This is a genomic window from Micromonospora citrea (assembly GCF_049629545.1).
Lineage (GTDB): Bacteria > Actinomycetota > Actinomycetes > Mycobacteriales > Micromonosporaceae > Micromonospora > Micromonospora citrea_A.
Genome location: NZ_JBNADX010000008.1, coordinates 55,599 through 110,069 on the forward strand (window position 1 = coordinate 55,599; position 54,471 = coordinate 110,069).

Sequence of the window (54,471 nt, forward strand, 5' to 3'; positions counted from 1 at the left end):
CCGGCCCGACCGTGGTGATCTCTCCCCTGCTGGCCCTCCAGCAGGACCAGATCGCCGCGCTCAACGAGCGGCAACGCCCGGAGCTGCGGGCGGTGCGGATCAGCTCCGACGAGAGCCCGGCCCAGCAGGCCGAGGCGATCACCGAGATCCGCGAGGGGCGGGCGGAGTTCCTCTTCATCACCCCGGAGCAGCTCAGCAACCCCGACCGGATGGCCGAGGTGAAGTCGCTGAAGCCGGCCCTGGTCGCGATCGACGAGGCGCACTGCATCTCCGCCTGGGGCCACGACTTCCGCCCCGACTACCTGGCGCTCGGGCACCTCATCGACGGCATCGGCCGCCCGCCGGTGGTCGCCCTGACCGCCACCGCCTCACCCCCGGTACGCGACGACATCATCGCCCGGCTGCGGCTGCGCGACCCGGAGGTGGTGGTCTCCGGGCTGGACCGGCCCAACCTCTTCCTCGAGGTCGCCCACTGCCCCACCGACGACTACCGGTGGCGACGGCTGGTCGCGCTGCTGCGCGACGACGAGCGCCCCGGCATCATCTACGTGCCCACCCGACGCGCCGCCGAGGACCTGGCCGCCCGGCTGACCGACGCCGGTTTCCCGGCGCAGTACTACCACGGCGGGATGCCCACCGGCGCCCGCAACGAACTGCACGAGGCGTTCCTCGCCGACCAGGTGCCGATCATGGTGGCCACCTCCGCGTTCGGCATGGGCATCGACAAGCCGAACATCGCCTGGGTCGTGCACGTGGCGCTGCCGGACTCCCCGGACAGCTACTTCCAGGAGATCGGCCGCGCCGGCCGCGACGGCGAACCCGCCCGGGTGCTGCTGCTCTGGCGCGCCGAGGACGTCGGGCTCCAGCGCTACTTCAGCGGTGGCCTGCCGGACGCCACCGAACTGCGGGACCTGGCGGCGCTGCTGCGCAAGCAGGCCCGGACCAAGAAGGAGCTGCGCGAGCTGACCGGCCTCGGCACGCGCAAGCTCGGGCAGTACCTGGCGCTGCTGGAGCAGATCGGGGCGGCGCAGCCCCGGGCGAAGCAGAAGATCGGCGCGCCGCGCTACTCCCCCACCCCGGTCGACGCCGCCGGCGCGGCGGTGGCCGAAGCGGAACGCCAGCAGACCGTCACCCGCTCCCGCACCGACATGATGCGCGCCTTCGCCGAGACCACCGCCTGCCGGGGCCAGACCCTGCTGGCCTACTTCGGCGAGCAGATGTCCGAGATCTGCGGGCACTGCGACAACTGCCACGCCGGCACCAGCACCGCCGACGACGGCGCGGTCGGGCCGTTCCCGGTGCACAGCCAGGTCCGCCACCCCGAGTGGGGCTCGGGCCTGGTGCTCAACTACGAGGACGACCGGATGACCGTGCTCTTCGACGAGGTCGGCTACAAGACGCTCTCCGTGCCCGTGGTGTCCGAACAGGGTCTGCTGACGCTCGACTAGCCTGACCCGGGCAGCCGCGGCGCACGATGCGCAACACCCAACGAGCGAGAGGGGCTCAGTCGTGATCGAACAGCCGGCGTACACCGGGTTCGGGTTCTCCGACGAGGAGTGGGGGCTGCTGGTCGGCCTGCCGCAGGCGGTCCTCACCGCCGCCAGCGCCGCCGAGTCCGACGGCACCCGACGCACCCGCGCCGAGAACGCCGCGGGCCTGGAGACCATCTCCACCGGCCGCGAGTCGGCCAGCCCGCTGGTCGCGGCGGTCGCCGGGGAGATCGTGTCCCGCGTCGGCGACCCCGAGGCCGGCGAGGAACTGCCGGTCATCGAGCCGGCCGACCCGCAGGGCATGATCGACGACGTGCTGGCCCGGGCCGGGCAGGCGTCGGCCCTGCTGGCCGCCAAGGTCGACGAGGGCGAGGCCGGGGCGTACCGGCACTGGTTGGTGGAGATCGCCGAGCAGGTGGTCGGCGCCGCCTCCACCGGCGGCCTCCTCGGCCTCGGCGGCGACCAGGTCAGCGACTCCGAGCGACGCTTCCGCGACCGGCTCTCGCACGTGCTCAACGACTGACGTCCTGGCGCGCCGGGTCCGCGCGTCCCCGACCGGGACATGCGGACCTCTCGCGTCCGGCGGCCCTCGTCGCGCCCGGTCGACCGGGCTGATCGACAATGGAGGGTACGCACCGGCCGTGGGGAGGTGGCCAGATGCTGGAGCGCACCGTCGTCGACACCACACACCTGCCGCCCGCCGAACGCTTCGGCATGTGGCTCGACCTGGTGGCCCGGACGTCGGCGCCGCTGCGCGTGCGCACCGACCACGCCCACGACTTCCCGGCCCGCGCCGAGTTCATCCCGCTCGGGCCGATCCAGCTCGTGCGCTACCGGTACCCGTCCATGGACGCCGTGCGCACCGAGCGGCTGGCCCGCCGCACCGAGGTGGACTACTTCCTGCTCGCCCTGACCCTGGGCGGCACCGGCGCGTCCGGCCAGGGCGACCGGCGCAGCGTCATCCTGCCCCGCGAGTTCACCTTCTACGACGGCTCCCGCCCGCACGAGGTCAGCCACCACGGCGAGGACGGCGGCCCGCCCGCCGGCTCGGTGGTGGCGCTGATCCCGCACGGTGTGCTGCCGCTGTCACCGGACCGGCTCGCCCCGCTCATGGCGGGGCGGATGTCCGGCAGCGAGGGGGTGGGCGCGCTGCTGGCCCAGTACCTCACCCAGATCGCCGAGCATCCTGAGCAGTACCACGCGGCGGACGCCGACCGGCTGGGCGGGGTCGGGCTGGACCTCGCCTGCACCATGCTCGGCCGGCACCTGGTGGCGGAGGACGCGGTACCCCGCGACGTCCGCCGCCGGGCGCTGCTGACCCAGGTGCGCGGCTACGTCCAACGGCACCTCGGGGACGGTACGCTCACCCCGCAGGCGGTCGCCGACGCCCACCACGTCTCGCTGCGTACCCTGCACCGGCTCTTCGAGTCGGAGGAGACCACCCTGGCGTCGTACGTGCGCGACCTGCGCCTGCACCGGTGCCGGCGGGACCTCGCCGATCCGATGCTGGCCCACCTGCCGGTGCAGACCATCGGCGCCCGGTGGGGCTTCCGCGACAAGGCGCACTTCAGTCGCGCCTTCCGGGCCGCGTACGACATGACGCCGCAGGCCTGGCGGGAACAGGCACGGATCGTCAACAGCACGGCGTCCGTCGTCAACCCGGAACCGGAATACTGATCGCGGGCCGGCGGTCACCGACCGCTTCGGCCCGACGGTAACGGGGGACCGCGGCGTGGCGTCCGTGACATCCGGTCACGGACGGCGCCCGGTGCCGTGCGGCGGGCACGCGCCGTCCGGCCTTCTCCGGCCGCGCCGGTTTCCGGCCCCGTCGCTCTTCCCCCCAGGACCGACGGCGGGGCCGGTCAGGCCTCCTCCAACAACTCCAGCACCGACCGCTCCGCCTCGTCCTGCGGGGAGTCGGAACGCACCGGCGCCACCACCCCGTCGTGGTACAGGTCCACCACCCGCGGGTCCACGTAGGACGTGCGCGCCACGGTCGGGGTGTTGCCCAGCAGCTCCGCGACGTCCCGCATCACCCCGGCGACCGCCTTGCGCCGGGCGGTGACCGAGCGTCGCACGCCGACCGTGGCCAGTTCGGTGGCGGCGAGCACGGTGGCGTGCCAGGTCCGGAAGTCCTTCGCCGTCATCTCCCCGCCGCTGGCGTCACGCAGGTAACCGTTGACCTCGTCGCTGCGCACGTCGCGCCAGGTCCGGCCGTCCCAGTAGCCGAAGAGGCGCTCCTCGGCCCGCCGCCGGCGGCGCAGGTTGGTCAGCACCCGGCACAGCTCCGGGTCCTCGATCCGGCGTACCTGGTCGATGCCGCCCTTGGCGGGGAACTCGAAGACCACGCAGCCGGCCCGGGAACGGGCGTGCTCGGGACGCAGGGTGGACACGCCGAAGGTGGCGTCCTCACCGACGGCGTACTGGTCGTTGCCGACCCGGAACATCCCCATGTCCAGCAGCCGGGCGACGGTGGCCAGCACCCGGTCCCGGCCGAGCCCGCGCCCGTCCAGGTCCCGGGCGATCCGCTCGCGCAGCGTCGGCAGCCGGTGGGCCACCTCCAGCACGTGGTCGAACTTCGCCTCGTCCTGCTTGCGCCGCCACTGCGGGTGGTACAGGTACTGCCGGCGCCCGGCCGCGTCGACGCCGACGGCCTGGATGTGCCCGTTCGGGTACGGCGAGATCCAGACGTCCTGCCAGGCGGGCGGGATGACCAGGTCACGCAGCCGGGCCACCTCGTTCCGATCGCGGACCGGCTCGCCGTCCGGGCCGAGGAACACCCAGCCCTTGCCGGCCCGGCGTCGCCCGTAGCCCGCCCGACCCGGATCACTACGCCGCAACCGCACCGGAGATCCGCACCGCCTCTTCGGCCTCGTCCACGGCGGCCAGCACCCGGTCCACCGGCAGCGCCGCCAACGTCGGGTCGGTTCCTACCCCGACCGAACCGGATGAATCCCCCGTACCGGCCCAGAGCACCCGGTGCCGGGGGCGGTCCGGCGGCGGCCCCCACTCGGCCGGCGGGACCGGGCCGAAGAGCAGCACCGACGGGGTGCCGTACGCGGTGGCCAGGTGGCCGACGCCGGTGTCGCCGCTGACCACCAGCCGGGCCCCGGCGACCAGGGCGGCCAACTCGCCGAGGTCGGTGCCGCCGGCCAGCACCGCGTCGGCGGGCAGCCCGGCCCCGGCGGCGACCCGCCCGGCCAGGTCACGCTCGTCCGCCGAGCCGGTCACCACGACGCGATGGCCCCGGCCGGCCAGTTCCCGCGCCAGCGCGGCGAACCGCCCGGCCGGCCAGCGCTTCTCCGGGATCTTGCTGCCGGGGTGCACGATCGTCGCGCCGGTCGGCGACCCGCCCGGCACGGGCCGGCGCAGCGCCAGATCGCCGCGGTCGGCGGGGATGCCGTACCAGGCGAGCAGCCGGCACCAGCGCGCCACCTCGTGCTCCCCGGACCGCCACGGCGGGCCGTCCAGGTGCCCGGCCTCGGGGCAGCGGAAGGCGAGCAGCCGCCCCGCGCCGGCCAGCATCCGGTGCGACTGCGGACCCCGCCCGTGCAGGTTCACCGCCAGGGGCGCGGGCGGCCACGGCGGCGGGCCGAGCCCGTCGGTGGGCAGCAGCCGGTCCACCGCGCCGACCAGGTCGACCAGGGGCGCGAGCCAGGCCGGCGCGGCCAGCGCCAGCTCCTCACCGGGGTACGCGGCCCGCAACGCGCGCAGCGCGGGCACCGCCGTGGCCAGGTCACCGACGCCCAGGGCGCGCAGCACGAGGATCACGGCCAGGACGTCTCCCGCTCGGCGCAGACCACCATCTCCCGTACCGCGCAGCCGGGCGGCTGGGAGAGGGCGAACATGATCGCGGCGGCGGTGTCGGCCGGGTCGTTGAGGTTGGCGTCCGGTCCCGGCTGGTACTGCGGGTCGCGCTCGTCGAAGAAGGCGGTGCGCATGCCGCCCGGGATCAGCAGGGTCACCCCGATCCGGCCGGCGAGTTCGGCGGCGAGGGCGCGGGTGAAGCCGACCACCCCGAACTTCGCCGCGCAGTACGCGGTGGCGTCGCTGACCGCCTTGATCCCCAACGTCGAGGCGACCGTGACCACGTTGCCCCGGGCGGCCTCCAGGTACGGCAGCGCCGCGCGGACCACCGCCACGGTGGCGAGCAGGTCGACCGCGACGATCCGCTCCCAGGTCTCGCCGGGCAGGTCGGCGAGCTTGCCCGGCACGTCGGTGCCGGCCGCGGTCACCACCGCGTCCAGGCCACCGTTGCGCTCGGCCAGCTCCCGGGTGGCCGCCTCCGCCGCCCGAGTGTCGGCGAGGTCGCACTCGACCCAGGGCACCCCGTCGGCGGGACGGTGCCGGTCGAGCACGAGCGGCCGCCCGCCGGCCCGGGCCACGGCGGTCACCACGGCCGCGCCGAGGCCGCTCGATCCACCGGTGACCAGGACGGTCGGACCGGCACCGGGTGCGCTGCTGGTCATCGTGCTCCTTCCGCCGTACGACGCCCGGCGCGGGCCGCGCCGGTGGGGGCGACGGCCGGCCGCTCGCCACGGGCCGCCGCGATCATGTCGGTGGTGGAGCGGCCGTCCAGGTACGGCACCACCACGGTCTGCCCGCCCCAGCGGCGCAGCACCTCGGCCTCCGGCAGGGTGGCGGCGTCACCGCCGCCGCTCGCGTAGTCGCCGCCCTTGACCCAGATGTCCGGGCGCAGCCAGCTCAGCGCCGCGTGCGGGGTCGGCTCGTCGAAGACCATCACCGCGTCGACGCAGCTCAACGCGGCGAGCAGCCGACTGCGGTCGCCCTGGGACACCACCGGGCGGTCCGGTCCCTTCAGTCCGGTGACGCTGGCGTCGGAGTTGAGGCAGACGACCAGGCAGTCGCCGAGCTGCCGGGCGGCCTGCAACGTCGCCACGTGCCCGGCGTGCAGCAGGTCGAAGCAGCCGCCGGTGGCGACCACGGTGCCGCCGGCGGCGCGTACCTCGGCCACCACCGCGCCGGCCGCCGCGGCCCCGATCCGCTCCCCGCCGCCGCTGAGCACCACCGGCGGGGCGGCCCGCACCTCCACGGGCAGCGCGGCGGCGACTCCCCCGCCGGCCACGTACGCCGACGCCTCCGCCACCGCCTCCTGCACCGCCTCGGAGACCAGCGCGCCCCGGGCCAGGGCGAGGGTGGCGGCGGAGGCGAACCGGTCCCCGGCACCGCAGGTGTCCCCCTCGGCGTTGACCGGGGCCGAGACGACCAGCGGGGTGGACCCGGCGTGGCAGAGCAGCGCGCCGTCGCCGCCGAGGGTCACCGCCACCGCGCCGGCGCGCCACCGCTCGCGCAGCCCCTGCGCGCCCCGGGCGGCGGTGGCCAGCCGGGACTCCCCGGGCGGCACCTTGGTCAGCTCGCGCGTCTCCGGCTCGTTCGGGGTGGCCAGGGTGACCCCGGGCACCGCCGCCGGCCCGCGCGGGTGCGGGTCCCAGACCACCGGGGCCCGGGTGGCGGCCAGCGCGGCCCGCAGCGCCGGCTGCCGGGCCACGCCCCGGCCGTAGTCGCTGACCAGCACCGCGGACGCCGCGGCGATCAGCCGGAGCACCGCCTCGTGCGGCTCCCCGGGTTCCGCGCCGCCGCCACCCCGGTCGTGCCGCAGCAGCACCCGGCCGCGCGCCCGCAGCCGGATCTTCTCCGGGGTGGCCCCGGGCAGCGGCAGCGCGTACACGCGTACGCCGGCGGCGGTGAGCAGCGAGCTGAGCCGGGCCCCGGCGGCGTCGTCGGCCAGCGCGGTCACCAGCGCCACCTCGGCGCCCTGGGCGGCGGCGAAGATCGCGGCCAGGCCGGCCCCGCCCGGCCGGTCCGCGTGCGCCGTCTCGTCCAGCACCGGGACCGGGGAGTCCGGGCAGAGCCGGTTCACCACGCCCTCGACGTCCCGGTCCAGCAGGGTGTCGCCGACGACCACCAGCGGTCCCCGCACGCTCGCCTCCCTCATCCCGCCTCGACCTGCCGGTGGTCGCCGTCGAGCACCACCTCGACCCCGGTGCGCACCGGTTCCACCTGCGCCGCGCCCGCCGCCGTCGCCCGTCCCGCCGTCGCCAGTGCGGCCGGCAACTCCCGGTCGACGTACTCGCAGAGCACGTGGGTGGAGACCAGGTGCAGCTCCTGCACCACCTGGCTGTCCGCCGACGCCACGGCCAGCACCTCGTGGCAGGCCTCGGCGAGCGGGTTCGGGGCGGGGCCGGTGAACGCCCAGCAGCGCAGTCCGGTGTCCCGCCCCGCGTGCGCGGCGGCCAGCAGGTTGGCGCTGGCGCCACTGGTGGACATCAGCAGCAGCACGTCGCCGGGGCGGCCGTGCGCGCGGACCTGGCGGGCGAACACCTCGTCGTAGCCGTAGTCGTTGCCGATCGCGGTCACCGCCGAGGTCTCCGCGTGCAGGGCGATGGCCGACAGCGGCTGCCGGTCGTCGCGCAGCTTGCCGACCAGTTCGGCGGTGAGGTGCTGGGCCTCGGCGGCGCTGCCGCCGTTGCCGGCGACGAGCAGCCGGCCCCCGCCGGCCAGGGTCACGGCCAGCTCGGCCCCCCACCGGGACAGCAGCCCGTCGGACTCGCGGTACGGCAGCAGCGCCTCGGCCAGCAGCGTCAGGTGCATGTCGAGCAGCCCGGCCGTCATCAGGCGACCACCCTCGTCGGTCGGCGCACCGCGGCCACCTCGCCGTACAGCTCCGCCAGCCGCTCGGCGGCGGTGGCCCAGGAGTAGCTGCGCCGGGCGCGGCGCAGCGCCTCGGTGGCGTACCCGAACCGGCGGATCCGGTCGTCGAGCAGGCGTTGGATCGCGGTGCCCAGCGCCTGCGGGTCACGGGCCGGCACCAGGTCGCCGGTGAGCCCGTCCACCACGGTGTCCTTGATCCCGCCGACGGCCGTGCCGACCACCGGCACGCCGCACGCCATCGCCTCCAGCGGGGTGAGCCCGAACGGCTCGTACCAGGGCGCGGCGACCAGCAGGTCGGCCGAGCGGTACCAGCGGCCCATCTCCTCGCGGGGCACCGCGCCGACCAGCTTCACCCGGTCGGCCACCCCGCACGTCTCGGCCAGCGCCCGCAGCCGGCGGGCGTACGGGTCGGTCTCCAGCAGGCCGGCGGGTGGCCCGCCGACGATGACGCACTCCGCCTGCGGCACCAGCTCCATGGCCCGCACGACGGTCTGGAAGCCCTTGCGTTCCACCAGCCGGCCGACGGTGAGCACGCGGGGCCGGTCGGGCTCCCGGTCGGCGGCGGGGCCGAGCGGGGCGAAGGTGCTCAGGTTCACCCCGGAGGGGACCACCGTCATCCGGGAGCGGGGGACGCCGAGGCGGACCAGTTCCCCGACCTCGTCCTGGCACTGGGCGACCACCCGGTCCACCGTCCGGCCCAGTTCCCGCTCGTAGCCGATCCGGCGGGCCGGGCTGGTGTCCTGCACGCCCTGGTGACGCTTCTTGACCGTGCCCAGCGCGTGGTACGTCTGCACCACCGGCACCCCGGTCTGCCGGCCGGCGGTCAGTGCGGCGAGCCCGCTCATCCAGAAGTGCGCGTGGATCACCTCGGGCGACCAGTCACCGCCGCGCCACCGCGCCACCAGCCATCCGCTGAACTCCTTCATGTGCGGCAGCAGGGCGTCCTTGGCCACCGGCTCGGCCGGGCCGGCCGGCACGTGCACCACGTCGTACCCGTCGGGGGCGCGGACGGTGACCGGCAGGTCGACGGCGTCCCGGCGGGTGTAGACCTTCACGTCGTGCCCGGCGGCCGCCAGCGCGGCGGAGAGCTCCGCGACATGCGTGTTCTGCCCGCCGGCGTCCTCACCGCCCAGCACGGCGAGCGGGCTGGCGTGCTCGGAGATCATCGCGATGCGCATACTTCCTCCTCCAGCAGGCGGTCCCAGTCGGCGAGGAAACGGTCCAGGCCGTAGCGGCCCCGGGCGGCGGCACGGGCCCGCTCGCCCGCCCGGCGGGCCTCGGCGGGCTCGGCGACGAACCGCCGCGCGGCCTCCACCAGCACGTCCACCCGGGTGGAGAGCGCGCCGGCGGCCGGCGGCACGGCTTCGACGGCTTCGGTGGTGGCGAGCGCGACCACCGGCATGCCCATGGTCATCGCCTCGATCAGGCTCAACCCCAGCGAGGTCCACCGGCACAGGTGCAGGTACGCCCGCCGCCGGGCCAGCTCGGCGTGCATCAGGTGCTGCGGCACGTCGTCGTGGCTGGTCAGCCGGTCGGCGGGGAGGCCCAGGTGGTCGGCGAGCCCGGCCACCCGCATGCCGAAGACGTCCAGCGGGGCGATCTCGGCGAAGCGGGTCAGCAGGTCGGTGCCGGTGATCCGCCACCGGCGCACCGGCTCGTTGACGACCACGGCGAGGCGGTCCAGCTCTCCGGTCCACCCGACGGCGGGCGGCACCACGCCGTGCTCGACGACGGCGGTGCGGGTGCCGCCGTTGTCGTAGAACAGCTCGTTGAAGTGCGTGACGTGGGTGAGCAGCAGGTCGTCGCGGTCGGCCATCGGGTGGCGGGTGTTCGGCACGTCGCCCTTGGGGGTGTTGTGCTCGACGTAGATGGCCGGCACGTCCCGGCCGACCCGCCGGCCGAGCCAGTCGCAGGCCAGGTCGAACTCCTCGGGACGTTGCAGCAGCACCACGTCCACCTCCGCACGGCGCAACTGCTGCGGGGTGACCTCGACGGCGCTGTCCGGCCACGGGTAGGTACGCGCCCGGCCCAGCCCGTACGGGCCGCGGTCGGGGGTCACCGGCACCAGGTAGCGGTGCTTGCCGTGCACGAAGGAGGTGGTCCAGGAGCCGTGCACGTGCCACACCAGGATGTTCATCGGCTGCTCCCGCCGCCGGTGACCACCGCCGGTGCGCCCGGACCCGGGACGGAGGTGACCGCCCCGGTCGGCCCCGCCGTGGTGGCGGGCGCGTCGGCCGGCACGCCGAGCAGCCGTACGGCGTCCAGGACCCGGCCCGGCTCGACCGCGGCGAGGCAGGGGTGTCCGGGCACCGGGCAGCGGGTGGCCCGGGTGTCCCGGCACGGCGCGGCGGCGTCGCCGAGGCGTACGGCCGGCACCCGGTAGGGCCCCCACTGTCCGTACGGGACGGTGGGGGCGAAGAGGCTCACCACCGGTACGCCCAGCGCGGCGGCGAGGTGGGCGGGGCCGGTGTTGCCGACGACGAGCGCCCCGGCCCCGGCGAGCACGGCGGCCAGCTCGGCCAGCCCGGTCCGCCCGCCCAGGTCCAGGCCGGCGTCCCCGGCCACCTGGGCGGTCAGCGTCGTCTCGTCCGGTCCGCCGGTGACCACGACCCGGTGCCCGGCGGCGGCGAGCACCCGCACGATCCGGGCCGCCAGCTCGGGCGGGCAGGCCCGGGTCGGCACCGCGGAGCCGGGGTGCACCACCACGTAGCCGGGTCGGCCGAGCCGGCTCGGCGGCGCGGGCAGCCCGGCGGTGCGTACCCGCAGGGTCGGCTGGTCCCCCGGCGCCAGCGCGAAGCCGGCCGCGGCGGCCAGCGAGAGGGCGCGCTCGGGTTCCGGCACGCCCGCCGGCGCCCGGTGCCGGACGTCGAGCAGGCTGCCCGGGTAGTCGTCGCTGATCGCGCTGATCCTCGGCACCCCGGCCATCCGCAGCAGCAGCGCCAGGGGCAGCGGCGACTGGTGGAACGAGGTGAAGACGACCGCCTCGTCCGCGCCGACGGCGGCCAGGCGGGCGGTCAGCGCGTGGACGTCGTCGGGGTCGACGGGGGCGGGGTCGCCGTCGATCCACGGCAGCGGCCACTCGATCAGCTCGTCGACACCGGGCAGCAGGGCGGCGGCGTCCCGGCCGCGCGGTCCGCAGAGCAGCACGACCCGCTCGGCGCCGGCGGCGACGGCCCGCACGGCCGGGCCGGTGACCAGCACGTCCCCGGCGGAGTCGCTGCGCGCCACCAGCACGGTGCCCCGACGCGGGCCCGGCGCCGGGCCGGTGACCAGGGCGGCCCGGGCGAGGATGGCGGTGACCGCCGCCGGCAGGTCGGCCACCACGGCGGGCGCGGCGGCCACCTCGGCCGGGCGGGTGGTGGCGGTGGGCACCAGGATGCCGGCGGCGCCGGCCGCGCCGGCCGCGGTCATGTCCGCGCCGATGTCACCGACCATGACGCACCGCTGCGGGCTGGTGCCGAGCGCGCGGGCGGCGGCACGCACCATGCCGGGGGCCGGCTTGCGGCAGTCGCAGCCGGCCCGCTCGTCGTGCGGGCAGACCTGCCAGGTGTCGAACGGGCCGAGCAGCTCCTCGACCCGCGCGTGCACCGCCCGCATCTGCCCGGCGGTGAACAGGCCCCGGGCCAGGCCCGACTGGTTGGTGACCACGCCCAGGCGCAGGCCGGCCGCGCGCAACCGGTCCAGCGCCTCCCGGGCGCCCGGCACCGGGCGCACCTTGTCCGGGTCGCCGTTGTACGGCACGTCCTCGATCAGGGTACCGTCGCGGTCCAGCAGCACCGCGTCGAACAGGACCGGCTTCGACGCGCCCCGCCCGGCCGGTTCCACCCGGCCTGACCTGCGCTGATCCGGCTCCACCTGGTCCCGTCGCACGGGCGGCGGGTTCCCGGAGCCCCGGGGAGTAAACATCATCTACCCGGCGGTACGGCTCGTCGCCGTCGCCGGACTCCGCAGGGTCGCCGACCGGGCCATACCCGCCGCCCCGGAGAAGCTAACGCCGTCCCGTTAGATCCCGCGAGGGCCGGGGTACAGAGTCGCGGTGGCGATTGTGGAGAAGGTGATCGACGCTCCCCCGCAGCAGGTCTTCGACGTGCTGGCCGACGGGTGGACGTACAGCGACTGGGTGGTCGGCACGGTGCACGTGCGCGACGTCGACGCCGACTGGCCCCGGGTGGGCACCCAACTGCACCACCGGGCCGGGCCGTGGCCATTCTCCCTGGAGGACTCCTCCACGGTGCTGGTCTGCGAGCCGCCGCACAAGCTGGTCATCAAGGCCGGGCTCTGGCCGGCGGGCGAGGCGATCGTGGTGTTCACCCTGGAACCGGTCGGTGACGGGTTCGGCACCCGGGTGCGCATCGGCGAGGACTTCGCCGCCGGGCCACTGCGCTGGGTCCGCAACAAGCTCAACGACCTGGTGCTGCACCAGCGCAACAAGGAGACCCTGCGGCGGCTCTCCGACATCGCCACCCGGCAGAAGGCGGACGAACGCGCGCAGCGCTGACCCTCGGCCCCGGTCCCGGCGGGGCGTCGACGGCGCGGGCGGGGAGCCTCGACGGACGCCGCTACGGCACTGGCTACCCTTTGGGGGAAAACCGTCGGCAACCAGAGGATGTCCGTCATGATCGAACCCGTGGAGCTGCCCTCGCCCTGGCGGGACGCACGCCTGACCGTCGTGGTCCCCACCTACAACGAGGCGGGCAACCTCCCGGTACTGGTCGAGCGACTCCTCAGCCTGCCGCTGCCGGGCCTGAAGGTGCTGGTCGCCGACGACAACTCCCCGGACGGCACCGGCGAGGTCGCCGACAAGCTCGCCATCGAGCACCCGGACCGGGTCCAGGTCGTGCACCGCGCCGGCAAGGAGGGGCTGGGCCGGGCGTACGTCGACGGGATCACCCGCGCCCTCGACGGCGGCGCGGAGTACGTGGCGCAGATGGACGCCGACCTGTCGCACCCGCCGGAGGCGCTGCCCGGCATGCTCGGCGCGCTGCTCTCCACGCAGGCCAGCGTGGTGATCGGCTCCCGGTACGTCCCCGGCGGGGAGCTGGACGAGAACTGGCCGCTCTACCGTCGCGCGCTCAGCGGCTGGGCCAACCTGTACGTGCACACCCTGCTGCGGGTGCGCATCCGCGACCTCACCGCCGGCTTCAAGATCTGGCGCGCCGACGCGCTGCGCGACATCGGGCTGGAGCGGGTGCAGTCCAACGGCTACAGCTTCCAGGTCGAGATGCACTACCTGGCCACCAAGCTGGGGCACACCATCCTGGAGGTGCCGATCCGCTTCGAGGAGCGACGCGACGGCGACTCGAAGATGACCACCGCCACCAAGGTGGAGAGCGCCCTGATGCCGTTCAAGCTGCGTACCCGGCACCGGAACCTGGAGCGTTGACCCCGTCCGACCGGTCACCCGGCCCGGCCCGCCGGCCGGGCCGTCAGCGGTAGACGGCGCGGTGCGCCGCGCCGATGACCCGGGCGTACAGTCCGCCGGTCAGCGCGCGGTCGCGGTGCAGCGCCGCCCGGGCCGCGTTCGCGCCCGGCGCGCCGTGCACACCCCCGCCCGGGTTCGCCGAGGCGTTGGCCAGGTAGAGCCGGTCGACCGGGGTGTCCGGCCGGCCCAGCCCGGGCACCGGCCGCAGGAAGAGCTGCTGGTACGCGGCGGCGGTGCCGCCGCCGACCGCCCCGCCGACCAGGCCCGGGTTGCGCTCCTCCAGGTCCGCCGGACCGGCCACGAACCGGCCCCGGACCAGGGCCTTGAAGCCGGGGGCGTACCGCTCGAGCACCGCCTCCATCCGTTCGACGTGCCGGGTCACGTCCTCGGCCCGCCAGTCGCGGCGGAACGGCAGGTGGGTGTACGACCAGAGCGACTCCGTACCCGCCGGTGACCGACCGGGGTCGGCGGTGGTCATCTGGCCGACCAGCAGGAACGGCTCCTCCGGGACCTGGCCGCAGGCCAGGTCGGCGGCGTACCGGGTGAGCCCGTCGAGGTCGGTGGCCAGGTGCACCGTGCCGGCGCCGCGCACCTGCGGGTTGCTCCACGGCATCGGCCCGTCCAGCGCCCAGTCGACCTTGACGGTCGAGCCGTCCCAGCGGAAGTGCGCCAGGTCCGCCACGAGCCGGGGCGGCAACGCGGCCGCGCCGACCAGGTCCAGGTAGAGCACGGGGGCGGGCACGTCGGCCAGCACCGCCCGGCGGGCCCGCCAGAGCGTGCCACCGACGGTGCGCACGCCCATCGCCCGGCCCCGGGCCACCAGCACCCGGTCGACCGGGGCGGAGTAGCTGATCCGGCCGCCCCGGGCCAGCAGCCGGCCCACCAGCGCGTCGGTGATCTTCTGCGCCCCGCCGACCGGGACCGGCCAGCCGACCTCCTGCCCGAGCATGGCCAGCAGCCAGCCGTAGATGCCCGAGCCGGCGTCGTCCGGGGACAGGTCGGTGTGCAGGGCGCAGCTCGCCATCAGCGCGGGCGCGCCCTCGCCCCGGAACAGCTCGCGGCCGAGTTGGCGGCTCGGCAGCACCAGCCGGCGGGCCAGTCGCAGGGCGCCGGCCGTCCGCAGCCGGCCGAGCAGCTCCAGGCCGTTGCGTACCGGCGGGAACGGGGTGAACAGGGCGTCCAGCAGCGGGCGGGAGATGGTGCGCCAGTCGTCGTACGTGTCGAGCCAGCGCTGCCCGTCGCCGGGGGCGAACGCCTCCATCGAGGCGGCGCTGCGCGCCGGGTCCCGGTTGAGCACCGCCGCCCGTCCGTCGGGCATGACGTGGGCCAGCACGTCCGGGGCGTGGGTCCAGGTCAGGCCGTGGGCGTCGAGGCCGAGCCGGCGCAGCACCGGCGAGGCGTACCCGAGGGGGTAGAAGGAGCTGTAGAGGTCGCTGAGGTAGCCGGGGGCGGTCACCTCGGCGGAGCGGACCGCGCCGCCGGGGGCGGCGGTGGCCTCCAGCACCAGCACGTCCCAGCCGGCGTCGGCGAGCAGGTTCGCGGCCACCAGCCCGTTGTGTCCGGCGCCGACGACGACGGCGTCCGCGGTCTCCGTCCCGCTGTCGATCATCCGATCCGCCTACCCGGCCGGCAACCGGGCGAAACGCGTTTGCCTCGCCGGGAGCGGGGCATCCCCCGCCGCATGTACAGGGTTGAACAGCTCATCGGTGGGGTGTGGGGCGCGGGCGGCGAGGGTGGTGAGCTGACGGTCCACGATCCGGCCGACGGCTCCCCGGTCGCCACCGTGCCGGTGGCGACGGCGGACGAGGTGGCCAAGGCGGTCGAGGCGGCCCGGGGCGCGGCCGCGGAGTGGGCGGCGACGCCCCCGGCGGAGCGGGCGGCGGCGCTGCACCGGGCGGCGGACGCCCTGGCGGCGGCGGCCGACGAACTGGCGGCGGCGACCACGGCGGAGATGGGCAAGCCGCTGGGCGACGCGCGTGGCGGCGTCGAGGCGGGCATCGGCACGCTGCGACAGTACGCCGAGCTCGGCCCGGTGCGCGGTGGCCGCACCCTGCACGGCGGCGCCGCCGCGATCGACTTCATGGCGCCGGAGCCGCGCGGCGTGGTCGCCGCCGTCACCCCGTGGAACGACCCGGTGGCGGTCTCCTGCGGGCTGCTCGGCGCGGCCCTGGTCACCGGCAACGTGGTGCTGTACAAGCCGAGCGAGCGGACCCCGGCCACCGGCTGGCTGCTGGCGAGGGTCCTCGACGGCGCCCTGCCGGCCGGGGTGCTGTCCCTGCTCACCGGCGGCGCCGAGGTGGGTGCGGCCCTCGCGGCGCAGGAGGTGGACGTGGTCGCCCACGTCGGCTCGACGGCGACCGGCCGGGCCATCGCGGCGGCCTGTGCCCGCACCGGCGCGAAGGCGCTGCTGGAGAACGGTGGCAGCGACCCGCTGATCGTCGACGCCGGGGTGGACCCGGTCTGGGCGGCGCAGCAGGCGGCGATCGGCGCGTTCGCCAACGCCGGTCAGATCTGCGTGGCGGTCGAGCGGATCTACGCGCACCGGGACGTCGCCGAGGACTTCGTCGACGCGCTGGTCGAGCGGGCGCGGGCGCTCACGGTCGGGCCGGGCCGGGAGCCGGGCACCGAGCTGGGACCACTGGTGGACCGGCGGCACCGCGACCACGTGCACGGCCAGGTCACCGCGGCGGTCGCGGAGGGCGCGACGCTGCGGGTGGGCGGCACGCTGCCGGACGGCCCGGGGGCGTTCTACCCGGCCACGGTGGTCACCGACTGCCGGCAGGAGATGACGCTGGTCCGGGAGGAGACGTTCGGTCCGGTCGCCGCGGTGGTCGTGGTGGACTCGTTCAGCGAGGCGCTGAAGTGTGCCGCCGACTCGCCGTACGGGCTGGCCGCCACGGTGCTGACCCCGTCGATGAGCCACGCCCAGCGGGCCTGGCGGGAGCTGCCGGTGGGCACCGTCAAGGTCAACGCGGTCTTCGGCGGCGCGCCGGGCGGCGCCGCGCAGCCGCGCCGCGGCAGCGGCCAGGGCTTCGGGTACGGCCCGGAGCTGCTCGACGAGTTCAGCACGGTGAAGGCCGTGCACATCGAGGCCCCGGGCGGCGGCCACTGGTGAGCGCACGCGCGGGAGCCCGGGACCGCCTGGTCCCGGGCTCCCGCCGTGTCGGGTCGCCGGTCAGCGACCGCGGGCCTTGGCCTTCTCCCGGGTCTTCGTGGTCTGCCGGGTGTTCGCCTTCTCGATCGCCTCGACCAGTTCCGGCTTGGTCATCCGGGACCGGCCGGGCACGTCCAGCTTCTTCGCCACCTCCATCAGGTGGTCCTTGGTGGCGTTGGCGTCCACCCCGCCGGCGGTGGGCGCCCGCCGGGCGGGGCCGCCGCCGGCCGCCTGCCGGTCGCTGGGGCCCTTGCGCCCCTTCGGCTCCCAGTGGTCGCCGACCTTCTCGAACTCGTGCTTGACCGCGGCGAAGGCGGTGCGGTGCGCCCGCTCCCCCTCGCCGTAGGTCTCGACCGCCGAGTCGTGCGTCTTCTCCCAGGTGCGCTGCGCCTTCTCCGGGGAGCGCCGCAGCGTGCTGGGCAGTACCTCGCGCCCGGGCATCTCGTCCTCCTCCGCGTCGGTTTCCCTCCGGTTGACGGTTCCCCGGGGCCCCAGGGGCAAACTCCGGCGTCGGGTTTGTCGATTTCCGGCCGGGGGTACCGCCGGGGCCAACTGGGAGCCGGGTCGTCATCCGGCCGTCGGGCGACAGGGGGGCGGGCATGGCAGCGACGACGGAGCCGACCGCGGCCGCCGGACGGCAGGGCGTCCCCCGCCGGGTACGCCAGTTGAGCTGGACCACCTGGCGCGGCGCGCTGGTGCGCAGCGGCCGCAACTTCGTCAAGGACAACTGCGCCGACTGGGCGGCGGCGCTCACCTACTACGGGGTGCTGGCGCTCTTCCCGTCCACGGTCGTGGTGGTCGCCCTGGTGGGGCTGGTCTCCGACGGGGAGCGGACCGTCGACACGGTGCTCGACCTGGCCCGCGACGTCGGGGCCGGCGCGGTGGTCGCCAACGACGGCTTCGTGTCGGTGGTACGCACCGTGGTCGACCAGCAGAGCGGGGCGAAGGTGCTGCTGAGTTTCGGTCTGCTCGGCGCGCTCTGGTCGGCGTCCGGCTTCATCGGGGCGTTCACCCGGGCCTCCAACGCCATCTACGGCGTCGAGGAGGGCCGGCCGTTCTGGCGGCTGCGTCCGATGCAGATCGGGCTGGCCGGGGTCTCGCTGGTGCTGCTCGCGGTGGTGGCGCTCGGCCTGATCGTCAGCGGGCCGGTGACCGACGCGGTCGGCGACCTGGTGGGCGCGGGTGGGCTGGCCCGCACGGTGTGGAGCGTGCTCAAGTGGCCGGTGCTGGCGCTGGTGATGATGACCCTGCTGTCGTTGCTGTTCTGGATCGCCCCGAACGTCCGGCAGCCGCGGTTCCGGTGGCTCACCCCGGGCGGGGCGGTGGCCCTGCTCGCCTGGGTGCTGGCCAGCTCCGGTTTCGGCCTGTACGTCGCCAACTTCGGCTCGTACGACGTCACGTACGGCAGCCTCGGCGCGGTCATCGCCTTCCTGGTCTGGCTCTACCTGTCCAACTGCGCGTTGATGTTCGGGGTGCAGATCAACGCCGAACTCCAGCGCGGGCGGGTGCTGCAGACCGGGGCGGAGGACCCGGGTGAGCCGGTGCTGCCGCCGAAGGCGGCCGCCGGTTCGTGACCCGGTGCCGGGTTCGGCGTTTCCCGGCGGTCCCCCCGGGTAGCACACACGGCATGGAACGTGGCAGCAGCAAGCACGGACCGAGGATCGACGAGCAGATGAGCCAGGAGGTCGCCGGCCTCGTGCAGGGGCCGGGCACCGGTGGTTCGCGCGTCGAGGAGTTCCGCGAGGCGGAGCCGGCCGGCGAGGACCAGCCGGGAGCCACCACGGCCCCGGCGGGTGAGCTGCGTACCGGCGCCCCGCAGGGGATGAGCTCCGAGGACGTGGAGGCGCGCAGCCGGCTCGGGCGGTTCATCACGATGGCCGCCCTGCCGGGCGACCGCGAGGCGTTGGTGGCCAATGCCCGGGACAACGAGGCGCCGGCCGACATCGTCGCCGCGCTGCAGGGGCTGCCCGACGGTACGCGTTACCAGACGGTTTCCGAGGTGTGGGCAGCTCTCGGGCACAAGAACGAGACGACGCGCTGGTGAGACGGACCGGCCCACGGTTCGCCGAGCACGCCAGCGGCAGAGGAGGAACGCTTTCATGAGCGGCGTTATCGAGCACGTCGAGGTGGCCGTCCCGATCCGGACGGCCTACGACCAGTGGACCCAGTTCGAGGAGTTCCCCCACTTCATGGAGGGGGTCGAGGAGGTCCGGCAGATGTCGGACAGGATGACCCACTGGACGGTGGAGATCGCCGGCGTCAAGCGCGAGTTCGACGCCGAGATCACCGAGCAGCTCCCGGACGAGCGGGTGGCCTGGAAGTCCACCGGCGGCACCCAGCACGCCGGCGTGGTGACCTTCCACCGGCTCGACGAGGGCAAGACCCGGGTGACCCTGCAGATGGACTTCGAGCCGCACGGCGTGGTCGAGCAGGCCGGCGACAAGCTGGGCGTGGTGGACCGCCGCGTCAAGGGCGACCTGGCCCGGTTCAAGCAGTTCATCGAGCGCCGCGGTCTGGAGACCGGCGCGTGGCGGGGGCAGGTCGACCGTCCCCAGCCCTGATCCCTCCCCCGCGACACGACGTCCGACGGCCGCCGGTGACCCGGCGGCCGTCGCCGTGTCCGGGCCGGACCGTTTGCGACCACCGGCCCCGGGTACCGCGATGGGATGACGCAGAACGACGACAGGGCGTGGCGGGACGAGCAGAAGACCCCGCTGGAGGAGTTGGACCGGGCGATCGCCCGGTCGACCATCGACGGGCAGGCCGACGACGTCACCGGCAACGCCGCCGGTGAGGAGGCCGCCTTCGGGCACGGGCCGGAGGCGGTGGACCGGGGCGCCGGACCGGAGGCGGAGCGGCGGGAGATGACCGACTCGGAGCGGGCGTACCGCCCGTCCACGACGGGACGGACCGGCCCCGACACGATGTGACGCGGCACGCCCCGGGCGGGACGCCGTCCGGGGCGTACGAGCGGGGGTCCGGGCCCTACCCTGGGACGGGTGCTGCCTCTGCCGCCCGGTGAGTTCCGGGCCTATCTGTTCGACTGCGACGGCACCGTCGTGGACTCCATGCCCCTGCACCACGTCGCCTGGCGGCAGGCGCTGGGCGAGTGGGACTGCGACATCTCCGAGGAGCTCTTCTACGCCTGGGGTGGCCGGACCCTGGTCGACATCGTCGCCGACCTCGGCGAGCGGCACGGCGTCGTCCTGCCGGTGCAGGACGTCATCCGCCGCCAGGAGGCGCTGTACCGGGAGCTGCTGCCCACCCTCGCCGCGGTGCCGGAGGTGCTGTGGCACATCGAGCAGGCGCACCGCAGCGTGCCCTTCGCCGTGGTCTCGGGCGGCAACCGGGAGGCGGTGACCGCCTCCCTGACCACCCTGGACCTGCTCGACCGGTTCGATCTTCTCGTCTGCGCCGGCGACTACGTCCGGGCCAAGCCGGACCCGGAGTGTTTCCTGCTCGCCGCCCGCCTGCTCGGCGTACCCCCGGAATCCTGCCTGGTCTTCGAGGACACCGACCTGGGCATCGCGGCGGCGACCGCGGCGGGCATGGCCTCCGTGCGTGTCCCGCCGCCCTGGCAGCGCGCGGTGCCCGCCCCGCGTCCCCGGCCGACCGGGCCGGATCCGGCGCTCTCCTGACCGGCGCACCGGGCACCGGTCCCGGGCGTCGCCCTCGGCCGCCCGCCGGCCGACACGCGCCCGTCGGCTCTCAGGCCCCGGTCGGTCGCCGGCCCGCCGCCGCGTGCAGGGCCAGCAGCACCAGCGCCAGGACGGTCAGCGCCGGCCCGAGCAGCGTCACCGAGGTGTTGCCGAGGAGCACGCCCAGCCCGGCCGGGACCAGCGCCGCGCCGAGTCCGGCGGCGCCGATCTGCACGCCGATGACGCGGTCGGCGTGCGCCGCCCCGACCCGTTCGGCGGTGGTGAGGGTGAGCAGCGGGAACACCGGCGCGGCCGCGAAGCCGAGCAGGAACAGGCCGGCCACGGTGACCAGGGCCGGCGCGGGCAAGGCGATCAGCACGGCGCCGACGGCCATGCCGACGAGGCTCGCCCGCAGCACCCGGCCGGTGCCCAGCCGCTCGGCCACCAGTCCCTGCACCACCCGGCCGAGGAAGAGGCTGCCCCAGTAGCCGGAGACGCAGAGCCCCGCCGGCGCGGCGGCCAGCCCCCGTCCCTCGGTCAGCAGGAGGAACGCCCAGAGACCGGCCGCGACCTCGATGGCCACGTACGCGGCGAAGGCCGCTGCGCCGAGCCAGACCGCCGGCAGCCGCAGCGTCTCGCGTACCGGCACTGCGGCGGCGCGGCCGTCGGCCGCGGTGGCGGGCACGGCGGGCTCCGGCCCGACGGCGGGACCCGCCGCGACCGGTCCACCGGCGGTCAGGTCGGCCGAGGCCGGGCCACCGGCCGGCCCCACCGGTACGACCACGGCGGCGGACCGGTCGCGCCAGGCCCGTACGGTCAGCGCGAAGGCGGTGGCCAGGGCCAACTGTGCGACGGCGACGCTCGCGTACCCCCAGCGCCAGCCCAGCCCCGCGCCGAGCACGGCGGTCATGATCAGCGGCCCGATCGCCACCCCGAGGCCGAAGAAGGCGTGCATCCAGTTCATGTGCCGGGGTCCGAACGCGCCGGCGGCGTACGCGTTGAGCCCGGAGTCGATGGCGCCGGAGCCGAGCCCGAGCACCAGCGCGCAGCCCACCATCAGGGTCAGCGCGGGCGAGGCGGCGTACCCGGTGAGGGCCAGGCTGGCCAGCAGGGTGCTGACGGCCAGCAGCCGACCGACGCCCAGCCGGGCCAGGGTGAAGCCGGCGAGCACGCTGGAGGTGAGGTAGCCGGCGGTGCCGGCGGTGAGCAGCAGGCCGACCGCCTCGGTGGGCACGCCGAAGTCGGCCCGGACGGACGGCCAGCCGACCCCGATCAGCCCGTCGGGCAGGCCGAGGCTGACGAACGCGAGGTAGGCCAGCAGGAGCAGGGAGGCGCGGGGCGGGGCGGCGGACACGGAGATCCATCCTGCCAGCACCTGGCGAGAACGCCTGCCGGCGGTGTCGTCCTCCTCCGAACCGGCAGAATGCAACGCCCGAACGGGCAGCAATGCGGACAGCCCGTCCAGAATCGGCCGATCGGGTGACGGCAATCCGGGCTCGCCGCGCAAGACTTTCGGGATGCAACAGGGCTCCGGCTTCCTCACCCCACGTCAGCGTCGTCTGGCCTGGCTCGGCTTCCTGCTCGCCGCCGTCCAGGCCCCCGTCTCGGCCAAGCTGGTCGCCGACGACTCCTGGCTGTTCAGCCTCTGCGTCGCCCTGATGGTCGCCACGGTGATCATCGCGGACGACGCCAGCCGCCGCCGTCCGGCCGACGCGCCGGCCGACTAGCCGTCGTCACCCGGGCGCGCCTCGTGCCCGGGCCGGCCCCGGCTGCGCCGACGTTCCTTCATCTCCGCCTCGTACAGGTGGCGTCGCCCGCCGGCCAGTTCGTCGCGCGCGTGTCGGTCCAGCTCGCGGAAGAGCGCGTAGTACCCGTCGTCGAAGTCCTCGACGATCTGGAACGTCCACCGGCCGGCGATCACGTTGCGGCCGAGCAGGTCGGTGGCGATCCGGTCGGCGATCTCGTGGTGCCCGGCGGCACGGAACTGCTCGACCGCGTCGTCCAGCATCAGGTCGGCGTGACCGATCAGCTGGTGCAGGTCGTAGAGGCGGCCCCGGGCCCGCTCCACCGTCTCCAGTGCCTCGCTGAGCTTGCCCAGCGCCGCCACCGTCTCGTCGCTCACCCCGGCGGGCCGCCGGTGCGCCTGGTCCGGGCCGTCGTCGTGCTGTCCCATCCGTCCCTCCACGGTGCCGGCTACGCCCGATCGCGCGCCGTTCTCCTTCTGCCCGGCCTGGGCCGGCTCAATCCCCACGGGGGAGCCGCGCCGACCGGAGGGGGACCCGGGACCGTCCGACCGGCCGAGACCATCGTGGTTACCGGATGGTTAGCCTCGGTCCCCATGCGTGTGCCGTACCACCAGGTCGCGACCCGGACCGCCGCGAACTCGGCGCGGTCCGCCCTCGCCCTGCTCTCCGCCTCCGTCGGCGCCACCGGCCTCGCCGCGGCCGCCGCCGACCCCGGCCTGCTCGCGATCGTCGACCAGCACGCCGCGGCCGTGCGGGACAGCCTCGACGGCGACCGCCGGCCGCTGACCCCGGCCGCGCTCGCCGGCTACGCCGAGGGGGTACGCGCGGCGGCTCTGGAGCACGGCCTGGTCCCGCCCGCCGGGCCGGTCGACTGGTCGGCGCCGAGCTGGCTGCTCACCCGCCTGCTGGCGGTCTGCGCGCTCGTCCGCACGCTCGACCCGCGCCACCTCGAACCGGCCTGAGCGACGACGACGGGAGGGCGTCCGCGCCACGCGCGGACACCCTCCCCGGGTACGCCTGGCTCAGCTGCCCGGGCGCCGGAACTGCTGGGTCTCGTCGCCCATGGACTGGTACGTCCCCCGGCCCGGCATCGTCCCGGCCTCCTCGGGGCGCGGCATGGGCCGCGTGCCGCCCCGGTCGGCCATCTGGCGGTTCATGTCGCCCCGCCCGGCCGCCTGCGCGCGACGGCTCTCCTGGATGGCGCGCGACTCCTCGGCCGCGCGGCTCAGCCAGCCGTCCCAGCGGCTCTGCATCGGCTTGACCAGACCACCGCCGACACCGACGATCAGGATGCCCGCCACCGTGGCCAGGACCGCGATCAGCACCGGCGTGGTGACCGTGGTGGCGATGCCCACCTGGTTGAGCGCGGCGATCACACCGAGCGCCAGGACGAAGACCGCGACCACGTCGCCCAGGATCTTGCCGTACGAGAGGCCGCCCAGCGCCCCGGTGACCAGGTCCCGGACGGCGTTGGCGATCGCGGCGGCCACGACCACGATGACGATCGCCACGAACGCGCGCGGCAGCCAGGCCACCACGCCCCGGATCAGGTCACTGATCGCGTTGGGCCCCCACACTCCGAAGGCGAACTGCAGGGTGAACAGCAGTACCGCGTAGTACGCGAGCTTCGCCAGGATGTCGCTGGCGTCGTACTTGGTACGTTCGAGCGCGCGTTTGACCCCGCCGCGTTCGACCGCCTTGTCGAAGCCCACCCGCTCCAGTGCCGCGTCCACGATCTTGAGAACCGCTCGGGCGATGAGCCAGCCCACCACGAGGATCGCGATGAACGCGATCGCCCTCGGGATGAAGAGCAGCACCGACCTCCACATGTCGGCCACGGCGTCGCCGATGTCGACCTGCCTGACCGCGAGGGTTTCCCCCATGATGTCCCTCCTGTCGCATGGACTGCGCCGGGCGCATACCCGGTCGCTCCGCCAGCACGCCGAAAGTCCCGGCATCAATTTCCCGACATGTCTTCCGAAACCGGCCCTGACCTGCCGCAACGTCGTGCCGCCGGGGCGTCGCGCGGCACTCCGGCGGCATGATCGAAACGAGGGCGGCACCGGCCGGTTAGGCTGCGAGACATGCCAGGCACGGTCGGGCGAGTCCCCACGTCACCCCCCGCCGCCCCCGGACCGGCCCCGGTCTCGCAGGTGGCGGCGGCTGTGCTCGGCCACCCGTGGGCGGACACGGCGCTGGGGTCACCGCAGCAGTGGGACCCGGCGGTACGCGCGCTGGTGGACGTGGTGCTCTCCTCCCCGGTGCCGATGGCGCTCTACTACGGCGACCGGTTCGTGATGCTCTACAACCAGGGCTACTCGGAGCTGATCGGTGACCGGCACCCCGCGGCGATCGGCCGGCCCGCGCCCGAGGTCTTCGCCGACCTGTGGCACACCCCCGGCGTGGGGGACGTGATCGAGCGGGTCTACCGGCGCGGCGAGTCCTTCCTCCAGCGCGAGTCGGTGCTGCCGGTCGACCGGCAGCTCGCCGCCAGCGGCGACCACGCGGTCTTCACCCGGGGCCACTCCCCGGCGCGCGACAGCGCCGGGCGGATCGTCGGCGTGCTCACCGTCGCCGCCCAGACCACCCAGTTCACCCAGCAGTTGCAGAGCCTCAGCGACTTCGCCGCCGCGCTCTCCGGCACCCTCACCCTGGATGACGTGGCCCGGGTCACCCTGCGGTACATGCTGCACTCGTTCGACGCCGACCGGGTGGTCCTCACGGTCGACGACGGGCCGGCCTGGCGGATGGTCCGCCGGCTGCGGGGCGAACTGCTCGACGAGGCCGACGAGCGGCTGCCCCCGCTGTGGCGGCCCACCGGCGCGGACTCCGCCGTCCCGGTGGTGGTGGTCGCCCGCAGCGGGGTGCCGTACTTCGTCGGCGACGGGCAGCCGCTGCGCGACAGCGCGGTGGACCGGCACGACCAGAAGATCCGTTCGCTCGCCGCGCTGCCGCTGCGTTCCTCGGTGATCCGGGGTGGTCTCAGCGTCGGCTACCAGGCCCCGCACGGCTGGTCGGCGGCGGAACGGGCGCTGCTCGCCGCCTCGGCCGAGCTGGTCGGGCAGGCGGCCGAGCGGGCCCGCCGGTTCGAGACCCAGCACGGCACCGCCCAGCTGTTGCAGCGCAGCATGCTGCCGGAGCAGCTGCCGACGCTGCCCCGGCTGCGCATCGCCGCCCGCTACGACCCCGGCGTCGACGGCAACGCCGCCGGTGGGGACTTCTACGACGCGTTCCTGCTGCCCACCGGCGACCTGGGCGTGGTGCTGGGCGACGTCGCCGGCCACGACGTGCAGGCCGCCGCCCGGATGGGGCAGGTCCGCGCGGCGCTGCGCGCCCTGGCGCTGGCCGACCCGCGTCCGGACGCCGTCCTCGCCGGGCTGGACCGGCTGGTCGCCAGCCTCGGCACCGAGACCGGCACCCAGGAGCTCTTCGTCACCGTGGCCTTCGGCGTGGTGGACGCCGCGCGCGGGCAGATCACCCTGGCCAGCGCGGGGCACCCGCCGCCGTTGATCCGGCGCTGCGCCCCCGACGGCTCGGCCACCGCCGAGTACGTGGAGCTGCCGACCGGCGCCCCACTGGGCCTGGGCTGCCGACCGCGTACCGCCACCGTGGCGTTCCCGCCCGGTGACACCCTGCTGCTCTACAGCGACGGGGTGGTGGAGCGACGGCGGCAGAGCCTCACCGCCGGGCTGCACGGTCTGGCGACGGCCGTGGCCGGGGCTGCCAGCGGTGATCCCCGGGCGCTCTGCGCGGTCGCCACCGGGGCGGTCTCCGGCGCGACCGAGGACGACGTGGCGGTGCTGGCGGTGGAGCACGCGCTGAAGCCGAGCCGCTCGGCGAGCATGGAGATGCCGGCGGAGCCGACCGCGCCGAGCCGGGTGCGGCACTGGATGACCGCCCAGCTGACCGACTGGCAGGTGCCGGAGGCGGTGATCGGGGCGGCGGTGCTGTGCACCAGCGAACTCACCACCAACGCCCTGCTGCACGCCGGCACGGCCGCCCGGGTGGTGATCGACCTCAGCGCGGAACGTCTGCTGGTGTCGGTGGCCGACTCCGGCACCCGGGGGGCGGTGACCCGGACGCAGACCGACACGTTGAGCAGTCGGGGCCGGGGGCTCGGCCTGATCGAGCAGCTCAGCGACGCCTGGGGGACCGACCCGACGGTGCGCGGCTCGACGGTCTGGTTCGAGATCCTCGTCCCGCCGCAGTGATCCGGGCGCGTCGGCGCGACCCGGCCGGGGTAGGAGTTTCTGCATGAGCGCGGACCGGCCCGACGGGGTCCTCTTCGACGTCGACGGGACTCTCGTCGACACCACGTACCTGCACACGGTGAGCTGGTGGGAGGCGCTGCGCCAGGCGGAGCACCGGGTGCCGATGGCGGCCATCCACCGGTCCATCGGGATGGGCTCGGACAAGCTGCTGGACCACCTGCTCGGCCCGGAGCGGGACCGCGGCGAGGACGGCAAGCTGCGCGCCGCCCACGACGGGTTCTTCGGCGAGTACTGGGAGCGGCTCGCCCCGCTCCCCCGCGCCGCCGAGCTGCTGCGGGCCTGCGCCGCCCGGGGCCTGCGGGTGGTGCTGGCCACCTCCGCCGCCGAGCACGAGGTGGTCGCGCTGCGCGCCGCGCTGGCCGCCGACGACGTGATCCACACCGTGACCTGCTCGGCCGACGCCGCGGAGAGCAAGCCGGCCCCGGACATCCTGGTCGCCGCCCTGGAGCAGTCCGGCCTGGCGGCCGGGCGGGTCGTCTTCGTCGGCGACTCGGTGTGGGACGTCGCCGCGGCGGCCGAGCTCGACATTCCCTGCGTCGGGTTGACCTGCGGCGGCACCAGCCGGGGCGAGCTGGCCGGGGCCGGCGCGGTGGCGGTCTACGACGACCCGGCGGCGCTGCTGAGCGGTCTCGCCGACTCCCCGCTGGCGACGCGCGGGCGAAAGTCACCCAGGGACAAGACGGACACCCAGGCTTAGCCCGCGGGACGACGGGGCACAGTCCCACCCGCCCACGCACCGTGGGGCGGGTGGGCGAGAGGTGGTGCCGTGGAGCCGGTCGATGTCGCGTTCGCGCTGGTGGGGATCGGGGCCCTGCTGGCCGGGATCCTCCCCCGGATGCTCGAACGCCGCCCGCTGTCCATGCCGATCGCCTTCCTCGGCCTGGGCATGCTGGTCTTCCTGCTGCCCACCGGCCTGCCCTCACCGGATCCGCTGCGCTGGCCGGACATCACCACCCACCTGACCGAGATCGGGGTGATCGTCGCCCTGATGGGCGCCGGGTTGAAGATCGACCGGCCGCTGAGCTGGAAGAACTGGTCATCGACCTGGCGTCTGCTGGCGATCGCCATGCCGGTGTGCATCGCGGCGGTGGCGCTGCTGGGCTGGTGGTGGGCCGGTCTGGTGCCGGCCGCGGCGCTGCTGCTCGGCGCCGCCCTGGCCCCGACCGACCCGGTGCTCGCCGCCGACGTGCAGGTGGGCGAGCCGACCGACGCGGAGGACTCGGAGGACGAGGTGCGCTTCGCGCTCACCTCGGAGGCCGGCCTCAACGACGGGCTGGCCTTCCCCTTCGTGTACGCGGCCGTCGCGATCGCCACCGCCGGTCTCGCCCCGTCGGCGTGGTTCGCCGACTGGTTCACCGTCGACGTGCTCTACAAGCTGGCCGTCGGGGTCGGTGGCGGGCTGCTGATCGGCTGGCTGCTCGGCAAGCTGTTCTTCCGCGCCCCGAGCGAGTTGCGGCTGGCCCGGCACGCCGAGGGTTTCCTGGCGATCGCCGCCACCTTCCTGGCGTACGGGTTGGTGGAGGTGGTGGGCGGCTACGGCTTCCTGGCGGTGTTCGTGGCCGCCCGGGCGATCCGGGCCGCCGAGCGGACCCACGAGTTCCACTCCGTGCTGCACGACTTCGCCGAGCAGGTCGAGCGCCTGCTCACCGTCATGTTGCTGCTGCTCTTCGGCGGCGCGGTGATCGGCGGTCTGCTCGCCCCGCTGACCTGGCAGGCGGCGGTGGTCGGCCTGGCCCTGGTCTTCGTGGTCCGCCCGCTGGTCGGCTGGCTGTCGCTGCGCGGGGCGCCGGGGCGGCCGGCGGAGCACTGGGTGATCGCGATGTTCGGCATCCGGGGTGTCGGCTCGTTCTACTACCTGGCGTACGCCACCACGAAGGCGGACTTCCCGCAGGCGGACCTGATCTGGGCCACCGTCGGCCTGGTGGTGATCGTCTCGGTGGTGGTGCACGGCATCGCCGCAACCCCGGTCATGCAGCTGCTGGACCGGGCGGGGCAGCGGACCGGCGAGCCGGCGGAGCGGGGCGAGCCGGTGCTGGACGGCGCGCGGGGCTGACCCCCGGGCACCCTCGGCGCCGGGCGTCCGGCGGCGCCGCTCAGCCGTGGACGGCGGCCAGCCGCTCGGCCAGGGCCCGGCCCAGGTCCCGACCGGAGCGCCAGGCGCTCTGCACCCGGGGGCGGCCGAAGGCGTCCCCGGCCAGCCCGATCCCGTCGTCGTCTAGGTGGTACGCGGTGTCCGCGCCGGCGCCGGGTTTGGCGTAGGTCCAGCGGTGCACGTGCACCAGTTCGGCCGGCTCGGGCAGCCCGAGCAGGTCGCGGACCGCCTGTTCGATCGCCGGGCCGGCGGCGGTGGGCTGGGCCAGGTGCCCGGCGGCGAACTCGGCGGTGGTGTGCGCGACGAGCACCGGTGCGCCGTCGCCGCGCCGGTCGCCGTCGTCGCAGACCAGCGCGAGCAGCGGGTCGTCGTTGACGAATGCGCCGTGGAAGTCCGGCCAGCGGCGGGTCGGGAACCGCAGCACGGCGGCGAGCGTCGGTGACCAGCGCTGTTCCTGCACGGCGCGGGTCGCCGCGGCCAGCGCGGGGTCGAGCAGCAGGGCCGCCTGCGGCCCGGGCATGCACAACGCCACGGCGGCGCACCGGGCGCCGTCCACCGCCGGGCCCGGCTCGACGGTCATCACCAGCCGGTCGACGGTCACCGGGAGGTCCCGGGCCAGCTCCTCGACCAGGGAGCGCAGCCCGTGCGGGGCCGCCCAGCGGACCGGCCCGGACACCTCCCGCCGGCCCGTACGGTCGTACGCGACGAAGGTGTCGGTCCACTCCCGGACCAGGCCGGCGGCCCGCCACCGGTCGACCACGGCGGCGAAGTCCGGGTCGTCGACGGTGAGGTACGCCGCGCCGGTGTCGGCGGGCCGGCCGTCGAAGCGCCGGCTGGCCATCCGGCCCCCGGGCACCCGCCCCCGCTCGCTGATCCGCACCGGGACACCCGCCCGGACCAGCTCGGTGGCGCAGGCCACCCCGGCGATGCCGGCTCCCACCACGATCACGCCCGAGTCCATCCGGTGATCGTATGTGTCGGGTCGCCGGCATGAAGGGCCGATGCCGAGGGTAGGGGTACACCTGTTCGAAGAGAGGTGGAGACCATGACCGACCGCAATCGGCGGACGCCGGACCCGCAGGGCGCGATCAAGGACCCGGACGAGTGGGTCACCGGCGACGAGCCGCCGACCGCCGCCCAGGAGTCGTACCTGCACACGCTGGCCCGGGAGGCCGGCGAGGCGGTGCCGGACGACCTGACCAAGGCCGAGGCGTCCCGCCGGATCGACGAGTTGCAGGAGGAGACCGGCCGGGGCCGGTGACCGGGGCGGTCAGCCCCGACGCGGGGGCAGGCGGTGCAGCTCGACGGCGTCGAGTCGCCCCGCCGCCACCCGCGCGGTCAGGTAGGTGGCGTACGGCTGCGACCGCCGGTCGGTCGGCGAGCCGGGGTTGAGCAGCCGCAGCCCGCCGGGAGCCACGCTGTCCCACGGGATGTGCGAGTGGCCGAAGACCAGCAGGTCGCAGTCGGGGAAGCGGGCGGCGCAGCGTTCCTCCCGCCGGGTCTTCGGCCCGGTCTCGTGCACGACGGCCACCCGCAGTCCGTCGAGTTCCGCCCGGGCCACCTCGGGCAGCCGGGCCCGCAGTTCGGGGCCGTCGTTGTTGCCGTACACCCCGACGAGCCGGCGGGAGCGGGCCTCGAGCGCGTCGAGCAGCGCCCCGTCGACCCAGTCGCCGGCGTGCAGCACCACGTCGGCGGACTCGACCGCCGACCACAGGGGCGCGGGCAGGTCCCGGGCGCGTTTCGGCACGTGGGTGTCGGCGAGGATCACCAGGCGCATGGTCCCATTCTTCTCCGGTCCGCCGGCTCCGTAACTTTCGAGGTCTTCACATCCCGGCAACATGGCCGTATTTTGTGCTGAATATGGGAGCGCTTCCACGCACCTTTGTCGATACTTTGTGAGGGGCTGGTCATGAGAGACAGCAGGACCATCGCCGCCGTCGGCGCGGCGGCCACCGCGTTCGCCGTCGCCGCCACGGTGGGCGTGGGGGCGCTCCGGCCGGCACCGGCCGCGGCGGCCGACTCCACCTTCTACGTCGACCCGCAGACCGCGGCGGCGGCCTGGGTCGCGGCGAACCCGCAGGACCCGCGCGCCGCGGTCATCCGCGACCGGATCGCCGCCGTGCCGCAGGCCCGCTGGTTCACCCGGACCAACACCTCGACCGTACGCGCCGAGGTGGACGCCCTGGTCGGCGCCGCCGCCGCAGCCGGGAAGACGCCGATCCTGGTGGTCTACAACATCCCCAACCGGGACTGCGCCGGCGCCAGCAGCGGCGGCGCCCCGGACCACGCCAGCTACCGGGCCTGGGTCGACCAGGTCGCCGCCGGGCTGAACGGCCGACCGGCCACCATCGTGCTCGAACCCGACGTGCTGCCCCTGATGACCAGCTGCCAGAACGCCGGCCAGCAGGCCGAGACGAAGGCCTCCATGGCGTACGCCGGCAAGAAGCTCAAGGCGGGCTCGGCGGCGGCGAAGGTCTACTTCGACGCCGGCCACTCGGCCTGGCTCTCCCCCGCCGAGATCGCCTCCCGGCTGGTCGGCGCGGACATCGCCAACAGCGCCGACGGCATCTCGGTCAACGTGTCGAACTACCGCAGCACCGCCGAGGCCGTCCCGTACGCCAAGCAGATCATCGCCGCCACCGGCGTGTCCCGGCTGCGGGCGGTCGTCGACACCAGCCGCAACGGCAACGGGCCGGCCGGCTCGGAGTGGTGCGATCCCGCCGGCCGGGCGATCGGCACGCCGAGCACCACCAACACCGGCGATTCGATGATCGACGCGCTGCTCTGGGTGAAGCTGCCCGGCGAGGCCGACGGCTGCATCGCCGCGGCCGGGCAGTTCGTCCCGCAGCGCGCCTACGACCTCGCCGTCGCCGCCGGCCCGCTGCCGACCACCGCTCCCCCGACCACCACGCCGCCCACCACCGCTCCGCCGACCACCGCTCCCCCGACGACCACGCCGCCCACGACCACGCCGCCCACCACGCCCCCGGCCGGTGGCTGCGCCGTCACCTACACCCCGAACGCCTGGACCGGCGGCTTCACCGCCGACGTACGGATCACCAACTCCGGCGCGGCGGTCAACGGCTGGACGCTCACCTTCCGGCCCGGGACCGGCGTCCGGCTGACCAACGGCTGGAACGGCGAGTGGAGCCAGAGCGGCGACCAGGTCACCGTCCGCAACGCCGCCTGGAACGGCGGCCTGCCCACCGGCGGCACGGTGAGCGTCGGCTGGCAGGGGACCTTCACCGGCACGTCGCTGCCCAGCCCCAGCGGCTTCCAGCTCAACGGCGCCACCTGCTCCTGACCGGCGTCGCCGGCCGGCGGTGGGACCGGGCCCGCACCGGGTGCGGTCCCACCGCCGGCCGGCCGTTCCGGTGGCCGGGCGTCGCGCCGGTCAGGCGCCCTGGCCCTGGTTCTGCATCAGCCCGCCGTCCATGAAGTACGTCGACCCGGTCACGTAGTCGGCGTCGTCGCTGGCCAGGAAGACGGCGAGCTTGGCGATCTCCTCCGGCTCGGCGGCCCGCTTCCACGGGATCGACTGCACCTGCTCCTCCAGGTACGCCGGATCGTCGATGGCCCGCTGGTTGAACGGGGTGAGCACCATCCCGGGCCCGATGTTGTTGACGTTCATGTGCATCGGGGCGACCTCCAGCGCGAGGCTCTTGGCCAGCTCCAGCATGCCGCCCTTGCTGGCGTCGTAGTCCGACCCGCCGGCCCGGGCCACCTCCTGGTGGATCGAGGTGATGTTGATGATCTTCCCGTGTCCGCCCTGGTCCCGGCGGTGCCGGACGAACCGTCGGCAGCAGAAGAACATCCCGTAGAGGTTGGTGCGGATGGCCCGGTCCCAGGTCTCGGTGTCCAGGTCGGCGACTCCGATGCCGGAGGCGTCCACCCCGGCGTCGTTCATCAGCACGTCGAGGGTGCCGAACTCGGCCAGCGCCTCGTCGAACATCGCCTCGACCTGGTGCTCGACGCTGATGTCGCCCTGCACCACCACGGCCCGGCCGCCGGCCTTCTCGACCTCGGCCCGGGTGTGGTTCGCCCCGGCGTGGTCGTGCAGGTAGTGCACCACCACGTCCGCGCCCTCCCGGGCGAACTCGATCGCGGTGGCCTGGCCGATGCCCGAGTCCGAACCGGTGATCAGGGCCTTGCGGCCGGTGAGTCGTCCGGTCATGCGCGTGCTCCCTCCGTGCGTCCCGCACCGGTCGGCACAGGCTGTCGGTGGCGGTCCGCGAGGTCACGGACCCGCTCGGCGGCCTCCGTCAGGCAGCCGGCGGCGTTGATCAGGCCGATGTGTGAGAAGGCCTGCGGGAAGTTGCCCAGTTGCTCGCCGGTGGCCTCGTCGATCTGCTCGGCGTACAGGCCGAGGTCGTTGACCCGGGCGGCGAGCCGTCCGAACAGCCGGTCCGCCCGGTCCAGTTCGCCGGCCTTGGCGAGGCAGCCGACCAGCCAGAACGAACAGATGACGAAGCCGGCCGGGTCACCGTCCCAGCGACGCAGCAGGCCGTCGCGGGACAGTTCGCGCTCCACCACGTCCATCGTGGAGCGCATCCGCGGGTCGTCGGCGGGCAGGAAGCCGACCAGCGGCATGATCAGCACCGAGGCGTCCAGTTCGTCGGAGTCGAACGCCCCGGTGTACGCGCCGAGCCGGTCGTTCCAGCCCCGGGTGAGCACCGCCGCCCGGACCGCGTCCCGGGCCGCCGCCCAGCGGGCCACGTCGGCCGGGTCGCCGATCCGGTCACCGAAGCGCACGGCCCGGTCCAGCGCCGTCCAGCACTGCACCTTCGACGAGACGTAGTGCCGCTCGGCGTCGCGGGCCTCCCACATGCCGGAGTCCGGGCGACGCCAGTCCCGCACCGCCTGGTCGGCCAGGCCGTGCAGCAGGTGCCGGACGTCCGGCGACATCGGGTCGAGGTAGTGGCGCATCAGCCAGGCGGCGTCGAGGATCTCCCCGAGCACGTCGGTCTGCCGCTGCTTCCAGGCGTCGTTGCCGACGTAGACGGGGCGGCTGCCGGCGTACCCGGCGAGGTGGTCGAGGGTGTGCTCGGTGAGGTCCCGCTCGCCCTCCACGCCGTACATGATCGGCACCCGGTCGTCGTCGATCCGGCCCATCGCCCGGGCCACCCAGGAGAACTGCCGGTCGGCCTCGTCGGGGCAGGCGGCCAGCCAGAGCGCCTGGAGGGTGAGGCTGAAGTCGCGCAGCCAGACGAAGCGGTAGTCGTAGTTGCGGTCGCCGCCGAGCCGCTCCGGCAACGAGGTGGTCGCCGCCGCGACGATCGCGCCGCTGGGCTGGTACGTCATGCCCTGCACCACCATCGCGCTGCGCCGTACCGCCTCGGGGTGCCGGCCCCGGTACTCGTGCAGTCCGGCCCAGGAACGCCAGCCGGCGACCGTGTCGGCCACCACCCGGTCGGCGTCGGGCAGCGCCGGCTCCCCGCCGTCGTAGATCGGGGCGTACCCGAGGGTGAAGCGGTAGGTCTCCCCGGCCCGGACGGTGATCCGGGCGGTGGCGTCGCCGCGCCCGCACTCCATCGGGACGTCGGTACGCAGGCTCAGCCGGCATCCGCCGGCCCGGGCGTCGACGACCCCGCCGGAGTCGATCAGGTACGGACTCACCTGCCCGTACTCGAAGCGGGGCCGGTAGTGGACCCGGACCGGCACCTCCCCGTGCAGGCCCTCGACCACCCGACCCAGCGCGCGCGGCGAACGCAGGCCGATGTCGTGCCCCCGCGCCCCCGGCTCCAGGGCCAGCGCGTCGGTGACCGCCACCACCCCGTCGGGGGTGGTGAAGACGGTCCGCAGCACGAGGGTGTCCTCCAGGTAGGACCGCTCGACGGTGTACCCGCCCTCCGGGCCGATCGACCAGTGACCCGCCCGGTCGTCGAGCAGTCGCCCGAAGACCGCCGGCCCGTCGAACCGGGACGGACACCACCAGTTGACCGAGCCGGCCCGGTCCACCAGGGCAGCGCTCCGGCCGTCGGCGAGGAAACCGTGGTCGCTGATCCGTCCGCTGCGCACGACGGGGTCTACCCGGGCGGTGCACGGCCAATCCTGACCGTCCGCGTTAGCGCACCGCCTCGGGAGGGAACGCGGCCCGTCGACGAAGGAGGATGCTATGACCAGACCCTCGACCCCGAGCGCCACCTGGCGTCCCGGGATGCCGGGCGGCGACAACCTCCCGTCCGGTCCGGCCGGGCGGCCGGCCACGCCGAGCGGTGACGGCCACGGACCGCAGGCGGGCGCGCCCACCGTCACGATCGGGTCGTACCCGGACTATCCGTCCGCGCAGCGGGTGGTGGACTACCTGGCGGACAACCGGTTCCCGGTGGAACACACCGCGATCGTGGGCACCAACCTGACGTTGGTGGAGACGGTGCTCGGCCGGCTCACCACCGGCCGCGCCGCGTTGCTCGGCGCGGGCACCGGAGCCTGGTTCGGGCTCTTCATCGGCCTGCTGTTCGGCATCTTCACCGTCGGCAACTGGTTGGCGGTGATCCTGGTCGGGCTGGTCATCGGCGCGATCTGGGGCGCCGTCTTCGGCGCGGTGGCACACGCGATGTCCGGCGGTCAGCGCGACTTCACCTCGGCCAGCTCGCTGCGGGCCGGGCAGTACGCGGTGACCGTGGACGCCGACCTGGCCGACCAGGCCCGGCAGTTGCTGGGCCGGATGCACCTGACGCCGACCGGCGCGACCGCCCGCTGAGCGGACCCGACGGCACCCCGGCGCCCCGTGCGCCGGGGTGCCGCGCGTCCGGTCGTTTCGCCCCGCCCTTCTCGTGGGCTCAGCCGTCGGTGGCCAGCCGGGCGTGCAGGTGCTCGTCGTGCCGCCGGCCGTCGCCGTACCGGTACGCCTCGCGCAGGGTGCCCTCGGCCCGGTAGCCGGCGCGGGCGGCGACCCGGCAGGAGGCGGGGTTGGCCACGGCGTGGCAGAGCTCGATGCGGTGCAGCCGCAGCTCGGCGAAGGCCCAGGTGGTGAGCGCGACGACGGCCCGGGAGGCGACTCCCGCGCCACGGGCGGCGGCGACCGTCCAGTAGCCGATGGAGGCGTCCTCACCGCGGATCTGGTGCAGCGAGACCGAGCCGAGCAGGGCGCCGTCGGCTGCCGAGGTCACCGCGAGGCTGACGTGGTCGCCGCCGGACCAGTCCGCCCGGTGGCGCACCCAGTCGGTGGCCCCGGCCAGGTCGTCGGTGACACCGCGGGTCGGGTTCCACCGGGCGATCGCCGGCTCCCGCAGCGCGTCGAGGACGGCGGCGGAGTCGGTGACGCGCCAGGGACGCAGCAGCAGGCCGGGAGCGGTGATGTCGACGTGGTCCACGACGCGGCAGTGTGCCAGCGCCGGCCCGGCGACGCCCACCGGATTTCCGGCGGGCATACTTCAAAGTCAAACCATCGCGCCGATCGGGTGCCACGTGGCCTCGGTCACCGAGCGGCCACGAGGGTTGTTGAAATTTTAAGTAGTGCTACTCTCGGGGACGTGACCGAGAGTCTGGACAGCGCGCGAATGGCCGGTTGGCGCGCGTACATCGAGGCCAGCCAGCGACTGTTCACCCAGCTGGAGGACGACCTGCGCGCCGACAGCGGGCTGAGCTTCGCCGACTACCACGTGCTGGTCCTGCTCTCCGAGGCGCCGGGGCAACGGCTGCGGATGGGCGAGCTGGCCGACCGGCTGGTCTTCTCGCCAAGCCGGCTGACGTACCAGATCTCCTCCATGCAGCGACGCGGCCTGGTCGCCCGGGAGTCCTGCCCGGCCGACCGCCGGGGCAGCGAGGCGGTGCTCACCGCCGCCGGGCTGCTCGCCCTGCGTGAGGCCGCGCCGGGGCACCTCGCCTCGGTGCGCCGGCACCTGATGGACGACCTCGACGACGTCGAGGTGGCCACCCTGACCCGGGTCTTCGCACGGCTCGGCCGGCGCCTGCGCGCCGACCGCGACGCGTCGTCCACCCACAGCGACTAAGGAGTTCGCGATGCCCGCCATCACCGTCGACGACGTCCTCGTCCTGCCGCGCCTGCCCCGGCTCGACGAGGCCACCGCCTACCGCCCGGTCCGCCGCCTGGTCACCGCCCCCAGCGGGTACGAGGGCGAGGGCTTCCCGGTCCGCCGCGCCTTCGCCGGCGTGCCGACGACCGAGCTGGACCCGTTCATCCACCTGGACCAGATGGGCGAGGTGGACTACGCCCCGGGCGAGCCGAAGGGCACGTCGTGGCACCCGCACCGCGGCTTCGAGACGGTGACGTACATGATCGACGGGATCATGGACCACCAGGACTCGCAGGGCGGCGGCGGCACCATCACCAACGGCGACACCCAGTGGATGACGGCCGGCAGCGGCCTGCTGCACATCGAGGCGCCGCCGGAGCACCTGGTGATGAGCGGCGGCCTCTTCCACGGCCTCCAGCTCTGGGTCAACCTGCCCCGGGTGGCGAAGATGAAGCCCCCGCGCTACCAGGACATCCGGGGCCGGGAGGCGGCGCTGCTCACCACCCCGGACGGCGGGGCGCTGATCCGGGTCATCGCCGGTGAGGTCGCCGGGCACCAGGGGCCGGGTTCGACCCACACCCCGATCACCATCGCGCACGTGACGGTGCAGCCCGGCGCCGAGCTGAGCCTGCCCTGGCGGGCGGACTTCAACGCGCTGGTCTACGTGCTCGGCGGGCGGGGCACGGTCGGCACCGACCGGCGGCCGGTGCACACCGGCCAGCTCGCCGTGCACGGCCCGGGCGACGCGTTGCGGGTCACCGCCGACGAGCGGCAGGAGTCGCGCACCCCGGCGCTGGACCTCTACATCATGGGCGGCCAGCCCATCCGGGAGCCGGTGGCGCACTACGGGCCGTTCGTGATGAACACCCGCGCCGAGCTGATCCAGGCCTTCGAGGACTTCCAGGCCGGCAAGCTCGGGGTGGTCCCGGCCGAGCGGCTGCCGCACACCGGCGGCCAGGGCGAGCGGCCCTGACCCGATGACGGGCACCCCGGTCGGCCGGGGTGCCCGGGTCCGGGCGCGGGCCCCGTCTCAGGAGACGGCGAAGATTCCGGCGACCCCCAGGATCACCATCAGCAACACCGCCAGGATCGCGCCCCGTTCACTCTCCACCGCCTGCGGCGAGTACTCGGTCACGGAGTTCGTGGTCTCGGCGGGCATGCTGCGGCCTCCTCGGTGTTCGTCGTCGTCAGGGGTGCGGCAGGTCACCACCGGGGGGCACGACCGGTCATCCGACGTGCGGGTCCTCGGCGGGGGACCTACCGTGAGGACGTTGTCGACCTCGGGGGGCTGGAGCATGGCGATCGAGGACTGGTTCCTGACCGCTGCGGAACGCGCCAACCCGGTCTCGGAATTACCCGTCTGGACGACGGGAAACCTCGCCGAGCCGTTGATTCACGGAGCGGCGTACTTCGACCGGCTGGTCACCGAGGTGGAGGCGCTGGGCCCCGGCGACCACCTCTTCTTCACCGACTGGCGGGGCGACCCGGACGAGCGGATGCGCCCGGGCGGCCCCACGGTGGTGCAGCTCTTCGCCCGGGCGGCGCAGCGCGGCGTGGTGGTCAAGGGGCTGCTCTGGCGCTCGCACCTCGACGCCCTCGCCTACAGCGAGGCGGAGAACCGCAGCCTCAGCGAGGCGATCTGCGCGGCCGGCGGCGAGGTCCTGCTCGACCAGCGGGTCCGCCGGGGCGGCTCGCACCACCAGAAGCTGGTGGTGCTGCGCCATCCCGACGCGCCGGAGCGGGACGTCGCCTTCGCCGGCGGGATCGACCTGTGCCACAGCCGGCGCGACGACGCCGACCACGGTGGCGACCCGCAGGCCGTGCAGATGTCGCCGAAGTACGGCCCCCGCCCGCCCTGGCACGACGTGCAGCTCGCGGTCCGCGGGCCGGCGGTCGGCGCGCTGGACACCACGTTCCGGGAGCGCTGGACGGACCCGATGCCGCTGGACTCGGAGAACCCGCTGGCGTACCTGCGCGACCGGCTGCGCGGGTCCGACCTCAGCCCCGACCCGCTGCCGGCGCAGCCGCCGGACCCGCCGCCCTGCGGGCCGCACCGGATCCAGGTGCTGCGCACCTACCCCGCCGTACGCCCCCGCTACTCCTTCGCCCCGGACGGCGAGCGCACGGTGGCCCGTGGCTACACCAAGGCGGTACGCCGGGCCCGCCGGCTGATCTACCTGGAGGACCAGTACCTCTGGTCGACCGAGGTGGCCGAGCTGTTCGCCGGGGCGCTGCGGGACAACCCCGACCTGCACCTGGTGGCGGTGGTCCCCCGGTACCCGGACGTGGACGGCCGGCTGGCGCTGCCGCCGAACACGGTGGGCCGGGAGCAGGCGCTCTCGCTGTGCGGGCGGGCCGCCCCGGACCGGGTGCACGTCTTCGACGTGGAGAACCCGCAGGGCCAGCCGGTCTACGTGCACGCGAAGGTCTGCGTGGTCGACGACGTCTGGGCGAGCGTGGGCAGCGACAACTTCAACCGACGCTCCTGGACGCACGACAGCGAACTGTCCTGCGCGGTGCTGGACGACACCCGCGACCCACGGGCGCCCACCGACCCCGGCGGGCAGGGTGACGGGGCGCGGGTCTTCGCCCGGGATCTGCGGCTGCGGCTGTGGCGCGAGCACCTGGACCGCGACCCGGACGGCGCGCAGGACGACGACCTGCTCGACCCGTCCTCGGCGGTGCGGGCGGTCACGGCGGCGGCGGACGCCCTCCAACGGTGGTACGACTCGGGCTGCCGGGGTCCCCGGCCGCCGGGCCGGCTGCGTCCGCACCGCCCGGAGCGGCTGCCCTGGCTGACCCGACTCTGGGCGCTGCCGGCGTACCGGTTGGTCTACGACCCGGACGGCAGGCCGCTGCGGGACCGGCGCGCCGGCACCTGGTGACCCGCCGGGTCGTCGGCGCGCGACGGCGTCTCGAGCGGGTACCGGGTCAGGCCGCCGGGGTAGGCGAACGAGGTGCGGGGGGCGTAGAAGCCCCAGGGGATCAGCAGCGGGTTCTCCGGGCGGAGCACGTAGGTCGGGTGGTCGGGGGCGAGGAACTCCACCGACTCGACCTCGAACGGGGTGACCGGCTCGGCGATGAACGGGTAGACGCCGCTGATCAGTTCGCCGTCACGCATCGTCAGGTAGCGGTGGTGCCCCCGGCGCACCTCGTGGCCGGTGGCACCCACCCGGGCCCGGGCGCGGATCACCGGCACCCCGTCGGCCACCGTCTCGGCGACGAGCACGTCGCCCCGGACGTCGATCCTGGTGCGGCCGAGCACGCCCGGGGCGCCTCGGGCGGCGGCGTACCCGAGCACCCGGGGGCTGGACGTGACGTAGTGGGTCCACCAGCCGCCGGGGGTCACGCCGTCGGGGGCGTCCATGCCGACCAGGGACACCCCGAGGTAGGTCAGTGAGTAGGCGCCGAAGCCGGAGGTCTGGGCGGCGTCGTCGACCACGTACTGGTTCATGAAGACCTGCCGGTCCGCCCGGGGGCGCAGGCCCGGCGGCACGAGGGCCGCGACGCCGTCCGGATCCGCCGGCAGCCAGCTGAAGTGCAGCGTGCGGCTGTCGACGACGAGCTGCGGATCGGCGGGATCGAGCACGGTGCCTCCGTACCTGGGGGATACACCGCGACGCTACGGGCAGTCCCGTCGGCGGGACAACGACGGAAAGCCGACACTCCGCGCCGTATGTCGCATGCCCGATTGACCGGTCGGTCAGCCGCACGCACCTGTCCGGAGGGGCGGGTGGGGCGGCCGTTCGGACAGCCGGCGGGGGGCGCGGCCAGCAGCCGTGATCACAAACCGTCGCGCTTTTGTCCGTTCCAAGGCGTTTAGGATCGGACATCCCTTAAGTGCATCGTACTTTCGGCTAGATCTGGGCGGGACTATCGGGCTAAGGTGAGTCCCGAACGGACCATCTGAAGCTAAACCGAAGCGTCACGTCTTTTTGTCCGCGGACGAGGTGCAGGGAGGACCACCCATGACCGCGCCAGCGACCACCGAGCACACGGCGACAACCCCGACCACCACCGAGAAGCTGGACCCGCGCGCACTCACCGACAGCGCCGCGGACCTGCTCAACGCGATGGCCGCGTTGCCGGCCAACCACCCGTCCCGCGCCGCCATGCGGGACCGGGCGATCGAGGCCTGGCTGCCCCTGGCCAACCACCTCGCCCACCGCTACAGCGGGCGGGGCGAGCCCACCGACGACCTGGCCCAGACCGCCGCCGTCGGCCTGATCAAGGCGATCGACAAGTTCGACCCGTCCCGCGGTGTCGACTTCGCCGGCTACGCCATCCCGACCATCATCGGCGAGCTGAAGCGGCACTTCCGGGACCGCACCTGGGACATCCGGGTCCCCCGCCGTCTCCAGGAGCTGCGGCTGGCCATCTCCGACGCCAACAGCTCACTGCTGCAGACCCTCGGCCGCTCGCCGACGGTCGCCGACATCGCCGCCCACCTCAAGCTCACCGAGGAAGAGGTCCTGGAGGGCCTGGAGGGCGCCCGCGCGTACAACGCGGTCTCGCTGTCCACCCCGACCGGCGACGGCGACCGGGCGACCGAGCTGGGCGACATGCTCGGCGGCGAGGACAGCGAGTTCGAGCTGGCCGAGCTGCGGGTCGCCCTCGGCCCGGCGCTCGCCACGCTCGACGAGCGCGAGCAGAAGATCCTCACCCTGCGCTTCTACGGCAACCTGACCCAGTCGCAGATCGCCGAGCAGATCGGCGTCTCGCAGATGCACGTCTCGCGGCTGCTGGCCCGGGCGTTGACCAAGCTGCGTGGTCAGCTCGACGGCACGTACTAGGCGATGGTGACGGCGGCCGGGTCGGCGGGCCCGGTCACCGTCGCGTCATCGCAGGCCCGGTCGGCGGTTCGCCGGCCGGGCCGCTGCCCGTCCCGGGTCACCTCAGCACCAGCAGGTCCATCCGGTCCACCACGGGGGCGTCCGGGGTACGCGCCGCCGCCCGCCGCAACCGGTCCAGCCCGCGCGCGAAGGCGTCGTCGTCGAGCAGCAGCAGCGGGGTGTGCGCCTCCCGGCGCAGCCCGGCCGCGGCCTCGGCCAGGGAGGCCGCGCTCACCTGCGACACCCGCTCCAGACTCGCCGTCGGGAAGCCGGCCGCCGCGAACGCCGCGCGGACCTGGGTCACCGACGGATAGCCGTCCAGCACCCGCGCCGCCTCCGGAAACCACCGGAACAGACTGATCCCGTCGCTGCGCCCGGCGAAGACCGAGCGGACCAGCACCGGCGCGCCGGGACGCAACACCCGGCGCAGCCCCTCGGCCACCGCGGGCAGGTCCGGCAGGTGGTGGATCACCGTGGAGACCCACGCGCCGTCCAGGCTGCCCGCCGCGAGCGGCAGGGCCTCCGCCCGACCGGCCACCATCCCCGGGCACACCGCCCGCGCCCGCATGGCCGCCGACGGCTCGACGGCCACCACCTGCGCGCCGTACCAGTCGCGGAAGGCGACCGACCAGGATCCGGTGCCGGCGCCCAGGTCGAGCAGCCGCAGGCCGGGGCGGGGCCGCAGGTGCCTGGCGACCGCCGCCTGCCACCGCGCGATGCCGCCCTCGTCCAGGTGCCGGGTCGCGGCGAAGGCGGCCGCGGCCCGCTCGTCGTACGCGATGCGCGCCATGGGTACACCCCACGCGATCGGCCGACCAGCGTCAATGTGATCCCACCGACAGACAGGTGACCGACGGTTCGCGCAGCGTGACCGCACGCGCGACGGCCCCGGACACCTCGCCCGGGGCCGTCACCGCCTGGTCAGCGCCCGGCCGGGTCCCGCCACATCGGATAGAACGGGGTGCCGTCCGGCAGCCGGAACGGCTCGCTGCCCCGGTAGCCGTGCCGGGCGTACAGGTCGCGGCTGCTCTCGCTGCTCGCCTCGAGGTACGCCGGCACGCCCTCGCTGTCGAGCACCGCGTGGTGGTGCCGCAGCAGCGCCGTGCCGATCCCCTGCCCCTGCCGCTGCGGCGCCACCGCGAGGAATGCCAGGTGGTGGTGGTCGTCGTGCGGGTGGCTGGCCGCGAAGAGGTCGTCGAGGTGGCGGAACCGGTCGGTCCACTCGCCGCAGGCGCCGACCAGCCGCTCGTCGTAGTCGGCCGGCTCCGGCCCCGGCTCGCCCACCTGCGGCAGCCAGACGGCCACCCCGGAGCGGTCCGTGGTGCCGTAGACCAGGCCGTGGCGCATCGCGTGGTCCACCATGATCTCGAAGTGGTCGGCGAGCACCGCCTCGCGCCGCTCGGCGTCCGGCACCAGCCACCGGGTCGCCGCCAGCACCAGGAACGAGTTGGCGATCCGCTCGGCGACCGCCCGGGTCTGTGCCGCGCCGAGCCGCTCGACGCCCGGGCCGCTCACCGGCCCACCCCCGCCCGGACCGGCACCGGCTGACCGGCGCTCGGCAGCACGGCCGCCGCCGCGCTCTGGGCGCCGAGGCCGATGCGGGCGTACACCTCGGGGCGGCTGCGCCGCAGCACGAGGCCCCACAGCACGCCGAGCAGCGCGGCGACCGGGTAGGCCGCCGGGACGGCCCAGCGCAGCGGGGAGTCCGGCGCCACCCCGAGCAGGGTGGCGAAGTTGGCCACCGCCACCGAGATGATGGCGACCAGCGCGACCGACGCCAGGCCGGGCGCGACCGCCCGCCGCCACAGGTTCTCCGGCGCGGCGGTACGGGCGAAGAAGGCGATCACCGCGACGCTGGTGGTGGCGATCAGCAGCAGTACCCCGAAGCCGCCGCCCGCGCCGGCCCAGTAGAAGAGCTGGAGCACCGGGTCCCAGCCGTTCACCGCGTACAGCACGATCACCACCAGCCCGAGCACGCTCTGCGCCAGCGACGCGACCCGGGGCGAGCCGGTGCGCGGCGAGGTCTGCCCGAACGCGGCCGGCAGCACCCGCTCCCGGCCGAGCGCGAACGCGTACCGGGCCGTGGTGTTGTGGAACGAGATCATCGCGGCCAGCACCGAGGTCATGAAGAGCGCCTGGCCGATGGTGACGACGGTGTCGCCGAAGTGCGCGGCGGCCAGGTTGAAGATGAGCGCGACGCTCTGCTCGCCCGCCTGTTGCGACACGTTCTCCGGGCCGGTGGCGACGGTCATCGTCCAGGACGACAGCGCGTAGAGGCCCGCGATGATCACGACGGAGAGGTAGGTCGCCATCGGCACGGTCCGCTTCGGGTCCTTGCTCTCCTCGCTGAACACCACCGCGGACTCGAAGCCGACGAAGCCGGTCATGGCGAGCACCAGCAGCGCCCCCACCCCCGGCGCCACCAGGTTGCCCGGCGACAGCGCGTCGAAGCTGACCGAGCCGCCGGCCGGATGGGTGAGCTGACCCAGGTCGAACACGACGATCACCACGATCTCGGCGATCAGCAGCACCGCCAGCACCAGGCCGTTGACGTCGACGCGGAGCAGGCCGAGCAGGCCGACCAGCGCCCAGGCCACCAGGGCCACCAGGGCCCAGTGCGGCTCGACGCCGAACAGCGTGCCGAAGACCGGGGCCGCCGCCGCGCCGATCGCGCCGTACAGGCCCACCTGGAGGGCGTTGTAGGCGACGAGGGCGACCCAGGCCGCGCCGACCCCGGCCGGGCGGCCGAGCCCCCGGGAGACGTACGCGTAGAAGGCGCCCGCGTTCTCGACCCGCCGGGCCATCGCGACGTAGCCGACGGAGAAGAGCGCCAGGACGGCGGCGACCGCCAGGAAGGCCAGCGGCATCCCGGTGACGCCGGTGACCGCGTACCCGGTGGTGACCACGCCGGCGACCACGGTGAGCGGCGCGGCGGCGGAGAGGACGAAGAAGATGACCGAGGGGACGCCGAGCCGGCCGCTGGCCAGGGCGTCGGAGACGTTGCTGGGTCGTGCCGGTCTGCTTGTCGGGGGCATGGGGGCTGCTCCGGGTTCGATGGGGGAAGAGGGGTCGCGGTGGTGGCGGGGATCAGGGGATACCGCGCAGCACGGCCGCGCCGACGGCTGCCTCGGTGTGCGCCACCAGCTCCCGCAGCGGGGGCGGCAGCGCGGGGACGAGCACACCGAGGCGGTGATGGGCACGGGGGCCGGCGCTCCACAGCACCTCCCGGGAGAGCCCGGCGGCGGAGACCAGCCCGAGCAGGACGGCGTCCGGGACGGCGGGCGGCTCCGGCCGTTCGAGCAGGGCGCGCAGCCGGGTGGCCGGCCAGGCGACCGCGTTGAGGTCGATCGGGACGTAGCTGACGGTGGTGCGCAGCAACCGCCGGCTCTCCTGGCGACGCAGCACGCCGGCCCGGGCCAGTCGCTCCCCCACACTGGTCGTCGACGACCGGGCCAGGAAGGCCAGCCAGGTACGGATCTCCTGGTGCTGGGGCTCCCCGATCAACTGGTCCAGCACGGTGTGTGAGAGCGCGTCGGCCGGTGGACGCCGGTCGATGACGGTGACCAGGCCGCTGGACACGGTCACGTGTCCGAAGAGGACCAGCTCACCGAGGAGTGCGCCGGCGAGCCCCAGCCCGGTCGCGCTGGGGTGCAGTTTCGCCTTGCCCCGACTGTCGTTGTGGGCGATGAGGAAGAACTCGTCGGCGATGAGCAACGAGCCTCCAACGCGGTAAGTCCACAAGTGATCGACGCCGGGTGACAGGATGCCCGCACCCCTGCGCCATTGCAACTCCCGGATTCGACGGTTGCACTCCGTGTACGGGCGACCTGCGGATCTTGCCGTGACAGACTCGGAGGGTGACCGCCAGCCCCACCGTCCGCCGCCGTCGTATCGCCCGGGAACTGCGCCAGCTTCGCGAGCGCGCCGGCATGACCCTCGACGTGGCGGCCCGCCAGCTCGACATGTCCAAGAGCAACCTGTCCCGCATCGAGAACGCCCAGATCGGCATCAAGCCCCGCGACGTGCGGGCCGCGCTCGCCCTCTACGAGGTCACCGGCGCGGACGCGGAGGCGCTCATCGAGATCGCCCGGGGCGCGCAGCGGCGCGGCTGGTGGCAGACCTACAGCGACGTGCTGCCGGAGTGGTTCGAGTTCTACGTCGGACTGGAGGCCGAGGCCGCGCGGCTGCGGACGTACGAGGCGGAGGCGGTGCCCGGGCTGTTGCAGACCGAGGCGTACGCCCGCGAGGTCTACCGGCGCACCGCCGGGGAGGAGGGCCTGGAGCGCAAGGTGGCCGCCCGGCTGCGCCGGCAGGAGGTGCTGCGCCGCGAGACGCCGGTCGAGCTGTCGGTGGTGCTGAACGAGGCGGTGCTGCGCCGGCCGGTGGGCGGACCGGCGGTGATGGCGGAGCAGATGGCGCACATGGCCCAGGTCGCCCAGTCACCCAACGTCACTATCCACGTACTCCCCTTCTCGGCCGGCGGGCACCCGGCGATGAGCGCGCCGTACGTCATCCTCAACTTCGCCGACACCGCCGACGCATCCGTTGTCTACCTGGACAATCTCACGACGGGACTGGCTCTGGAGGGGGCCGAGCACGTGCGCGGGTATAGCCTGGTGCACGAGGAGCTGTGCCGTCTGGCACTGCCTCCGGCGGACTCGGTGGCTCGCCTGGAGGAGGCTTCTCGTCACTTTGCGTGACCGCATCGCGGCACGCTCGCCGGGGAACGTGAGGTACGGGGATGGCCATGCTCGACCTGTCCGGTGCGCAGTGGCGCACGAGCACCCGCAGCATCGGCAACGGCAACTGCGTCGAGGTCGCCGCCGTCGACGGTCGGGTCGCCGTACGCGACAGCAAGGACCGACCGGGGCCGGTACTGCTCTTCCCGGCCCCGTCGTGGGCCGCCTTCGTCACCGGGATCGACGTGGTACGCCCCGGCTGACCGCCGGGGTGCCACAGTGGGCACCGTGCTCTCCGACGTCTCCCTCGAACTGCCGGTCAGCCCGGTGCTCCCGGCGCTGGTCTCGGCCCTGGCCGCCGACGGCTGCGCCGTCCTGGTGGCACCCCCGGGCACCGGCAAGACCACGTTGGCCCCGCTCGCGGTGGCGGACCGGGTCGACGGGCGGGTGGTGATCGCACAGCCCCGCCGGGTGGCCGCCCGCGCGGCGGCCCGCCGGATGGCGCACCTGCTCGGCGAGCGGGTCGGCGGACGGGTCGGGTACGCCGTGCGCGGCGACCGGCGGGTCGGCCCGGACACCCGGGTCGAGGTGGTCACCACCGGACTGCTGGTCCGCCGCCTGCACCACGACCCGGAGCTGCCGGGGGTGGGGGCGGTGCTGCTCGACGAGGTCCACGAGCGGCAGCTCGACGCCGACCTGGCGCTGGCCTTCGCGGTGGAGGCCCGCGCCACGCTCCGTCCCGACCTGTGGCTGCTGGCGATGTCGGCGACCCCGGAGGCGGACCGGTTCGCCGCGCTGCTCGGCGGGGACCGGCCGGCACCGGTGGTGCGGGCCGAGGCGGCACTGCACCCGGTGACTCGGATCTGGGCGCCCCCGCCCCGGCCGGTCGCGCCGCCCGGCGCCGGCCGGGTCGACCCGGTCCTGCTCGACCACGTCGCGGCCACCGTCCGCCGGGCGCTGGACGAACGCGACGGGGACCTGCTGGTATTCCTGCCCGGGGCGGGTGAGATCGGCGCGGTGGCCCGACGGCTGGCCGGGCTGGCCGACCGGGTGGCCGTGCTGCCGCTGCACGGGCGGCTGCCCGGCGCCGAGCAGGACGCCGCGCTGCGGCCGGGACGGCGCCGCCGGGTGGTCCTGGCCACGTCGGTGGCGGAGAGCAGCCTGACCGTGCCCGGGGTCCGGGTGGTGGTGGACGCCGGGCTGAGCCGGGTGGCCCGTACCGACCTGTCCCGTGGGCTCGGCGCGCTGGTCACGGTGCCGGTCTCCCGGGCGGCGGCCACCCAGCGCGCCGGCCGGGCCGGCCGGGAGGCCCCGGGCGCGGTCTACCGGTGCTGGTCGGCCGGCACGCACGAGCGGTTGGCCGCGCAGCCGGAGCCGGAGGTCGCCACCGCCGACCTGACCGGCTTCGCCCTGGAACTGGCCGCCTGGGGCAGCCCGGACGGCGCCGGGCTGGCCCTGCCCGACCCGCCGCCACCGGCGGCGCTGACCGTGGCCCGGGAGACCCTGACCACCCTCGGCGCGGTCGACGCCGACGGCCGGATCACGCCGCGCGGCCGGGCGATCGCCGCCGCCGGCGCGCACCCCCGGCTGGCCCGTGCCCTGCTCGACGGCGCGCCCCGGGTCGGCGCGGACCGGGCCGCCGAGCTGGTCGCGCTGCTGGCCGAGGAGGGACTGACCGGCCGGGGCGACGACCTGACCGCCGCCTGGCGACGGCTGCGCGGCGGGGTCGACCCGCAGGCCACCGTCCGCTGGCGGGCCGAGACCCGCCGGCTGCGCGCCGCCCTGCCCACCCCACCCCCCACCACCGGGCCCGGAACGCCGCCTGCGGCTCGAGCACTTCCAGATCTTGGCGAGTTGCCGTTCGTGGCGAACCCCAGGTCGCCAAGATCTCCGGAGCGCACCGCCGCGAGCGGCGCGGGGCACCCTCGCGGCGACGCCGGAACGGCCGGAACCGCCGGGCACGCCAGGACGGCGGGCAACGCCGGAACGCCCGGCAGCACCGAGACTGCCGGAACCGCCGGGCAGGCCAGGACGGCGGACAACGCCAGGGCCGGGGCAGGGACGGTGGGCGGGGCAGGCGAGTTGCCCGACGATCTGGCCGCGGGGCTGCTGGTCGGTCTGGCGTACCCGGAGCGCCTCGCCCGGGTGCGCCGGGCCGGCGGGAGGTCGTACCTGATGGCGGGCGGGACCGAGGCGGAGCTGGCGGCGGGGACGGCGCTGGCGGGCGTCGACTGGCTGGCCGTGGCGGTGGCCGACCGCTCCCCCGGCGCGCCGGCCGCGCGGATCCGGCTCGCCGTGGCCGTCGACGAGCCCACCGCGCGGGAGGCGGGCGACCCGATGCTGCGCGAGGAGCGGGAGGTCCGCTGGGCCGACGGCGACGTGGTGGCCCGGGAGGTGGTCCGGCTCGGCGCGATCGAGCTGGTCAGCCGCCCGTTGACCCGGCCGGGGCCGGAGTTGCTGGCCGCCGCGCTGCGCGACGGGCTGCGCCGGGAGGGGCTGGCGCTGCTGAACTGGACGCCGTCGGCGCGGGCGCTGCGGCAGCGGCTGGCGTTCTGCCATCACGCGCTCGGCGGGGACTGGCCCGACGTCGGCGACGCCGCGCTGCTCGCCGCCGCCGACGACTGGCTCGGCCCCGAGCTGGCCGCCGCCCGCCGCCGGGCCGACCTGGCCCGGATCGACGTGACGGCGGCGCTGCGCCGGCTGCTGCCCTGGCGGGAGGCGGCCCGGCTGGACGAGCTGGCTCCGGAGCGCGTCGAGGTGCCCAGCGGCTCGCGGATCCGGGTGGACTACGCCGACCCGGCCGCGCCGGTGCTGGCGGTGAAGCTCCAGGAGACCTTCGGCTGGCGGGACGCGCCGAGGATCGCCGACGGCCGGGTGCCGGTGCTGCTGCACCTGCTCTCCCCCGCCGGCCGCCCGGTGGCGGTCACCGCCGACCTGGCCTCGTTCTGGTCCGGCGGGTACCGGCAGGTACGGGCCGAGTTGCGGGGCCGCTACCCCCGCCATCCCTGGCCGGAGGACCCGACGACCGCCGCGCCGACCCGGCACGCCACGCCCCGGCGGCGCTGAGCCGGGCTCACTCCTCGACGATGTCGGCGATCAGCACGGTGACGTTGTCCGGACCGCCGGCGCGCAGCGCCAGGTCGATCAGGCGGCGGGCGCAGTGTTCCCGGTCCGGGGTCTCGGCGAGCACCTCGGCCAGGGTGTCCGGGCGGACGACGTTGGAGAGCCCGTCGCTGCACAGCAGCCAGCGGTCGCCGGCCCACGGCACCATCGTCGCGTACGACGGGGAGACCTCCTCGCCCTGCAACGCCTGGGTGACCACGGCCCGCCGGGGGTGGCTGGCCGCCTCGTCGGGGCTGATCAGCCCCTGGTCGACGAGCATCTGCACGAAGGTGTCGTCCCGGGTGATCTGCTTGAGCGTCCCCTCCCGGAACAGGTAGGCCCGGGAGTCCCCGACGTGCGCCAGGGCCAGGCAGCTGCCGGTCCGGGCGAAGAGCAGGGCGGTCAGTGTGGTGCCCATGCCCTGCCGATCCGGATCCTCGGCGACGGCCTGGCGGATCCGCTCGGTGGCCAGCTCGATGCCACCCTGCAGCGCGGCCACCAGGGCGTCCTCGGGGGTCTCGACGTCCAGGGGAGCGATCGCGTCCATGGCGATCCGGCTGGCCAGGTCACCGGCCGCCATCCCGCCCATGCCGTCGGCGACGGCGACGAGCCAGGCACCGGCGTGCAGGGCGTCCTGGTTTCCGCTGCGGATCAGCCCACGGTCGCTCGTCCCGACGGAACGAAGCTTCAGGGTCATGGGAGGCAGCCTGCCAGGCGGAGGCCGGTGTTGTCTCTAGGAGATCAGTAGGACGGGGCGTGGCGCGGTGAATCTCACTGTCGTTCGCGTTCCGGCGCCCCACCGGCGCCGGGCGGCCCAACTCATCCAGTCGATTCGATTGACACGGGCGAGACGCACTGGAAACATCTGGCTGATATTGGGAGCGCTCCCAGGAAGCGTCCCCGTCCCCCCACCGCTCCCCGTCCCCGGAAAGGAATCCCCGTGATCCTGATCCGACGCCGCCGGCGCCTCGCGCTGCTGGCAGCGACCACCCTCGCGCTCTCCGCCGCAGGTGCCGGCGTGGCGTACGCCGAGGTGCCACCGGACGCGCCCGAACAGATCAGCAACGGCGACTTCAGCGAGGGCCTCGCCCCCTGGTTCACCTACGGCACGGGCGACCCCGACGTGTCCGACGGCCGGCTCTGCACCACGGTGCCGGGCGGCCTGGCCAACCCGTGGGACGCCGGCATCGGCCACGACGGGGTCAAGCTCAACGCCGGCGCGGAGTACGTCCTCGGCTTCGACATCTCCGCCACCCCCGGCATGTCGGTCAAGGCCATCCTCCAACTCGGCAGCGCCCCCTACACCACGTACGCGGCGGTGGACGCCGTCGCCGGGACGGAGACGAAGCGGGTCGAGCAGACCGTCGTCGTGCCGGACGACAACCCCAACGCCCAGCTCGTCTTCCAGGTCGGCGGGGCCGCCGCCGAGCAGCGGCTCTGCCTGGACAACGTCTCGCTGCGCGGCGGCGAGGCCGCTCCGCCGTACGTGCCGGACACCGGGCCACGGGTCCGGGTCAACCAGGTCGGCTACCTGCCCGGCGGGCCGAAGAACGCCACCGTGGTGACCGACGCGACCGACCCGCTGCGCTGGGAGCTGCGCTCCGCCACCGGCGCCGTGGTGGCCGACGGCGAGAGCACCCCCCGCGGGGTGGACGAGGCGTCCGGGCAGAACGTGCAGACCATCGACTTCTCCGCCGTGAAGACCCCCGGCGCCGGCTACACGCTGGTCGCCGACGGCGAGACCAGCCACCCGTTCGACATCTCCGGCGACCTCTACGACCGGCTGCGCGCCGACTCGATGCAGTTCTTCTACGCCCAGCGCAGCGGCATCACCATCGACGGCGACCTGATCGGCGAGGAGTACGCCCGCCCGGCCGGACACCTCGGCGTGGCCCCCAACCAGGGTGACACCGAGGTGCCGTGCGTCCCCGGCACCTGCGACTACTCCCTCGACGTGCGCGGCGGCTGGTACGACGCCGGCGACCACGGCAAGTACGTGGTCAACGGCGGTATCGCCGCGTACCAGCTGCTGAGCACGTTCGAGCGGACGAAGACCGCGGAGACCGCCGGCGGCGGCGCGGAACTGGGCGACTCCACCCTGCGGCTGCCCGAGCGGGGCAACAGCGTCCCCGACGTGCTCGACGAGGCCCGCTGGGAGATCGAGTTCCTGCTGCGCATGCAGGTGCCGGCCGGCGAGCCGCTCGCCGGGATGGCCCACCACAAGATCCACGACAAGGCGTGGACCGGGCTGCCCCTCGCGCCCGAGGACGACCCGCAGCCGCGCGAGCTGCACCCGCCGTCGACCGCGGCCACCCTCAACCTGGCCGCCGTCGCCGCCCAGTGCGCCCGCCTGTTCGCTCCGTACGACGCCGCCTTCGCGGCCCGCTGCGGCACCGCCGCGAAGACCGCCTACGCGGCGGCGAAGGCCCACCCCGACGTGTACGCCCCGAGCGGCGGCGTCGGCGGCGGCCCGTACGACGACACCGACGTCACCGACGAGTTCTACTGGGCGGCCGCCGAGCTGTACCTGACCTACGGCAGCAAGGCGTACCGGGACGACGTGACCGCGTCGAAGCACCACACCGGCGACGTCTTCGCCCCCGGTGGGGCGTTCGGCTGGCAGGCCGTCGGCGCGCTGGGCCGGCTGGAGCTCGCCACCGTGCCCAACGGACTGCCGGCCGCCGAGAAGACCCGCATCCGTGCCTCGGTGATCGAGGCCGCCGACAAGTACCTGGCGGCGCTGCGGGCCCAGGCGTACGGGATGCCGTTCCCCGCGAACGGCTACGTGTGGGGCAGCAACAGCAACGTCGTCAACAACGCGATCGTGCTGGCCACCGCGTTCGACCTGACCCGGGACGCGACGTACCGCGACGGGGCGGTGCAGGCGGCGGACTACCTGTTCGGCCGCAACGCGCTGAACATGTCGTACGTGACGGGCTGGGGTGAGCAGCACGCCCGCAACCAGCACAGCCGGATCTTCGGCCACCAGCTCGACCCGTCGATGCCGAACCCGCCGGCCGGCTCGCTGGCCGGCGGCCCGAACGCCGACCTGCAGGACCCGTACGCCGCCCAACTGCTCAAGGGCTGCAAGCCGATGTTCTGCTACGTCGACGACATCAACTCGTACGCGACCAACGAGGTGGCGATCAACTGGAACTCGGCGCTGGCCTGGCTCGCCTCGTTCCTGGCCGACCAGGGTGACGCCAAGGCCGTGCCGGCGCAGACCTGCGCCGTCGCGTACCAGGTCCACGGTGTCTGGCCGGACGGCTCCAACACCCAGGTCACCATCCGCAACACCGGCACGACGCCGGTCAACGGCTGGACCCTGCGGTACGCCTACACCGGCGACCAGAAGGTCACCCAGGGCTGGTCGGCCCAGGTGAGCCAGAGCGGGGCCACGGTCACCGCGAAGAACCTGTCCTGGAACGCGAAGATCGCGCCGGGTGGCAGCGTGACCTTCGGGCTGCTCGCCAAGCCCGGCACGCTCGCCAATCCGGCGCCGAACCTGATCACCGTCAACGGCGCCTCCTGCGCCCTGTCCTGACGTTCCTCCCCCCTCGGGCCCCGGGCTGCCACCCGGGGCCCGAGGTACGTCGGCCGTCGCCCCCTGTCCGCTCGGGGCGACGGTCCGCCGTTTGCGGCGTGTCGCGGTGTCCCCGCGCCGGGATACCGCCACACGCCGCACATCGCGACCGGCGGAGCACCCGACGCCCCGTCAGTGCCGCGCCCTGGCCCAGGTGAGGAAGCGGTCGGTCAGCTCCGCCGGGCGGACCTGACCGCCGAGCTGGGCGAGTTGCGCGGCGGCCTCGCTCATTAGCGTCGCCAGGTACACCAGCAGCCCGGCCCGGTCGTGGCGGTACTGCACCAGCAGCGACAGCCGGGCCGGCTGGCAGGGCCATTCCGCGCCGCAGGCCCGGCACCGCCACAGCGGACGCATCGGCTCGTGCGGCCGGGGCGGACGGCTCACCGCTGCTCCGGGCAGCGCCACCCGCCGGCCCGCCAGCGCTGTGCGGGGGTCAGGTTGCCGGTGCGTCCCGGGCCCATGGTCGGCAAGAGTCGGGTAGGCGCGTTCTCCCAGGACGGGCGGAGCCTCGGCACCGGGACGGGCTCGCGGGGCCTCGGCAGCGCGACGGCCGGGGTGGACGGGGTGGACTCGTGGCGGCTGCGCCAGAACCGGAAGCGCACAGGATGCTCCTCACGTCGTGGATGGACCGGGCCGCCCCGGCGTCGTCGGCGGGGCGGCCCGACGGTCCCGCCGACGGTTCGGGCCACGGCGGCGGCTCCGTTACCGGGAGCCTTCCGCGCGTCGCGGGACGGGCACACTCCGTATCGGTAGCGTCGGCAGACGTTCCGGACGTCCTTCGTGGAGGCTGGCGTGAACGACGTGTTGCGGGTGGCGATGGCCGAGGCGGGTGAGACCGCCGAGTCCCTGGCCGAGCAGGCCGGGGTGGATCCGAAGACCGCCGCCCGGTGGGTGTCGCCGGGACGGCTGCCGCATCCCCGGCACCGGGCGGCGGTGGCGAAGGCACTGGGCCGGGAGATCGGCGAGTTGTGGCCGGAGGTGGTCCGCCGCCGGGAGCCGGCCTGGTTCCGGCCATGGGCCGACGTCGAGCAGGACGCCACCTCACTGCGGTCGTTCCAGCCGTCGGTGATCCCCGGCCTGCTCCAGACCCCGGAGTACGCGCACGCGGTGCTCAGCAGCGGCCCGCTCGCCGACGACGAGATCGAGGGGTACGTGGCCGCGCGGCTGGCCCGGCAGGCGGCGGTCTTCGACCGGCCCCGCCCGCCGCTGACCGTCTTCGTCATCGACGAGGCGGCGCTGCGCCGGGGCGAGCCGGAGATCATGCACCCGCAGCTCGACCACCTGGAGGCGATGGCCCGGCGCTCCCGCGTGCTGCTGCACGTGGTGCCGCTGCGCGCCGGCTTCCACCCCGGGCAGGCCGGGGCCTTCGTCATCGCCAGCCTCGACGACACCGAGGACGTCGGCTACCTCGACGACCAGGCGGCCGGCCGGCTCACCAACGACGTTGTTCCCCTGTGGCGGGTCTGGGACACTGTCAGGTCGGTGGCGCTGCCGCGCGACCAGTCGATCCAGCTCCTGAAGGCGCGAGAATGGCTGAGATGACCGGCGCCCGGTGGCGCACCAGCACCCGCAGCAGCTCCAACGGCGGCGACTGTGTCGAGGTCGCCGACAACCTTCCCGGCGTCGTGCTGGTCCGCGACTCCAAGGACCGCGACGGCGGCGTGCTCACCTTCGACCCGGATGCCTGGCGGGCCTTCGTCGACCAGTTCGGCCCGACCCACGCGGTCTGACCCACCCGTCCCGACCGGGTCCACCACTACGGCGGGTGAGTCGTCAGACCGGCCGGCGCATGGCGACCCGGTCGTCCATGTC

The 54,471-nt window shown here is 74.8% G+C and carries 57 protein-coding genes (2 of these 57 running past the window's edge); 29 read left to right on the forward strand and 28 right to left on the reverse strand.

All coding sequences use genetic code 11. The features are described from left to right. The 3 genes from ACPFP2_RS11380 to ACPFP2_RS11390 all read left to right on the forward strand — a co-directional run. On the forward strand, positions 1–1,448 hold the 3' portion of the coding sequence (locus tag ACPFP2_RS11380) for a RecQ family ATP-dependent DNA helicase (RefSeq protein WP_424088746.1). 184 nt of this gene lie to the left of the window's left edge; the window shows 1,448 of its 1,632 coding nt (coding positions 185–1,632); its start codon lies off the left edge, out of view; it ends in the stop codon at positions 1,446–1,448. Positions 1,449–1,509: 61 nt separating this feature from the next. Next, on the forward strand, positions 1,510–2,013 hold the full coding sequence (locus ACPFP2_RS11385) for a hypothetical protein (RefSeq protein WP_088978374.1): 504 nt from the start codon (positions 1,510–1,512) through the stop codon (positions 2,011–2,013). Positions 2,014–2,147: 134 nt separating this feature from the next. Next, positions 2,148–3,167 (forward strand): helix-turn-helix domain-containing protein, encoded by a 1,020-nt coding sequence (locus ACPFP2_RS11390; protein WP_424088749.1) that lies wholly within the window; start codon positions 2,148–2,150, stop codon positions 3,165–3,167. Between the two features lie 185 nt (positions 3,168–3,352). On the opposite strand, the gene ACPFP2_RS11395 is transcribed toward ACPFP2_RS11390, so the two are convergent. Genes ACPFP2_RS11395 through ACPFP2_RS11430 form a run of 8 tightly spaced genes read right to left on the reverse strand, consistent with a single transcriptional unit; the run spans position 3,353 to position 12,068 of the window. Then, positions 3,353–4,336: a DNA topoisomerase IB gene (locus ACPFP2_RS11395; protein WP_424088751.1), complete on the reverse strand. Its 984-nt coding sequence runs from the start codon at positions 4,334–4,336 to the stop codon at positions 3,353–3,355. Next, the gene (locus ACPFP2_RS11400) at positions 4,320–5,261 is read right to left on the reverse strand and encodes a glycosyltransferase family 9 protein (protein WP_424088753.1); all 942 of its coding nucleotides are present in this window, start codon (positions 5,259–5,261) and stop codon (positions 4,320–4,322) included. Before ACPFP2_RS11400 ends, ACPFP2_RS11395 begins: the two co-directional genes overlap by 17 nt. Beyond that, a complete protein-coding gene (locus ACPFP2_RS11405) occupies positions 5,258–5,959 on the reverse strand; it encodes an SDR family oxidoreductase (RefSeq protein ID WP_424088754.1) in 702 nt (233 codons plus the stop codon). The genes ACPFP2_RS11400 and ACPFP2_RS11405 overlap by 4 nt, the downstream gene beginning before the upstream one ends. Next, the gene (locus ACPFP2_RS11410; protein WP_424088756.1) at positions 5,956–7,431 is read right to left on the reverse strand and encodes a PfkB family carbohydrate kinase; all 1,476 of its coding nucleotides are present in this window, start codon (positions 7,429–7,431) and stop codon (positions 5,956–5,958) included. Before ACPFP2_RS11410 ends, ACPFP2_RS11405 begins: the two co-directional genes overlap by 4 nt. Before the next feature lie 11 nt (positions 7,432–7,442). Next, a complete protein-coding gene (locus ACPFP2_RS11415) occupies positions 7,443–8,123 on the reverse strand; it encodes a D-sedoheptulose-7-phosphate isomerase (protein ID WP_424088758.1) in 681 nt (226 codons plus the stop codon). Further along, positions 8,123–9,340 (reverse strand): glycosyltransferase, encoded by a 1,218-nt coding sequence (locus tag ACPFP2_RS11420; protein ID WP_424088760.1) that lies wholly within the window; start codon positions 9,338–9,340, stop codon positions 8,123–8,125. The genes ACPFP2_RS11415 and ACPFP2_RS11420 overlap by 1 nt, the downstream gene beginning before the upstream one ends. After that, positions 9,325–10,299, reverse strand: a complete 975-nt coding sequence (locus tag ACPFP2_RS11425) for a glycosyltransferase (protein ID WP_424088762.1) — start codon at positions 10,297–10,299, stop codon at positions 9,325–9,327. The genes ACPFP2_RS11420 and ACPFP2_RS11425 overlap by 16 nt, the downstream gene beginning before the upstream one ends. Continuing rightward, positions 10,296–12,068, reverse strand: coding sequence for an HAD-IIIA family hydrolase (locus tag ACPFP2_RS11430; protein ID WP_424088969.1), 1,773 nt, complete (start codon positions 12,066–12,068; stop codon positions 10,296–10,298). Before ACPFP2_RS11430 ends, ACPFP2_RS11425 begins: the two co-directional genes overlap by 4 nt. A 130-nt stretch (positions 12,069–12,198) precedes the next feature. Here ACPFP2_RS11430 and ACPFP2_RS11435 point away from each other — a divergent pair, with 130 nt between their 5' ends. Further along, positions 12,199–12,660 carry an SRPBCC family protein gene (locus ACPFP2_RS11435; protein ID WP_424088764.1) on the forward strand — a complete coding sequence of 154 codons (462 nt, stop codon included), beginning with the start codon at positions 12,199–12,201 and terminating at the stop codon, positions 12,658–12,660. 117 nt (positions 12,661–12,777) lie between these two features. After that, complete coding sequence (locus ACPFP2_RS11440; protein ID WP_424088766.1) at positions 12,778–13,545, forward strand: polyprenol monophosphomannose synthase; 768 nt, start codon at positions 12,778–12,780, stop codon at positions 13,543–13,545. Positions 13,546–13,588: 43 nt separating this feature from the next. Here the strand turns inward: ACPFP2_RS11440 and ACPFP2_RS11445 are convergent, their stop codons facing one another. After that, entirely contained in the window at positions 13,589–15,193 is a 1,605-nt protein-coding gene (locus ACPFP2_RS11445) for a phytoene desaturase family protein (RefSeq protein WP_424088767.1), read from the reverse strand. A 72-nt stretch (positions 15,194–15,265) separates the two neighbouring features. Between ACPFP2_RS11445 and ACPFP2_RS11450 the strand changes: the two genes are divergently transcribed. Further along, entirely contained in the window at positions 15,266–16,699 is a 1,434-nt protein-coding gene (locus ACPFP2_RS11450; protein ID WP_424088768.1) for an aldehyde dehydrogenase family protein, read from the forward strand. A gap of 60 nt (positions 16,700–16,759) precedes the next feature. Here ACPFP2_RS11450 and ACPFP2_RS11455 read toward each other — a convergent pair whose 3' ends face one another. After that, on the reverse strand, positions 16,760–17,179 hold the full coding sequence (locus ACPFP2_RS11455) for a ChaB family protein (RefSeq protein ID WP_088978362.1): 420 nt from the start codon (positions 17,177–17,179) through the stop codon (positions 16,760–16,762). Between the two features lie 158 nt (positions 17,180–17,337). Between ACPFP2_RS11455 and ACPFP2_RS11460 the strand changes: the two genes are divergently transcribed. The 5 genes from ACPFP2_RS11460 to ACPFP2_RS11480 all read left to right on the forward strand — a co-directional run bounded on the left by ACPFP2_RS11460 (position 17,338) and on the right by ACPFP2_RS11480 (position 20,376). After that, positions 17,338–18,312 carry a YihY/virulence factor BrkB family protein gene (locus ACPFP2_RS11460; protein WP_424088770.1) on the forward strand — a complete coding sequence of 325 codons (975 nt, stop codon included), beginning with the start codon at positions 17,338–17,340 and terminating at the stop codon, positions 18,310–18,312. A gap of 53 nt (positions 18,313–18,365) precedes the next feature. Next, positions 18,366–18,782: a DUF2795 domain-containing protein gene (locus ACPFP2_RS11465; RefSeq protein ID WP_424088772.1), complete on the forward strand. Its 417-nt coding sequence runs from the start codon at positions 18,366–18,368 to the stop codon at positions 18,780–18,782. Positions 18,783–18,837: 55 nt separating this feature from the next. Further along, a complete protein-coding gene (locus ACPFP2_RS11470) occupies positions 18,838–19,299 on the forward strand; it encodes an SRPBCC family protein (RefSeq protein WP_424088774.1) in 462 nt (153 codons plus the stop codon). 105 nt (positions 19,300–19,404) lie between these two features. Further along, complete coding sequence (locus ACPFP2_RS11475; protein ID WP_424088775.1) at positions 19,405–19,668, forward strand: hypothetical protein; 264 nt, start codon at positions 19,405–19,407, stop codon at positions 19,666–19,668. A gap of 69 nt (positions 19,669–19,737) precedes the next feature. Beyond that, positions 19,738–20,376: an HAD family hydrolase gene (locus ACPFP2_RS11480; protein WP_424088777.1), complete on the forward strand. Its 639-nt coding sequence runs from the start codon at positions 19,738–19,740 to the stop codon at positions 20,374–20,376. 70 nt (positions 20,377–20,446) lie between these two features. Here the strand turns inward: ACPFP2_RS11480 and ACPFP2_RS11485 are convergent, their stop codons facing one another. Then, a complete protein-coding gene (locus tag ACPFP2_RS11485; protein ID WP_424088780.1) occupies positions 20,447–21,730 on the reverse strand; it encodes an MFS transporter in 1,284 nt (427 codons plus the stop codon). A gap of 163 nt (positions 21,731–21,893) precedes the next feature. Between ACPFP2_RS11485 and ACPFP2_RS11490 the strand changes: the two genes are divergently transcribed. After that, the gene (locus tag ACPFP2_RS11490) at positions 21,894–22,103 is read left to right on the forward strand and encodes a hypothetical protein (protein WP_424088782.1); all 210 of its coding nucleotides are present in this window, start codon (positions 21,894–21,896) and stop codon (positions 22,101–22,103) included. Here ACPFP2_RS11490 and ACPFP2_RS11495 read toward each other — a convergent pair. Continuing rightward, positions 22,100–22,549, reverse strand: coding sequence for a hypothetical protein (locus tag ACPFP2_RS11495; protein ID WP_424088783.1), 450 nt, complete (start codon positions 22,547–22,549; stop codon positions 22,100–22,102). The two genes, ACPFP2_RS11490 and ACPFP2_RS11495, sit on opposite strands and share 4 nt — an antisense overlap. Positions 22,550–22,714: 165 nt before the next feature. On the opposite strand from ACPFP2_RS11495, the gene ACPFP2_RS11500 reads away from it, so the two are divergent. Beyond that, complete coding sequence (locus ACPFP2_RS11500; RefSeq protein ID WP_424088785.1) at positions 22,715–23,083, forward strand: DUF6401 family natural product biosynthesis protein; 369 nt, start codon at positions 22,715–22,717, stop codon at positions 23,081–23,083. Positions 23,084–23,143: 60 nt separating this feature from the next. Here ACPFP2_RS11500 and ACPFP2_RS11505 read toward each other — a convergent pair whose 3' ends face one another. Beyond that, the gene (locus ACPFP2_RS11505; RefSeq protein ID WP_424088787.1) at positions 23,144–24,004 is read right to left on the reverse strand and encodes a mechanosensitive ion channel family protein; all 861 of its coding nucleotides are present in this window, start codon (positions 24,002–24,004) and stop codon (positions 23,144–23,146) included. Positions 24,005–24,205: 201 nt separating this feature from the next. Between ACPFP2_RS11505 and ACPFP2_RS11510 the strand changes: the two genes are divergently transcribed. The 3 genes from ACPFP2_RS11510 (at position 24,206) to ACPFP2_RS11520 (ending at position 28,445) form a co-directional block, all read left to right on the forward strand. Continuing rightward, on the forward strand, positions 24,206–26,332 hold the full coding sequence (locus ACPFP2_RS11510; RefSeq protein WP_424088789.1) for a SpoIIE family protein phosphatase: 2,127 nt from the start codon (positions 24,206–24,208) through the stop codon (positions 26,330–26,332). Positions 26,333–26,375: 43 nt separating this feature from the next. Then, the gene (locus ACPFP2_RS11515) at positions 26,376–27,089 is read left to right on the forward strand and encodes an HAD family hydrolase (RefSeq protein WP_424088791.1); all 714 of its coding nucleotides are present in this window, start codon (positions 26,376–26,378) and stop codon (positions 27,087–27,089) included. 69 nt (positions 27,090–27,158) lie between these two features. Next, positions 27,159–28,445: a cation:proton antiporter gene (locus tag ACPFP2_RS11520; protein WP_424088793.1), complete on the forward strand. Its 1,287-nt coding sequence runs from the start codon at positions 27,159–27,161 to the stop codon at positions 28,443–28,445. Between the two features lie 40 nt (positions 28,446–28,485). Here the strand turns inward: ACPFP2_RS11520 and ACPFP2_RS11525 are convergent, their stop codons facing one another. After that, positions 28,486–29,433: an NAD(P)/FAD-dependent oxidoreductase gene (locus tag ACPFP2_RS11525; protein WP_424088971.1), complete on the reverse strand. Its 948-nt coding sequence runs from the start codon at positions 29,431–29,433 to the stop codon at positions 28,486–28,488. Positions 29,434–29,529: 96 nt separating this feature from the next. On the opposite strand from ACPFP2_RS11525, the gene ACPFP2_RS11530 reads away from it, so the two are divergent. Further along, positions 29,530–29,745 (forward strand): DUF3072 domain-containing protein, encoded by a 216-nt coding sequence (locus ACPFP2_RS11530; protein ID WP_424088795.1) that lies wholly within the window; start codon positions 29,530–29,532, stop codon positions 29,743–29,745. 9 nt (positions 29,746–29,754) lie between these two features. Here the strand turns inward: ACPFP2_RS11530 and ACPFP2_RS11535 are convergent, their stop codons facing one another. Next, positions 29,755–30,261, reverse strand: coding sequence for a metallophosphoesterase family protein (locus tag ACPFP2_RS11535; protein WP_424088797.1), 507 nt, complete (start codon positions 30,259–30,261; stop codon positions 29,755–29,757). Between the two features lie 132 nt (positions 30,262–30,393). Here ACPFP2_RS11535 and ACPFP2_RS11540 point away from each other — a divergent pair, with 132 nt between their 5' ends. Beyond that, positions 30,394–31,788: a glycoside hydrolase family 6 protein gene (locus tag ACPFP2_RS11540; RefSeq protein ID WP_424088799.1), complete on the forward strand. Its 1,395-nt coding sequence runs from the start codon at positions 30,394–30,396 to the stop codon at positions 31,786–31,788. Positions 31,789–31,878: 90 nt separating this feature from the next. On the opposite strand, the gene ACPFP2_RS11545 is transcribed toward ACPFP2_RS11540, so the two are convergent. Together ACPFP2_RS11545 and ACPFP2_RS11550 are read right to left on the reverse strand one after the other, a co-directional pair. Next, positions 31,879–32,658, reverse strand: coding sequence for an SDR family oxidoreductase (locus ACPFP2_RS11545; protein WP_424088801.1), 780 nt, complete (start codon positions 32,656–32,658; stop codon positions 31,879–31,881). Beyond that, the gene (locus ACPFP2_RS11550) at positions 32,655–34,502 is read right to left on the reverse strand and encodes a glycoside hydrolase family 15 protein (protein ID WP_424088803.1); all 1,848 of its coding nucleotides are present in this window, start codon (positions 34,500–34,502) and stop codon (positions 32,655–32,657) included. Before ACPFP2_RS11550 ends, ACPFP2_RS11545 begins: the two co-directional genes overlap by 4 nt. A 97-nt stretch (positions 34,503–34,599) precedes the next feature. Here ACPFP2_RS11550 and ACPFP2_RS11555 point away from each other — a divergent pair, with 97 nt between their 5' ends. After that, positions 34,600–35,187 carry a general stress protein gene (locus tag ACPFP2_RS11555; protein WP_424088805.1) on the forward strand — a complete coding sequence of 196 codons (588 nt, stop codon included), beginning with the start codon at positions 34,600–34,602 and terminating at the stop codon, positions 35,185–35,187. A 79-nt stretch (positions 35,188–35,266) separates the two neighbouring features. On the opposite strand, the gene ACPFP2_RS11560 is transcribed toward ACPFP2_RS11555, so the two are convergent. Then, complete coding sequence (locus ACPFP2_RS11560) at positions 35,267–35,800, reverse strand: GNAT family N-acetyltransferase (protein ID WP_424088807.1); 534 nt, start codon at positions 35,798–35,800, stop codon at positions 35,267–35,269. 159 nt (positions 35,801–35,959) lie between these two features. Between ACPFP2_RS11560 and ACPFP2_RS11565 the strand changes: the two genes are divergently transcribed. Together ACPFP2_RS11565 and ACPFP2_RS11570 are read left to right on the forward strand one after the other, a co-directional pair. Continuing rightward, the gene (locus ACPFP2_RS11565; RefSeq protein WP_363866119.1) at positions 35,960–36,439 is read left to right on the forward strand and encodes a MarR family winged helix-turn-helix transcriptional regulator; all 480 of its coding nucleotides are present in this window, start codon (positions 35,960–35,962) and stop codon (positions 36,437–36,439) included. A 10-nt stretch (positions 36,440–36,449) separates the two neighbouring features. Further along, positions 36,450–37,436, forward strand: coding sequence for a pirin family protein (locus ACPFP2_RS11570; protein ID WP_424088810.1), 987 nt, complete (start codon positions 36,450–36,452; stop codon positions 37,434–37,436). Between the two features lie 57 nt (positions 37,437–37,493). Here the strand turns inward: ACPFP2_RS11570 and ACPFP2_RS11575 are convergent, their stop codons facing one another. Then, on the reverse strand, positions 37,494–37,622 hold the full coding sequence (locus tag ACPFP2_RS11575) for a hypothetical protein (RefSeq protein WP_269459458.1): 129 nt from the start codon (positions 37,620–37,622) through the stop codon (positions 37,494–37,496). 136 nt (positions 37,623–37,758) lie between these two features. Here ACPFP2_RS11575 and ACPFP2_RS11580 point away from each other — a divergent pair, with 136 nt between their 5' ends. Then, positions 37,759–39,348, forward strand: a complete 1,590-nt coding sequence (locus ACPFP2_RS11580; protein ID WP_424088973.1) for a phospholipase D family protein — start codon at positions 37,759–37,761, stop codon at positions 39,346–39,348. On the opposite strand, the gene ACPFP2_RS11585 is transcribed toward ACPFP2_RS11580, so the two are convergent. Further along, on the reverse strand, positions 39,297–40,052 hold the full coding sequence (locus ACPFP2_RS11585; protein WP_424088813.1) for a hypothetical protein: 756 nt from the start codon (positions 40,050–40,052) through the stop codon (positions 39,297–39,299). The genes ACPFP2_RS11580 and ACPFP2_RS11585 overlap by 52 nt on opposite strands. A 379-nt stretch (positions 40,053–40,431) precedes the next feature. On the opposite strand from ACPFP2_RS11585, the gene ACPFP2_RS11590 reads away from it, so the two are divergent. Then, on the forward strand, positions 40,432–41,256 hold the full coding sequence (locus tag ACPFP2_RS11590; protein ID WP_424088814.1) for a SigB/SigF/SigG family RNA polymerase sigma factor: 825 nt from the start codon (positions 40,432–40,434) through the stop codon (positions 41,254–41,256). Between the two features lie 97 nt (positions 41,257–41,353). Here ACPFP2_RS11590 and ACPFP2_RS11595 read toward each other — a convergent pair whose 3' ends face one another. From ACPFP2_RS11595 to ACPFP2_RS11610, 4 genes are all read right to left on the reverse strand, one after another. After that, positions 41,354–42,085 (reverse strand): class I SAM-dependent methyltransferase, encoded by a 732-nt coding sequence (locus tag ACPFP2_RS11595; RefSeq protein WP_424088816.1) that lies wholly within the window; start codon positions 42,083–42,085, stop codon positions 41,354–41,356. Between the two features lie 131 nt (positions 42,086–42,216). After that, positions 42,217–42,810: a GNAT family N-acetyltransferase gene (locus ACPFP2_RS11600; protein ID WP_424088818.1), complete on the reverse strand. Its 594-nt coding sequence runs from the start codon at positions 42,808–42,810 to the stop codon at positions 42,217–42,219. Next, positions 42,807–44,330: an APC family permease gene (locus tag ACPFP2_RS11605; protein ID WP_424088820.1), complete on the reverse strand. Its 1,524-nt coding sequence runs from the start codon at positions 44,328–44,330 to the stop codon at positions 42,807–42,809. Before ACPFP2_RS11605 ends, ACPFP2_RS11600 begins: the two co-directional genes overlap by 4 nt. Positions 44,331–44,382: 52 nt before the next feature. After that, entirely contained in the window at positions 44,383–45,009 is a 627-nt protein-coding gene (locus tag ACPFP2_RS11610; protein WP_424088822.1) for a GOLPH3/VPS74 family protein, read from the reverse strand. A gap of 143 nt (positions 45,010–45,152) precedes the next feature. On the opposite strand from ACPFP2_RS11610, the gene ACPFP2_RS11615 reads away from it, so the two are divergent. The 3 genes from ACPFP2_RS11615 to ACPFP2_RS11625 are packed head-to-tail and all read left to right on the forward strand — an operon-like array spanning position 45,153 to position 49,040. Next, positions 45,153–45,995 carry a helix-turn-helix domain-containing protein gene (locus ACPFP2_RS11615; protein WP_424088824.1) on the forward strand — a complete coding sequence of 281 codons (843 nt, stop codon included), beginning with the start codon at positions 45,153–45,155 and terminating at the stop codon, positions 45,993–45,995. A 41-nt stretch (positions 45,996–46,036) separates the two neighbouring features. Beyond that, positions 46,037–46,237 carry a DUF397 domain-containing protein gene (locus ACPFP2_RS11620; protein WP_424088826.1) on the forward strand — a complete coding sequence of 67 codons (201 nt, stop codon included), beginning with the start codon at positions 46,037–46,039 and terminating at the stop codon, positions 46,235–46,237. 25 nt (positions 46,238–46,262) lie between these two features. Next, positions 46,263–49,040: an ATP-dependent RNA helicase gene (locus ACPFP2_RS11625; protein WP_424088975.1), complete on the forward strand. Its 2,778-nt coding sequence runs from the start codon at positions 46,263–46,265 to the stop codon at positions 49,038–49,040. 7 nt (positions 49,041–49,047) lie between these two features. Here the strand turns inward: ACPFP2_RS11625 and ACPFP2_RS11630 are convergent, their stop codons facing one another. After that, positions 49,048–49,773, reverse strand: a complete 726-nt coding sequence (locus ACPFP2_RS11630; protein ID WP_424088828.1) for a PP2C family protein-serine/threonine phosphatase — start codon at positions 49,771–49,773, stop codon at positions 49,048–49,050. Positions 49,774–50,022: 249 nt separating this feature from the next. Between ACPFP2_RS11630 and ACPFP2_RS11635 the strand changes: the two genes are divergently transcribed. Next, the gene (locus ACPFP2_RS11635) at positions 50,023–52,620 is read left to right on the forward strand and encodes a glycoside hydrolase family 9 protein (protein ID WP_424088977.1); all 2,598 of its coding nucleotides are present in this window, start codon (positions 50,023–50,025) and stop codon (positions 52,618–52,620) included. A 171-nt stretch (positions 52,621–52,791) separates the two neighbouring features. Here the strand turns inward: ACPFP2_RS11635 and ACPFP2_RS11640 are convergent, their stop codons facing one another. Together ACPFP2_RS11640 and ACPFP2_RS11645 are read right to left on the reverse strand one after the other, a co-directional pair. Next, positions 52,792–53,043 (reverse strand): flavin reductase, encoded by a 252-nt coding sequence (locus ACPFP2_RS11640; RefSeq protein ID WP_424088832.1) that lies wholly within the window; start codon positions 53,041–53,043, stop codon positions 52,792–52,794. Beyond that, positions 53,040–53,261, reverse strand: a complete 222-nt coding sequence (locus tag ACPFP2_RS11645; protein ID WP_424088833.1) for a hypothetical protein — start codon at positions 53,259–53,261, stop codon at positions 53,040–53,042. Before ACPFP2_RS11645 ends, ACPFP2_RS11640 begins: the two co-directional genes overlap by 4 nt. Positions 53,262–53,475: 214 nt before the next feature. Between ACPFP2_RS11645 and ACPFP2_RS11650 the strand changes: the two genes are divergently transcribed. Further along, positions 53,476–54,201 carry a Scr1 family TA system antitoxin-like transcriptional regulator gene (locus ACPFP2_RS11650; RefSeq protein WP_424088979.1) on the forward strand — a complete coding sequence of 242 codons (726 nt, stop codon included), beginning with the start codon at positions 53,476–53,478 and terminating at the stop codon, positions 54,199–54,201. Further along, positions 54,198–54,389: a DUF397 domain-containing protein gene (locus ACPFP2_RS11655; protein ID WP_424088981.1), complete on the forward strand. Its 192-nt coding sequence runs from the start codon at positions 54,198–54,200 to the stop codon at positions 54,387–54,389. Before ACPFP2_RS11650 ends, ACPFP2_RS11655 begins: the two co-directional genes overlap by 4 nt. A gap of 43 nt (positions 54,390–54,432) precedes the next feature. On the opposite strand, the gene ACPFP2_RS11660 is transcribed toward ACPFP2_RS11655, so the two are convergent. Then, positions 54,433–54,471: the final stretch of a GNAT family N-acetyltransferase gene (locus ACPFP2_RS11660; RefSeq protein ID WP_424088834.1), read on the reverse strand. Its footprint extends 471 nt past the window's final position; 39 of the gene's 510 nt are visible here — the last part of the coding sequence; its start codon lies off the right edge, out of view — the gene reads right to left on this strand; it ends in the stop codon at positions 54,433–54,435.

Bases quoted from the DNA above. Each gene is read 5' to 3' on its own strand.
- ACPFP2_RS11445 (WP_424088767.1), bottom strand. From the start codon at position 15,193: ATGATCGACAGCGGGACGGAGACCGCGGACGCCGTCGTCGTCGGCGCC.
- ACPFP2_RS11575 (WP_269459458.1), bottom strand. From the start codon at position 37,622: ATGCCCGCCGAGACCACGAACTCCGTGACCGAGTACTCGCCGCAGGCG.
- ACPFP2_RS11465 (WP_424088772.1), top strand. From the start codon at position 18,366: ATGGAACGTGGCAGCAGCAAGCACGGACCGAGGATCGACGAGCAGATG.
- ACPFP2_RS11515 (WP_424088791.1), top strand. From the start codon at position 26,376: ATGAGCGCGGACCGGCCCGACGGGGTCCTCTTCGACGTCGACGGGACT.
- ACPFP2_RS11510 (WP_424088789.1), top strand. From the start codon at position 24,206: ATGCCAGGCACGGTCGGGCGAGTCCCCACGTCACCCCCCGCCGCCCCC.
- ACPFP2_RS11490 (WP_424088782.1), top strand. From the start codon at position 21,894: ATGCAACAGGGCTCCGGCTTCCTCACCCCACGTCAGCGTCGTCTGGCC.
- ACPFP2_RS11580 (WP_424088973.1), top strand. From the start codon at position 37,759: ATGGCGATCGAGGACTGGTTCCTGACCGCTGCGGAACGCGCCAACCCG.
- ACPFP2_RS11460 (WP_424088770.1), top strand. From the start codon at position 17,338: ATGGCAGCGACGACGGAGCCGACCGCGGCCGCCGGACGGCAGGGCGTC.
- ACPFP2_RS11430 (WP_424088969.1), bottom strand. From the start codon at position 12,068: ATGTTTACTCCCCGGGGCTCCGGGAACCCGCCGCCCGTGCGACGGGAC.
- ACPFP2_RS11450 (WP_424088768.1), top strand. From the start codon at position 15,266: ATGTACAGGGTTGAACAGCTCATCGGTGGGGTGTGGGGCGCGGGCGGC.
- ACPFP2_RS11500 (WP_424088785.1), top strand. From the start codon at position 22,715: ATGCGTGTGCCGTACCACCAGGTCGCGACCCGGACCGCCGCGAACTCG.
- ACPFP2_RS11470 (WP_424088774.1), top strand. From the start codon at position 18,838: ATGAGCGGCGTTATCGAGCACGTCGAGGTGGCCGTCCCGATCCGGACG.
- ACPFP2_RS11475 (WP_424088775.1), top strand. From the start codon at position 19,405: ATGACGCAGAACGACGACAGGGCGTGGCGGGACGAGCAGAAGACCCCG.
- ACPFP2_RS11420 (WP_424088760.1), bottom strand. From the start codon at position 9,340: ATGCGCATCGCGATGATCTCCGAGCACGCCAGCCCGCTCGCCGTGCTG.
- ACPFP2_RS11440 (WP_424088766.1), top strand. From the start codon at position 12,778: ATGATCGAACCCGTGGAGCTGCCCTCGCCCTGGCGGGACGCACGCCTG.
- ACPFP2_RS11505 (WP_424088787.1), bottom strand. From the start codon at position 24,004: ATGGGGGAAACCCTCGCGGTCAGGCAGGTCGACATCGGCGACGCCGTG.
- ACPFP2_RS11535 (WP_424088797.1), bottom strand. From the start codon at position 30,261: ATGCGCCTGGTGATCCTCGCCGACACCCACGTGCCGAAACGCGCCCGG.
- ACPFP2_RS11455 (WP_088978362.1), bottom strand. From the start codon at position 17,179: ATGCCCGGGCGCGAGGTACTGCCCAGCACGCTGCGGCGCTCCCCGGAG.
- ACPFP2_RS11595 (WP_424088816.1), bottom strand. From the start codon at position 42,085: ATGGCGCGCATCGCGTACGACGAGCGGGCCGCGGCCGCCTTCGCCGCG.
- ACPFP2_RS11530 (WP_424088795.1), top strand. From the start codon at position 29,530: ATGACCGACCGCAATCGGCGGACGCCGGACCCGCAGGGCGCGATCAAG.
- ACPFP2_RS11405 (WP_424088754.1), bottom strand. From the start codon at position 5,959: ATGACCAGCAGCGCACCCGGTGCCGGTCCGACCGTCCTGGTCACCGGT.
- ACPFP2_RS11605 (WP_424088820.1), bottom strand. From the start codon at position 44,330: ATGCCCCCGACAAGCAGACCGGCACGACCCAGCAACGTCTCCGACGCC.
- ACPFP2_RS11390 (WP_424088749.1), top strand. From the start codon at position 2,148: ATGCTGGAGCGCACCGTCGTCGACACCACACACCTGCCGCCCGCCGAA.
- ACPFP2_RS11415 (WP_424088758.1), bottom strand. From the start codon at position 8,123: ATGACGGCCGGGCTGCTCGACATGCACCTGACGCTGCTGGCCGAGGCG.
- ACPFP2_RS11545 (WP_424088801.1), bottom strand. From the start codon at position 32,658: ATGACCGGACGACTCACCGGCCGCAAGGCCCTGATCACCGGTTCGGAC.
- ACPFP2_RS11650 (WP_424088979.1), top strand. From the start codon at position 53,476: ATGGCCGAGGCGGGTGAGACCGCCGAGTCCCTGGCCGAGCAGGCCGGG.
- ACPFP2_RS11620 (WP_424088826.1), top strand. From the start codon at position 46,037: ATGGCCATGCTCGACCTGTCCGGTGCGCAGTGGCGCACGAGCACCCGC.
- ACPFP2_RS11540 (WP_424088799.1), top strand. From the start codon at position 30,394: ATGAGAGACAGCAGGACCATCGCCGCCGTCGGCGCGGCGGCCACCGCG.
- ACPFP2_RS11590 (WP_424088814.1), top strand. From the start codon at position 40,432: ATGACCGCGCCAGCGACCACCGAGCACACGGCGACAACCCCGACCACC.
- ACPFP2_RS11495 (WP_424088783.1), bottom strand. From the start codon at position 22,549: ATGGGACAGCACGACGACGGCCCGGACCAGGCGCACCGGCGGCCCGCC.
- ACPFP2_RS11555 (WP_424088805.1), top strand. From the start codon at position 34,600: ATGACCAGACCCTCGACCCCGAGCGCCACCTGGCGTCCCGGGATGCCG.
- ACPFP2_RS11425 (WP_424088762.1), bottom strand. From the start codon at position 10,299: ATGAACATCCTGGTGTGGCACGTGCACGGCTCCTGGACCACCTCCTTC.
- ACPFP2_RS11630 (WP_424088828.1), bottom strand. From the start codon at position 49,773: ATGACCCTGAAGCTTCGTTCCGTCGGGACGAGCGACCGTGGGCTGATC.
- ACPFP2_RS11570 (WP_424088810.1), top strand. From the start codon at position 36,450: ATGCCCGCCATCACCGTCGACGACGTCCTCGTCCTGCCGCGCCTGCCC.
- ACPFP2_RS11655 (WP_424088981.1), top strand. From the start codon at position 54,198: ATGACCGGCGCCCGGTGGCGCACCAGCACCCGCAGCAGCTCCAACGGC.